The organism is Bradyrhizobium sp. USDA 3315, from assembly GCF_054056795.1.
This window is the reverse complement of record NZ_JBSRYP010000001.1, coordinates 6,457,758-6,512,828: the sequence shown is the minus strand read 5'-3', so window position 1 is coordinate 6,512,828 and position 55,071 is coordinate 6,457,758. Positions and strand designations below refer to the sequence as shown.

The 55,071-nt window shown below is 65.0% G+C and carries 55 protein-coding genes and 1 tRNA gene (2 of these 56 running past the window's edge); 20 read left to right on the top strand and 36 right to left on the bottom strand.

From position 1 onward, the window contains the following. From ACVIYL_RS30470 to ACVIYL_RS30460, 3 genes are all read left to right on the top strand, one after another. A protein-coding gene (locus ACVIYL_RS30470) for an OB-fold-containig protein (protein WP_253608396.1) crosses the window boundary here: on the top strand, positions 1–339 show its 3' portion. 324 nt of this gene lie to the left of the window's left edge; 339 of the gene's 663 nt are visible here — the last part of the coding sequence; its start codon lies beyond the left edge, outside the window; the stop codon is at positions 337–339. Between the two features lie 3 nt (positions 340–342). Continuing rightward, the gene (locus ACVIYL_RS30465; protein WP_092078048.1) at positions 343–2,097 is read left to right on the top strand and encodes a flotillin family protein; all 1,755 of its coding nucleotides are present in this window, start codon (positions 343–345) and stop codon (positions 2,095–2,097) included. Positions 2,098–2,239: 142 nt separating this feature from the next. After that, the gene (locus ACVIYL_RS30460) at positions 2,240–3,481 is read left to right on the top strand and encodes an MFS transporter (RefSeq protein ID WP_057020872.1); all 1,242 of its coding nucleotides are present in this window, start codon (positions 2,240–2,242) and stop codon (positions 3,479–3,481) included. 107 nt (positions 3,482–3,588) lie between these two features. On the opposite strand, the gene ACVIYL_RS30455 is transcribed toward ACVIYL_RS30460, so the two are convergent. After that, positions 3,589–4,845: an adenylate/guanylate cyclase domain-containing protein gene (locus ACVIYL_RS30455; RefSeq protein ID WP_253608395.1), complete on the bottom strand. Its 1,257-nt coding sequence runs from the start codon at positions 4,843–4,845 to the stop codon at positions 3,589–3,591. A gap of 174 nt (positions 4,846–5,019) precedes the next feature. Here ACVIYL_RS30455 and ACVIYL_RS30450 point away from each other — a divergent pair, with 174 nt between their 5' ends. Then, positions 5,020–5,211: a hypothetical protein gene (locus ACVIYL_RS30450; protein ID WP_028333848.1), complete on the top strand. Its 192-nt coding sequence runs from the start codon at positions 5,020–5,022 to the stop codon at positions 5,209–5,211. Here ACVIYL_RS30450 and ACVIYL_RS30445 read toward each other — a convergent pair whose 3' ends face one another. Next, entirely contained in the window at positions 5,212–6,090 is an 879-nt protein-coding gene (locus tag ACVIYL_RS30445) for a DMT family transporter (RefSeq protein ID WP_253608394.1), read from the bottom strand. Positions 6,091–6,169: 79 nt separating this feature from the next. Between ACVIYL_RS30445 and ACVIYL_RS30440 the strand changes: the two genes are divergently transcribed. Beyond that, positions 6,170–6,988 (top strand): helix-turn-helix domain-containing protein, encoded by an 819-nt coding sequence (locus ACVIYL_RS30440; protein ID WP_456780441.1) that lies wholly within the window; start codon positions 6,170–6,172, stop codon positions 6,986–6,988. Here ACVIYL_RS30440 and ACVIYL_RS30435 read toward each other — a convergent pair. From ACVIYL_RS30435 to rpoZ, 12 genes are all read right to left on the bottom strand, one after another. Further along, positions 6,979–7,806 (bottom strand): N-acyl homoserine lactonase family protein, encoded by an 828-nt coding sequence (locus tag ACVIYL_RS30435; protein ID WP_456780440.1) that lies wholly within the window; start codon positions 7,804–7,806, stop codon positions 6,979–6,981. The genes ACVIYL_RS30440 and ACVIYL_RS30435 overlap by 10 nt on opposite strands. Positions 7,807–7,938: 132 nt before the next feature. After that, a complete protein-coding gene (locus tag ACVIYL_RS30430; protein WP_253608392.1) occupies positions 7,939–8,889 on the bottom strand; it encodes a cation diffusion facilitator family transporter in 951 nt (316 codons plus the stop codon). A 173-nt stretch (positions 8,890–9,062) separates the two neighbouring features. Then, positions 9,063–11,318, bottom strand: a complete 2,256-nt coding sequence (parC, locus tag ACVIYL_RS30425) for a DNA topoisomerase IV subunit A (protein ID WP_253608391.1) — start codon at positions 11,316–11,318, stop codon at positions 9,063–9,065. A gap of 72 nt (positions 11,319–11,390) precedes the next feature. Beyond that, the gene (recO, locus tag ACVIYL_RS30420) at positions 11,391–12,140 is read right to left on the bottom strand and encodes a DNA repair protein RecO (protein WP_456780439.1); all 750 of its coding nucleotides are present in this window, start codon (positions 12,138–12,140) and stop codon (positions 11,391–11,393) included. A 138-nt stretch (positions 12,141–12,278) separates the two neighbouring features. Beyond that, positions 12,279–12,659, bottom strand: coding sequence for a hypothetical protein (locus tag ACVIYL_RS30415; RefSeq protein ID WP_253608389.1), 381 nt, complete (start codon positions 12,657–12,659; stop codon positions 12,279–12,281). 14 nt (positions 12,660–12,673) lie between these two features. Further along, positions 12,674–13,597: a GTPase Era gene (gene era, locus ACVIYL_RS30410; RefSeq protein ID WP_016844010.1), complete on the bottom strand. Its 924-nt coding sequence runs from the start codon at positions 13,595–13,597 to the stop codon at positions 12,674–12,676. Then, the gene (gene rnc / locus ACVIYL_RS30405; protein ID WP_057020752.1) at positions 13,590–14,411 is read right to left on the bottom strand and encodes a ribonuclease III; all 822 of its coding nucleotides are present in this window, start codon (positions 14,409–14,411) and stop codon (positions 13,590–13,592) included. Before rnc ends, era begins: the two co-directional genes overlap by 8 nt. Further along, a complete protein-coding gene (gene lepB / locus ACVIYL_RS30400; protein WP_028333840.1) occupies positions 14,408–15,169 on the bottom strand; it encodes a signal peptidase I in 762 nt (253 codons plus the stop codon). The genes rnc and lepB overlap by 4 nt, the downstream gene beginning before the upstream one ends. A gap of 283 nt (positions 15,170–15,452) precedes the next feature. Further along, positions 15,453–15,869 (bottom strand): holo-ACP synthase, encoded by a 417-nt coding sequence (gene acpS, locus ACVIYL_RS30395; RefSeq protein ID WP_021078359.1) that lies wholly within the window; start codon positions 15,867–15,869, stop codon positions 15,453–15,455. After that, a complete protein-coding gene (locus ACVIYL_RS30390) occupies positions 15,866–16,639 on the bottom strand; it encodes a pyridoxine 5'-phosphate synthase (protein ID WP_253608388.1) in 774 nt (257 codons plus the stop codon). The genes acpS and ACVIYL_RS30390 overlap by 4 nt, the downstream gene beginning before the upstream one ends. Before the next feature lie 101 nt (positions 16,640–16,740). Further along, positions 16,741–19,032 (bottom strand): RelA/SpoT family protein, encoded by a 2,292-nt coding sequence (locus ACVIYL_RS30385; protein WP_057020754.1) that lies wholly within the window; start codon positions 19,030–19,032, stop codon positions 16,741–16,743. 210 nt (positions 19,033–19,242) lie between these two features. After that, complete coding sequence (rpoZ, locus tag ACVIYL_RS30380; protein ID WP_016844003.1) at positions 19,243–19,635, bottom strand: DNA-directed RNA polymerase subunit omega; 393 nt, start codon at positions 19,633–19,635, stop codon at positions 19,243–19,245. A gap of 360 nt (positions 19,636–19,995) precedes the next feature. On the opposite strand from rpoZ, the gene ACVIYL_RS30375 reads away from it, so the two are divergent. After that, positions 19,996–20,628: a LabA-like NYN domain-containing protein gene (locus tag ACVIYL_RS30375; RefSeq protein ID WP_016844002.1), complete on the top strand. Its 633-nt coding sequence runs from the start codon at positions 19,996–19,998 to the stop codon at positions 20,626–20,628. After that, complete coding sequence (locus ACVIYL_RS30370; protein WP_456780438.1) at positions 20,609–21,268, top strand: uracil-DNA glycosylase; 660 nt, start codon at positions 20,609–20,611, stop codon at positions 21,266–21,268. The genes ACVIYL_RS30375 and ACVIYL_RS30370 overlap by 20 nt, the downstream gene beginning before the upstream one ends. A gap of 228 nt (positions 21,269–21,496) precedes the next feature. Here the strand turns inward: ACVIYL_RS30370 and ACVIYL_RS30365 are convergent, their stop codons facing one another. The 4 genes from ACVIYL_RS30365 to dapA are packed head-to-tail and all read right to left on the bottom strand — an operon-like array spanning position 21,497 to position 23,969. Further along, the gene (locus tag ACVIYL_RS30365; RefSeq protein ID WP_456780437.1) at positions 21,497–22,078 is read right to left on the bottom strand and encodes a peroxiredoxin; all 582 of its coding nucleotides are present in this window, start codon (positions 22,076–22,078) and stop codon (positions 21,497–21,499) included. Between the two features lie 49 nt (positions 22,079–22,127). Continuing rightward, positions 22,128–22,601 (bottom strand): SsrA-binding protein SmpB, encoded by a 474-nt coding sequence (gene smpB / locus ACVIYL_RS30360; protein ID WP_076834415.1) that lies wholly within the window; start codon positions 22,599–22,601, stop codon positions 22,128–22,130. 1 nt (position 22,602) lies between these two features. Continuing rightward, the gene (gene mscL / locus ACVIYL_RS30355; RefSeq protein ID WP_057020874.1) at positions 22,603–23,019 is read right to left on the bottom strand and encodes a large conductance mechanosensitive channel protein MscL; all 417 of its coding nucleotides are present in this window, start codon (positions 23,017–23,019) and stop codon (positions 22,603–22,605) included. A gap of 59 nt (positions 23,020–23,078) precedes the next feature. Then, complete coding sequence (gene dapA, locus ACVIYL_RS30350; RefSeq protein ID WP_456780436.1) at positions 23,079–23,969, bottom strand: 4-hydroxy-tetrahydrodipicolinate synthase; 891 nt, start codon at positions 23,967–23,969, stop codon at positions 23,079–23,081. 331 nt (positions 23,970–24,300) lie between these two features. Here dapA and ACVIYL_RS30345 point away from each other — a divergent pair, with 331 nt between their 5' ends. Beyond that, positions 24,301–26,787: a lytic transglycosylase domain-containing protein gene (locus ACVIYL_RS30345; RefSeq protein WP_375167143.1), complete on the top strand. Its 2,487-nt coding sequence runs from the start codon at positions 24,301–24,303 to the stop codon at positions 26,785–26,787. 239 nt (positions 26,788–27,026) lie between these two features. Next, a tRNA-Ser gene (locus ACVIYL_RS30340) sits at positions 27,027–27,120 on the top strand. Between the two features lie 240 nt (positions 27,121–27,360). Here ACVIYL_RS30340 and ACVIYL_RS30335 read toward each other — a convergent pair. Beyond that, positions 27,361–27,669, bottom strand: coding sequence for a hypothetical protein (locus tag ACVIYL_RS30335; RefSeq protein WP_157340985.1), 309 nt, complete (start codon positions 27,667–27,669; stop codon positions 27,361–27,363). Positions 27,670–28,254: 585 nt separating this feature from the next. Between ACVIYL_RS30335 and ACVIYL_RS30330 the strand changes: the two genes are divergently transcribed. The 3 genes from ACVIYL_RS30330 to ACVIYL_RS30320 all read left to right on the top strand — a co-directional run bounded on the left by ACVIYL_RS30330 (position 28,255) and on the right by ACVIYL_RS30320 (position 30,036). Then, positions 28,255–28,635 (top strand): hypothetical protein, encoded by a 381-nt coding sequence (locus ACVIYL_RS30330; protein WP_253608386.1) that lies wholly within the window; start codon positions 28,255–28,257, stop codon positions 28,633–28,635. A gap of 284 nt (positions 28,636–28,919) precedes the next feature. After that, the gene (locus ACVIYL_RS30325) at positions 28,920–29,594 is read left to right on the top strand and encodes a hypothetical protein (protein ID WP_253636032.1); all 675 of its coding nucleotides are present in this window, start codon (positions 28,920–28,922) and stop codon (positions 29,592–29,594) included. Positions 29,595–29,754: 160 nt separating this feature from the next. Continuing rightward, positions 29,755–30,036 (top strand): hypothetical protein, encoded by a 282-nt coding sequence (locus tag ACVIYL_RS30320; protein ID WP_253608384.1) that lies wholly within the window; start codon positions 29,755–29,757, stop codon positions 30,034–30,036. A 423-nt stretch (positions 30,037–30,459) separates the two neighbouring features. Here the strand turns inward: ACVIYL_RS30320 and ACVIYL_RS30315 are convergent, their stop codons facing one another. After that, positions 30,460–31,368 carry a DMT family transporter gene (locus ACVIYL_RS30315; protein WP_253608383.1) on the bottom strand — a complete coding sequence of 303 codons (909 nt, stop codon included), beginning with the start codon at positions 31,366–31,368 and terminating at the stop codon, positions 30,460–30,462. Between the two features lie 165 nt (positions 31,369–31,533). On the opposite strand from ACVIYL_RS30315, the gene ACVIYL_RS30310 reads away from it, so the two are divergent. Further along, positions 31,534–32,253, top strand: coding sequence for an AraC family transcriptional regulator (locus tag ACVIYL_RS30310; protein ID WP_456780435.1), 720 nt, complete (start codon positions 31,534–31,536; stop codon positions 32,251–32,253). A gap of 216 nt (positions 32,254–32,469) precedes the next feature. On the opposite strand, the gene gcvA is transcribed toward ACVIYL_RS30310, so the two are convergent. Continuing rightward, on the bottom strand, positions 32,470–33,369 hold the full coding sequence (gcvA, locus tag ACVIYL_RS30305; RefSeq protein ID WP_253608381.1) for a transcriptional regulator GcvA: 900 nt from the start codon (positions 33,367–33,369) through the stop codon (positions 32,470–32,472). A 187-nt stretch (positions 33,370–33,556) separates the two neighbouring features. Here gcvA and ACVIYL_RS30300 point away from each other — a divergent pair, with 187 nt between their 5' ends. The 4 genes from ACVIYL_RS30300 (at position 33,557) to ACVIYL_RS30285 (ending at position 36,949) form a co-directional block, all read left to right on the top strand. Further along, positions 33,557–34,063 (top strand): PaaI family thioesterase, encoded by a 507-nt coding sequence (locus tag ACVIYL_RS30300; protein ID WP_253608380.1) that lies wholly within the window; start codon positions 33,557–33,559, stop codon positions 34,061–34,063. Then, a complete protein-coding gene (locus ACVIYL_RS30295) occupies positions 34,060–35,322 on the top strand; it encodes an MFS transporter (protein WP_253608379.1) in 1,263 nt (420 codons plus the stop codon). The genes ACVIYL_RS30300 and ACVIYL_RS30295 overlap by 4 nt, the downstream gene beginning before the upstream one ends. A 67-nt stretch (positions 35,323–35,389) precedes the next feature. Beyond that, positions 35,390–36,112, top strand: a complete 723-nt coding sequence (locus ACVIYL_RS30290) for a helix-turn-helix domain-containing protein (RefSeq protein WP_456780434.1) — start codon at positions 35,390–35,392, stop codon at positions 36,110–36,112. A gap of 72 nt (positions 36,113–36,184) precedes the next feature. After that, positions 36,185–36,949, top strand: coding sequence for a sulfite exporter TauE/SafE family protein (locus ACVIYL_RS30285; RefSeq protein ID WP_253608377.1), 765 nt, complete (start codon positions 36,185–36,187; stop codon positions 36,947–36,949). Between the two features lie 41 nt (positions 36,950–36,990). Here ACVIYL_RS30285 and ACVIYL_RS30280 read toward each other — a convergent pair whose 3' ends face one another. The 10 genes from ACVIYL_RS30280 to ACVIYL_RS30235 form a co-directional block, all read right to left on the bottom strand. Then, positions 36,991–37,257 (bottom strand): hypothetical protein, encoded by a 267-nt coding sequence (locus ACVIYL_RS30280; RefSeq protein WP_021078341.1) that lies wholly within the window; start codon positions 37,255–37,257, stop codon positions 36,991–36,993. An 826-nt stretch (positions 37,258–38,083) separates the two neighbouring features. Next, positions 38,084–38,761, bottom strand: coding sequence for a hypothetical protein (locus ACVIYL_RS30275; RefSeq protein WP_229159374.1), 678 nt, complete (start codon positions 38,759–38,761; stop codon positions 38,084–38,086). A 30-nt stretch (positions 38,762–38,791) separates the two neighbouring features. Continuing rightward, on the bottom strand, positions 38,792–40,279 hold the full coding sequence (gene gatB / locus ACVIYL_RS30270) for an Asp-tRNA(Asn)/Glu-tRNA(Gln) amidotransferase subunit GatB (RefSeq protein WP_076834432.1): 1,488 nt from the start codon (positions 40,277–40,279) through the stop codon (positions 38,792–38,794). Positions 40,280–40,396: 117 nt separating this feature from the next. Further along, positions 40,397–41,758: a patatin-like phospholipase family protein gene (locus tag ACVIYL_RS30265; protein ID WP_168858152.1), complete on the bottom strand. Its 1,362-nt coding sequence runs from the start codon at positions 41,756–41,758 to the stop codon at positions 40,397–40,399. 156 nt (positions 41,759–41,914) lie between these two features. Continuing rightward, positions 41,915–42,205, bottom strand: a complete 291-nt coding sequence (locus ACVIYL_RS30260) for a hypothetical protein (RefSeq protein WP_225158888.1) — start codon at positions 42,203–42,205, stop codon at positions 41,915–41,917. A gap of 3 nt (positions 42,206–42,208) precedes the next feature. Further along, positions 42,209–43,684, bottom strand: coding sequence for an Asp-tRNA(Asn)/Glu-tRNA(Gln) amidotransferase subunit GatA (gene gatA / locus ACVIYL_RS30255; protein ID WP_092078124.1), 1,476 nt, complete (start codon positions 43,682–43,684; stop codon positions 42,209–42,211). Next, complete coding sequence (locus ACVIYL_RS30250; RefSeq protein ID WP_253608376.1) at positions 43,681–43,923, bottom strand: hypothetical protein; 243 nt, start codon at positions 43,921–43,923, stop codon at positions 43,681–43,683. The genes gatA and ACVIYL_RS30250 overlap by 4 nt, the downstream gene beginning before the upstream one ends. 78 nt (positions 43,924–44,001) lie before the next feature. Further along, complete coding sequence (gene gatC, locus ACVIYL_RS30245; RefSeq protein WP_225158886.1) at positions 44,002–44,289, bottom strand: Asp-tRNA(Asn)/Glu-tRNA(Gln) amidotransferase subunit GatC; 288 nt, start codon at positions 44,287–44,289, stop codon at positions 44,002–44,004. 361 nt (positions 44,290–44,650) lie between these two features. Next, positions 44,651–45,730 carry an NAD(P)H-dependent flavin oxidoreductase gene (locus ACVIYL_RS30240; RefSeq protein WP_253608375.1) on the bottom strand — a complete coding sequence of 360 codons (1,080 nt, stop codon included), beginning with the start codon at positions 45,728–45,730 and terminating at the stop codon, positions 44,651–44,653. A gap of 109 nt (positions 45,731–45,839) precedes the next feature. After that, positions 45,840–46,856: an NAD(P)H-dependent flavin oxidoreductase gene (locus ACVIYL_RS30235; RefSeq protein ID WP_253608374.1), complete on the bottom strand. Its 1,017-nt coding sequence runs from the start codon at positions 46,854–46,856 to the stop codon at positions 45,840–45,842. Between the two features lie 118 nt (positions 46,857–46,974). Between ACVIYL_RS30235 and ACVIYL_RS30230 the strand changes: the two genes are divergently transcribed. From ACVIYL_RS30230 to ACVIYL_RS30220, 3 genes are all read left to right on the top strand, one after another. After that, positions 46,975–47,865, top strand: coding sequence for a LysR family transcriptional regulator (locus tag ACVIYL_RS30230; RefSeq protein ID WP_253608373.1), 891 nt, complete (start codon positions 46,975–46,977; stop codon positions 47,863–47,865). 76 nt (positions 47,866–47,941) lie between these two features. Beyond that, positions 47,942–48,424 (top strand): Holliday junction resolvase RuvX, encoded by a 483-nt coding sequence (gene ruvX / locus ACVIYL_RS30225; protein WP_253609996.1) that lies wholly within the window; start codon positions 47,942–47,944, stop codon positions 48,422–48,424. Between the two features lie 2 nt (positions 48,425–48,426). Next, entirely contained in the window at positions 48,427–49,353 is a 927-nt protein-coding gene (locus ACVIYL_RS30220; protein WP_225158880.1) for an AEC family transporter, read from the top strand. A 44-nt stretch (positions 49,354–49,397) separates the two neighbouring features. Here the strand turns inward: ACVIYL_RS30220 and ACVIYL_RS30215 are convergent, their stop codons facing one another. The 5 genes from ACVIYL_RS30215 to ACVIYL_RS30195 all read right to left on the bottom strand — a co-directional run. Further along, positions 49,398–50,516, bottom strand: coding sequence for a GNAT family N-acetyltransferase (locus ACVIYL_RS30215; protein WP_253608372.1), 1,119 nt, complete (start codon positions 50,514–50,516; stop codon positions 49,398–49,400). A gap of 353 nt (positions 50,517–50,869) precedes the next feature. After that, positions 50,870–52,081 carry an ABC transporter substrate-binding protein gene (locus ACVIYL_RS30210; RefSeq protein WP_253608371.1) on the bottom strand — a complete coding sequence of 404 codons (1,212 nt, stop codon included), beginning with the start codon at positions 52,079–52,081 and terminating at the stop codon, positions 50,870–50,872. A 210-nt stretch (positions 52,082–52,291) separates the two neighbouring features. Continuing rightward, on the bottom strand, positions 52,292–53,047 hold the full coding sequence (locus tag ACVIYL_RS30205) for a CPBP family intramembrane glutamic endopeptidase (protein WP_253608370.1): 756 nt from the start codon (positions 53,045–53,047) through the stop codon (positions 52,292–52,294). A 66-nt stretch (positions 53,048–53,113) separates the two neighbouring features. After that, positions 53,114–53,884 carry a CPBP family intramembrane glutamic endopeptidase gene (locus tag ACVIYL_RS30200; protein WP_141341898.1) on the bottom strand — a complete coding sequence of 257 codons (771 nt, stop codon included), beginning with the start codon at positions 53,882–53,884 and terminating at the stop codon, positions 53,114–53,116. A 128-nt stretch (positions 53,885–54,012) separates the two neighbouring features. Further along, a protein-coding gene (locus ACVIYL_RS30195) for an acyl-CoA dehydrogenase family protein (RefSeq protein ID WP_253608369.1) crosses the window boundary here: on the bottom strand, positions 54,013–55,071 show its 3' portion. 585 nt of this gene lie beyond the right edge of the window; the window shows 1,059 of its 1,644 coding nt (coding positions 586–1,644); its start codon lies beyond the right edge, outside the window — the gene reads right to left on this strand; it ends in the stop codon at positions 54,013–54,015.

Sequence of the window (55,071 nt, the reverse complement as noted above, 5' to 3'; positions counted from 1 at the left end):
GTTGCTGCCGCAGGCAGCATCCCCGTGATCAGAAATACCAGCCGTGGCCTCGCCCGCATCATTCCGCGCGACGAGAGCTATGCGGTCAACGACAGCGACTTTGTCGGCAAGGTCGCAACCGTGTCGGTCGGCCCGCTCGATCAGGGCCTGCCCGGCCGGGTCCGTCTCAAGGATGTCTTCGGCAACTGGCACACCGTGTCGGCGCGTGCCAGCGCGGAGTCCGAGGCATTGCCGGTCGGCGCCAGCGTGCTGCTGGTCGATCGCGATGCCAAGGGCTTCATCGCGATTGCCGCTCCAGCCGACCTCGTCGAACAACAACGATCTTCCAACAGGGCATAACACATGTGGGAACTTGCTGTACCCGTCGTTATTGGCGTCATCGTCATCCTCGTTATCGGTCTCCTGTTCGCAAAGCTCTACAAACGCTCGACGCGCGACGAGGCCTATGTCCGCACCGGCCTCGGCGGCCAGAAGGTGGTGCTCGACGGCGGCTCGCTCGTGCTGCCGATCTTCCACTCCACCGCCGCGGTGAACCTGAAAACGCTACGGCTCGAGGTCGCGCGCGGCGGCCCGGACTCGCTGATCACCAAGGACCGCATGCGCGTCGACATCGGCGCCGAGTTCTACCTGCGGGTCAAACCCGACTCGTCGTCGATCGCGCTCGCCGCGCAGACGCTCGGCAACCGCACCAATGACGCGGCCGAGCTGCGCGAGCTGGTCGAGGCCAAGTTCGTCGATGGCCTGCGCTCGGTCGCCGCGACCATGAACCTCGAGGAATTGCAGGAGCAGCGCGCCACCTTCGTCAAGGCGGTGCAGGACGCGGTCGGCGCCGACATCCAGAACAACGGTCTCGAGCTTGAATCGGTGTCGCTGACGAAGCTCGACCAGAGCGACATCAAGCACTTCAACCCGAGCAATTTCTTCGATGCGCATGGTCTCACCACGCTGACCAAGATCACCAAGGAGCGTGAGCAGGAGCGCAACCAGATCGTCCGCACCACCGAGGTCAACATCGCCCAGCAGGACCTGGTGGCGCGGCAGACCACGCTGACGATCGAAAGCACCAAACGCGAGGCCGAGCTCGCCCAGCAGCGCGACATCGCCAACAAGACCGCCGCGATGCGCGCGCAGACGGCGCAGGTCGAACAGACCGCGCTGCAGAACGAGGCCGAATACCGCATCCAGCAGGAGCTCGCGGTCGCCAACAAGCAGACCGAGGCCAACCAGGCCCGCGACACCCGCAAGATCGAGGCCGATCTCGCGGTCAAGCGCCGCAACACCGAGATGGAGCGCGACCTTCAGATCGTGGCGCAGGAAAGCGCGATCGCGGTCGCGGCCAAGAGCAAGGAGCAGTCGGAAGCCCAGACCATCGCCGAGACCGCGCGTGCCGTCGCGATCGCCGCCGAGGAAAAGGTCACCACCGCCCGCGCCACCGAGATCGCCGAGCGCGACAAGATCATCAACGTGATCGCGGCGCGCAAGGCGGCCGAGACCGACGCGATGCCGATCACGGTGATGGCCGAGGCCGAACGCCAGGCCGCCGCCAACAAGGCGGAAGCCACCAACGTGCTGGCCAAGGCCGATGCGGCGGCTGCCACCACCCGCGCTGCCGGCGTCAAGGCGCTCGGCCAGGCCGAAGCCGAGGTCGCGACCATGAAGGCGGAGGCGCGCAACAGACTGAGCGCCGACATGATCGCCTACGATCTCAACCTCGCGCGGATCAACGTGATCCCGAGCGCTCTCGCCGAGGCGGTGAAGCCGATCGAGAAGATCTCCGACATCCGGATCTTCGACACCGGCAGCATGCTCGGCCGCGGCGGCGCCAACGGCCACGCCAACGGCAATGGCGGCCTCGGGCTCGGCGACGGCCTCGCCGCGCAATTGCTGTCGGTCTCGGCATTCAAGCCGATGATCGACAAGATCCTCTCGGAGGCCGGCTTCCCGGCCGGAGCCGACGCGCTCACCAGCCTGACCAGCGCGCTGGCGCAGCGCAAGGCCGAGGTCGCCGAAACACCGACGGTGGGCATCGAAAGCGCGCCAACCGCGCTGGTCGGCACCATTACGGGCCAACTGGCGCCTGCTCCCAAACCGCAGTGACGGCTTTCAGCCAAGTCTGACTCTGGAAGAGCCCGTCGATCCCCTTCGGCGGGCTTCTGCTTTTGGCGTTATCGGGAAACGGGTGGGATCGGGCCTCTTCCAACCACACACTATGGGCAGTCGAATGATCAAGGATTCCGTCATGTCTGCCGATACGCCTCGTCTGCCGGCCACCTTCAACCGCCTGGCCTGGTCCAACCTCGCCGCGCAATCGGCCGAACAGATTGCGCTTGCGGCTGCGCCGATCGTCGCCGTGCTGCTGCTCGGCGTCGGCGAAGGCCAGACCGGCCTGTTGCAGACCGCGCTGACGCTGCCCTTCATCCTGTTTGCGATTCCCGCCGGCCTGCTCGCCGACCGCGTGTCGCGGCGCTGGGTGATGGCGGGCTCCGAAGCGCTGCGCGCGGCCGCGCTTGCCGCGATCCTGCTGCTCTTGTGGCTCGGCCTGATGACGCTGCCGCTGCTCGCTTTGCTCGGCTTCATCGCGGTCTGCGGCACGGTCGCCTACAGCGTCGCTGCGCCGGCGCTGGTCCCTTCGCTGGTGACGTCACAGCAATTGCCGGCGGCGAACGCCCGCATCGAGCTCGCGCGTACCGTCGCGTTCGCCAGCGGCCCCGCGCTCGGCGGCGTGCTGGTCGGCTGGGTCGGGGCCGCGCCCGCATTCGGCTTCGCCGCGGCATTGTCGGCGATCGCGGTCGTGCTGCTCGCCGGCATCTACGAGCCGGCGCGGCAGCCTGCCCCGCGGCGCCATCCGTTGCAGGACATCAAGGAAGGCGCGGCCTTCGTGATGCACCACGCCTTGCTGCGGCCGGTGTTCATTACCCAGTTCATCTTCAACACCGCGTCGTTCCTGCTGCTCGCCGTGTTCGTGCCCTATGCGGTGCGCCATCTCGGGCTCAGCGCCACCGGCGTCGGCACCACGCTTGCGATGTACGGCGTCGGCATGGTGGTCGGTGCGCTGTTCGCGACCCGCGTGATGAAGCGGCTGGCGTTCGGCACCGTGATCGGGCTCGGCCCGGTCACCGGCTTCGTCGCCGCGGCCGTGATGGCGCTGACGACCTGGATTGCGACGCCGCTGCTCGCGGGCCTCAGCTTCTTCCTGCTCGGCGTCGGCCCGATCCTGTGGGTGATCTCGACCACCACGCTGCGGCAGTCGGTGACGCCGCCCTCGCTGCTCGGGCGCGTCTCGGCGATCAACATCATGAGCTACGGCGCGCGCCCGCTCGGCTCCGCGCTCGGCGCGGTCGTCGGCGGCCTCTACGGCGCCGAAGCCTGCCTCTATCTCGCGGCCGCGATCTTCGCCGCCCAGGCGCTGGTGATCCTGATGTCGCCCGCGGTGTCGCTGACGCGCCAGCCCGACATGGTCGGCGAACCCGCGCGGTGCTGAACGGACTCTCCACCCACGTCATTGCGAGCGAAGCGAAGCAATCCATGTCTCCACTTGCGGAGGGATGGATTGCTTCGTCGCTTCGCTCCTCGCAATGACGGGAAGGTCTAGCTCGCCAGGTACCGCTCGTATTTGCCGCCGACGACCTCGTCGGCGGCAATCGCCGGATCCAGCGTGTATAGATCCTGTGCATGGCCGATGCCGCGCAGCACGAAGCGGCCGGTGGAGACCAGATAGTTGCGGCCGGCGACGTCGAGCCCGGTGCGGAAATCGGTCGAGGTCAATAGTTCGCGGTCGACCGAGGCGCACATCGATGCGATCCGGCTGACCTCGTTGACGGCGGGCCCGACCACCGTGAAATCCAGCCGGTCCTCGCTGCCGATATTGCCGTAGAACACCTGGCCGACATGGAGCCCGACATAGGCCGTGGTGGTCGGCCGGCCCTCGTTCTCGCGGCGATCGTTCAGCACGCGGATGTTATGCCGGAATCTGTGCTCGGCCCGCAGCGCCGCTCGCTTGGCGCCTGCCACGTTCTCTCCGGTGAACATCGCCAGCACGCCGTCGCCGATCAGCTTCAGCACCTCGCCGCCGGCGTCATGGATCGCGTCGATCGAGGCCTGCGCATAATCGTTGAGGAACGGAATGATCTCGTCCGGGCCGATCCGTTCGCTGATCGCGGTGGAGCCGCGCACGTCGGAGTACCACAGCACGGCCTTGATCTTCTCGGTGATGCCGCGCTGCATGCGCCCGCGCAGCACCTGCTCCGCGGTGTCACGGCCGAGATAGACCCGTCCGAGCGTGCGGGCGATCTCAACCTGGGCGGCCGATTTGATCGCGAGCCCGAGCACCGGCACCAGGTCGCGCAACGCCGCCATGTGGTTCTCGTCGAACCCATCCGAATGGCGGGTGGTGTAGTAGGAGTAGAAGCAGTCCATCTCGCCGATCGTGCCGGCCTCGCCGAAGCGATGCACGAAGGCGGCGAAATGCTTGTGGCCCTTCTCGGCCAGCTCGCCGATCATCGAGAAATCGTGCGAGGTGTCGGCGAGATCAATCACTATCTCGTCATGGCCGTTTTCGAGCATGTGATAGAAGGCCGACCGCCGCCAGGTCTGGCTGGCTTCGCCGGTGCTGGTCGAGCCGTATTCGAAGATGTCGGCCTCGTTGCTCTCGCCGTCGTTCCAGCGGAAACCGCGTCCCTCGAAGATCGGATGCAGCGTATCGATGAAGACGATTGCCCGCGACAGCGGCATGCCGGCCGCCCGGCAGCGCTCGCAGAAACCGCGCAGCAGGTCGTTTTCCGGCAGGCCCGTCAAACCCTGGCGGACCAGCCAATTCATGAGGCGCAAACGGGGCGTCAGTTCCATAAGCTGGATTATGCCGGGCAATTGGTGCGGGAGGAAGGGTTGGTGGTCGCGTGACAGATGCGAACGCCAATGCGGCATTGCAAGGCCGCCCGCCTCACCATTTCGCGCGGAACACGGCCGCCGAATGGCGCCGATTCCGCTTCCTTTTGTCCACCCCTTCGCGCACAACAGCGCATGGACAACGACGCTGGCCCGCCAAACCCGATCCGACGCCTCATGCAATGGGCGATCACCCCGCCGCAATCCTATGGGGTCTATCTTGTCGGTCTCATCCTGGTGTTCGTCCTGTCGTTCTACGCCGGCACGCTGAAGCCGACACACTCGCCTGCCCCGCCGGCGGCCACGCCTGCCGCCCCGCGCAGCTGATCAGCCCGATTTGGTTTCCGAGGTCGCGATCCAGATCCCGGCGAAGACCGCGATCAGGCCGACGACCAGATTGGCCGTGATCGGCTCGCCGACCAATTGCTTCGCAAGCAGCCCGGCAGCGATCGGATTGACCGTCATGGTGTTGGCGACGCGGGTCGGCGAGGCCCGCTCGAGCGCCAGCACCCACAGGATGAAAGCCAGCGCGCCGCCGGCTATGCCGAGATAGAGTCCCGCGATCCATTGCGACGTGCCGAACTCGCGCATTGTCGCCAGACTGTCAGTGAACGATCCCACCGCCACCAGCGCCGCCGCGCCGGCGCCCATGCCGACGGCAAGGAAACCGAGCGCGCTGGAGCGGCGGATGAACGGCCGCGACAGCACGTTGTAGAAGGCCATGCAGAGCACCGCGGCGGCCATGATCAGTTCGCCGCGCCATGCACCGACTGGCGCCGCCGCCAGCCCGGATGCCAGCGCCGCCGCCACGCCGAGCACCGCGATCGAGACCCCGATCGATTTGCGCATCGTCAGCGGCTCGATGCCGAGCATGGCGCCGACCACCATGGTGGAGAGCGGCAAGGTCGCCAGCGCCAGGCTGGCGCGCGCCGCCGTCGTGTAGGACATCGCGAGATTATAGAGCACGAAGAACACGCCGAAGAAGGCGACGCCGAGCGCCGCGACCGCCGGCCAATCCGCGCGTCGCGGCCACTTCGCGCCGAGCAGGACCGCGGCCGGTAGCACGCAGAGAAAGCCGATCGCCCAGCGCAGGATCGCCAGCGTGATCGGGTCGGCATTGCCCGCCAGATAACGCGTGATCGCCGCGGCGGTGCCGCCGAGGCAGCTCGAGACCAGTGCAATCGCAACGCCGATCCACTCGCCCATCCCGATCCCCATGCGTTTTCGGTTCGTTTGTGGCATCTTGCCCGGCGAGATCATTCCGGCAACTACTTCACAGGTATTCATGTCGCAGCAGCGCGATTTTTCGGCCAGCCTGCGCTGGTGGCGGCAGCGCAAGGGCCACTCGCAACTCGAGCTCGCCGGGCGCGCGGATATCTCCCAGCGCCATCTCAGCTTCCTCGAGCTCGGCCGCGCCGCTCCGAGCCGCGACATGGTGATCCGGCTTGCCGCGGCGCTCGACGTGCCGTTGCGCCAGCAGAACGCACTCTTGGTCGCAGCCGGCTTCGCGCCGGTCTGGCGGCAAACCGACCTCGCCGCGCCGGAGCTCGCCCAGATCCGCTACGCGCTCGATTTCATCCTGGCACAGCAGGAGCCCTTCCCGGCGGTCGTGGTCGACCGGCACTGGAATCTGCTGCTCGCCAATGCAGGCGCAAGCCAACTGGTGGAATTCCTGGTCGGGCCGCTGGCGCCAGGCACGGCGGTCAACCTCGCCGACGCGCTGGTCGCGCCCGGCGTATTGCGCCCCTATCTCACCAACTGGACCGAGGTGGCCGGCTACTTCGTCCGCAGCGTCGAGGCCGATGCCGCCGCCGACGGCACCACCGCGACGGCGGATTTGCTCAAGCGCCTGCTGGCCTATGACGGTGTCGAGGCCGCGTTGGCCGCGCCGACCGGGCCCGCATCCGGACCGGTGCTGCCGATGCTATTCCGCAAGGGCGACGTCAGCCTGCAATTGTTCACCACGATCGCGACGCTGGGGACGCCGCAGGACGTCACGCTGCAGGAGCTGCGCATCGAAAGCTTCTTTCCGATGGACGATCAGACCGCGCTGATTTTTCGAAACTGGTCGAAAGCGAACGCCGCCAAGGCGGCTCAGTCGTAGAACTCCGGCGACATTTTCAGCCCGTCGCGCTGCGCCTTGTCGTGGTTGATCCAGAGCTGCGCCTTCTCTTTCGTCAGCGTGTCGGCGATCTTCTGCATCGAGGCCAGCGTCTGCTCCTTGCTGGCGTTCATGCTCGGCGCGCGCCGATTGTCCCAATTATCCCTGAAGTGAACGGCATCGCCGGTCAGCACGATCGCGCCGGTCTTCGGCAGCTTCACCAGCAGCGACTGGTGGCCGGGCGTATGGCCCGGCGTCGACAGGATGGTGACGCTGCCGTCGCCGAACACGTCGCGGTCGCCTTCGAGCTTCGTCACTGGATGCTCGGGCTTGAAGCGCGGCGCGTTGTTGGCGCCCGGCCATTCATATTCCGCCTTCTGCACATACAGCATCGCGGCCGGGAACAGCTCGACATTGCCGATGTGATCGGGATGGGTGTGCGACACGGCGATCGCCTTGATGTCCGACGGCTTGACGCCGAGCTGGTCGAGCTGCGCGGCGAGCGTCTTCGGCCGCCGCCAGGTGACCGCCTTGGGGTCGGCCGGCGCAAGGCCGTTCGGCATTGCCGCCACCGCGTCGGGAATCCCGGTGTCCCACAGGAACCAGCCCTGGGCATGCTTGATCAGGTAGCAATTGTCCACGAAGTCCATCGACTTGCCTTCATTGACGCCGGGCGACCAGCGTGAAATGTCGCCGGCAACGCCTTCGCCGCAGTTGAGGATGTAGAGCTTCTCGACGCCCGATTTCGCCGGCTCGGCGTCCGCATGCGGCAGCGCGCCCACAGTCCAGAGCAGCATCGCAAGACCGATTGCCTTCTTCATGTCGCCCCCCGTTTGATCGCGCCGGTGATTTGAACGCGTGCGGTCGCAATGTGCCGTGTCGTCGCCGCCCGTGGAAGACGTGGACATGGGTCGATCGATCAATTGAATGCGAGTGGATCGCGGCTGCCTAGGCTAGACCATCTCCGCCGGCGCCAGCCGGCAGGTCTCGCTGCTGATCTCGACCTGCAGCGTCGCGTGGTGGATGCTGAAGCGCTCCGAGAGCTCGGCGCAGACGTGATGCAGGAAGACATCATCGTGTCCGCCGGGCCGCACCAGATGCGCGGTCAGCGCGGTCTCGCTGGTGCTCATCGCCCAGATGTGCAGGTCGTGCACCTCGGTGACGCCCTCGAGCGCGGCGAGGTAGTCCCTCACCTGCTTGAGATCGATCCCCTTCGGCACCGCGTCGAGCGCGAGGTTGACGCTGTCGCGGGCAAGCTCCCAGCCGCTCAGCAGCACCACCACCGCGATGACCAGGCTGATCGCCGGATCCAGCCACTGCCAACCGGTCGCCATGATCAAGAGCGCGGCGATCACGACGCCGAGCGAGACGCCGGCATCCGCCGCCATGTGCAGATAGGCGCCGCGGACGTTGAGGTCGCTGTCGCGGCCGCGCATGAACAGCAGCGCGGTGCCGCCATTGATCAGGATGCCGAGCGCCGCGACCCAGACCACGGTCCAGCTTGCGACCTCGGCCGGCTCGCGCAAGCGGTTGATCGCCTCGACCGCGATGCCGCCGACCGCGATCAGGAGCAGCCCGGCATTGAACAGCGCCGCCAGGATCGAGGCGCGACGGTAGCCATAGGTGTGAGTATCGGTCGGTCGCCTGCCGGCGAGCCATGCCCCGCCCCAGGCCAACAGCAGCGCGATGACGTCGGAGAGATTGTGAACCGCGTCGGAGACCAGCGCCAACGAGTTGGCGGAATAGCCGAAGATCAGCTCCGCGACGACGAAAGCGGTGTTCAGCGACGCGCCGACCGCAAAGGCCGTGCCGAAACTGTCGGGCGCGTGGCTGTGCCCGGCATGGGAATGCCCGGCATGTCCGTGAGAATGACCGCTGTGGTCGTGGTCGTGATTGTGCGCCATGGCAACCGTCGCCCGATGTCGTCGGCGACGGTTATAGCGCGGTGAAATGTGGATACTATCACACCGCGCACTGAGCCCCCGTAGCCCGGATGGAGCGCAGCGCAATCCGGGATCACTGGTGATCCGGCGCGAGCTCCCGGATTTCGCTTCGCTTCATCCGGGCTACAACACCGTTACTCCACGCCGCGATTGAACTTGTTCGACTTCGGCAGGCCGTGGGCGAGCCGGCCGGCGTCGGCGCGGTTGCCGCGCCAGTCGGCCAGTTCCTTCATGGTCATGCTGTGCTCGCGGCCGGCGGAATCCTTCCAGCTCAGGCCGGCCTTGGCGTCGAACACCGCAACGTCAGACAGCGACGCGCTGGTGTATTTCTGCAGGCGCACGCCGCGGCCGCGCGCCATCTCCGGCACCTGGTCGAGGCCGAACAGCACCATCTTGTGGTTGGTGCCGATCACCGCAACGGTGTCGCCGCTCACAGTCGTGATCGCGCGGGCCTCGTTCGGCATCTCGACGTTGAGCACCTGCTTGCCCTTGCGGGTGTTGCCGACGCAGTCCTCTTCCTTGACGACAAAACCCTGCCCCTCGCTGCTCGCGATCAGGAACTTGCGTTCGCCCTTGTTGACGAACAGCGAGATGATCGCGGCGTCCTGCTCGAGGTCGATGAACATGCGGATCGGCTCGCCATGGCCGCGGCCGCCCGGCAGCTTTGCCACGTCGAGCGAGTAGAACTTGCCGTTGGTCGCAAACAGCAACAGCTTCGAGGTGGTCTCGGCAAAGAACGAGTGCTCGAGCTTGTCGTCGGTCTTGAAGGCAAGCCCCGAGAGATCCTCGACATGGCCCTTCAGCGTCCGCACCCAGCCCTTCTCTGAGATCACGACGGTGCACGGCTCGCGCTCGACCAGCGCTTCCTCGATCGCGGCGAGGTCATGCTCGGGCGCATCGGCGAAGGTGGTGCGGCGCTTGCCGAGCGGCGTCTTCGGCCCGAAGATATCGCGGACCTTGCGCACCTGATCGCTGACCTTGGCCCATTGCTCCGTCTCGGAACCGAGCAGGCCCTCGATGCCCTTCAGCTCCTTGCGAAGATCTTTGTCCTCGGTGCGGATCTCCATCTCCTCCAGGCGGCGCAGATTGCGCAGGCGCATGTTGAGGATGGCATCGGCCTGGATCTCCGTGAGCTTGAAGGTCTTCATCAAGACCGGCTTCGGCTCGTCCTCGGTCCGGATGATCTTGATCACCTTGTCGAGGTTCAGATAGGCGACGAGGTGGCCGCCCAGCACTTCCAGGCGGTGCTCGATCTGGGTCTTGCGGAATTTGGTCCGGCGGACCAGCACGTCGCGCAGGTGGTCGAGCCATTCACGCAGGCACTCGGCAAGGCCGACCACCTTGGGGATGCGGCCCTTGATCAGCACGTTGAGGTTCAGCGAGATCTTGCTTTCCAGCTCGGTCAGCCGGAACAGCGACTCCATCATCAGTGCCGGATCGACGGTGCGCGATTTCGGCTCGATCACGAGCCGGACGTCCTCGGCCGACTCGTCACGGACGTCGGCGACCAGCGGCAGCTTCTTCTCGTTGATGAGTTCGGCGATCTTCTCGACGATCCGCGACTTCTGCACCAGCCACGGAATCTCGGTGACGACGACCACCCAGGTGCCGCGGGCGCCCTCCTCCTGGATCCAACGCGAACGGGTGCGGAACGAGCCGCGCCCCGTGGTGTAGGCCTCGACGATCGCTTCCTTCGAATCAACGACGATGCCGCCGGTCGGGAAGTCCGGGCCCTTGACCCATTTCAGCAGCGCCTTCGACTTGGCGTCGGGCTTCTCGATCAGATGCAGCGCGGCGTCGCAGAGTTCGGCGGCGTTGTGCGGCGGGATCGAGGTCGCCATGCCGACCGCGATGCCCTGCGCGCCGTTGGCGAGCAGGTTCGGGAAGCCGCCCGGCAGCACCACCGGCTCTTTCGACTGGCCGTCATAGTTGAGACGAAACTCGACGCCGTCCTCGTCGATGCCTTCGAGCAAGAGGCGCGCGACCTCGGTCATGCGCGCTTCGGTGTAGCGGTAGGCGGCCGGGTTGTCGCCGTCGATATTGCCGAAATTGCCCTGGCCGTCGACCAGCGGGTAGCGCGAGGAGAAATCCTGCGCCAGGCGCACCATGGCGTCATAGATCGCCTGGTCGCCATGCGGATGGAACGAGCCCATCACGTCGCCGACGATCTTGGCCGACTTCTTGAACGCGGCGCGCGGGTCGAGCCCGAGCAGGTCCATGCCGTAGAGGATGCGCCGATGCACCGGCTTCAACCCGTCGCGGGCGTCCGGCAGCGCGCGGTGCATGATGGTCGAGAGCGCATAGGCGAGATAGCGCTCCTCGAGCGCATCACGCAGCGGCACCTCGTGAATTTCGGCCGGCTCTTCCGGCGGTATCTGTCGTTTTCCCATGGGGAGGCGTTAAACCTTGACGCTGAATCGGGCAAGCCGCGAATCAGCGGGAATTTAAGGCCCGAATCGGCCTTACGGAACCGCGCTCCGGCCCCGTCGCCTCGTCACGGCGTTGATAAATCCGTCGCGGGCGTCGGAATGGCCCTGGCCGCGGGGCTCCAGCACGTGGCGGAGCAAGAACAGGCCGGTGATCTGGAAGCCGTCGAGCAGGTCCTGGTCCGACCAGCTGTTGGCGCCGCCCTCGCCTTCGCGCAGGAACGCCGGCAGCGGCAACAGCCGGTCGCGCCATGGCTCGCCGGCGGCGCGCGACACCGCGCCGCCGGATTTCGGCGACACGTAGATCAGGTCGGTGGTCTCCCCGGTGGCTGCGCAGTTTTCCAGGTCGAGCCCGAAGCCGAGCTCGGTCAGCATCGCGAGCTCGAACCGGATCAGGTGCACGGCGGCAACGCCTGCGTCCTCGAAATCGTCGAGCGTCCCCTGCAGCATCTCGTAGATGTCCTCGTGCGGATCGCGCTCCGGCAGCAGCCGGGCCAGCGCCGCCAGATGCGTGACACCATAGACCGCATGCGACGAGCCGAGCAGCGTCGCAGCGCGCAGTCGCGTGCCTTCCAGCGCATACATGCCGAGATGCTCGTCGAGCCGCGCCCGCCATACCGCGGTGACGCTGTTGCCGGGCTGCAGCAGCGGCCGCATCCGCGAGTTGGCGCCGCCGCGCACCAGGCCGAGATGGCGGCCGTGCTCGCGCGTCAACAGCTCGACGATGGCGGAGGATTCGCCATGCCGCCGCACACCCAGCACGATGCCTTCGTCGGTCCATTCCATGTGCGGAGTCTAGCAGCATTTTGCTGACGAACGCAGCTATCCGACGCGTCATTCCGGGGCGCGTCGAAGACGCGAACCCGGAATCTCGAGATTCCGGGTTCGATGCTTCGCATCGCCCCGGAATGACGGTGGGTGCCGCTACGCGTTGAACCAGCCTCGCGCGTCGCCGGTGAAGGAATAATACAGCCCGGCCGTGGTCAGGATGCACGACACCACCTCGATGGCGCTGTCGATCTCCATGCCCCTTGCGCTGATGACCTGCACCAGGGACATCAACGACAAGACAAGCACCGCGAGCAGCGCCCAGCGCGGCCAGTTCTTGCGGTGCTGCGCGGCAAGCCGGACGAAATACATCAGGAGCAGGATCATGCAGCCGGCCGTCAGGGTCTCGCCCATGATCACCTGCTCGGTCTTCAGGACGGTCGGCGTGCGGTCCTGGAACGCCACCGACAGCGCATCCAGCGTCAGCGACAGATAGAGCAGAACCTCAAACCACAGCACGTTTCTGGGCACGTTCATGCAAGCGTCGACTCTTATTCCTTGGGGAATTCCAGTCCCATTTCCTTGTAGCGGTCGGGATCGTCACCCCAGTTCTCGCGCACCTTGACGAACAGGAACAGATGCACGGGGACGCCCATGATCTCGGCGATCTCGGCACGCGCCTGCGCGCCGATCGACTTGATGGTGGCGCCGCCCTTGCCGAGCACGATCTTGCGCTGGCTCTCGCGCTCAACAAAAATCGTCTGCTCGATGCGGATCGACTTGTCCTTGCGGTCGGTCCAGCTGTCGGTCTCGACCGTCGACTGGTACGGCAGTTCCTGATGCAGATGGCTGTAGATCTTCTCGCGCGTGATCTCGGCCGCCAGATGCCGCATCGGCGCATCCGACATCTGGTCCTCGGGATAGAGGAACGGCCCCGCCGGCACCAGCTTGGCGAGCGTCTGGCGCAAATCGGCAACGCCGTCGCCGGATAGCGCCGAAATCATGAAGGTGTGCTCGAAGCGCATCCGCTCGTTGGCGGCCTGCGCCAGCGCCAGCAGCTTCTCGCGCTGCACGAGATCGACCTTATTCAGCACCAGGATCTTCGGATGGGCGACGGTTTCGAGCTTGGCCAGGATCGCGTTGGCCTCTTCGTCGAGGCCCGACTTCGCATCGAGCAGCACGCAGACGAGATCGGCGTCGTGCGCGCCGCTCCAGGCGGTCGACACCATGGCGCGGTCAAGCCGGCGCCGCGGCGCGAAGATGCCGGGCGTGTCGACAAGGATGATCTGCGCGTTGCCTTCGATCACGATGCCGCGGATCAGCGCGCGCGTGGTCTGCACCTTGCGCGAGACGATCGTGACCTTGGAGCCCACCAGCGCGTTGACCAGCGTCGACTTGCCGACATTGGGCGCACCGATCAGCGCGACGAAGCCACAGCGCGTCGCGTCCCCTTGCCCTTTGGCCTCGTCAGTCATTGGTGCCGACGCCTTCGCGCTCGATCATCGCGGATGCCGCCGCCTTCTCGGCCGCGCGCTTGTTGCCACCGAGGCCCTCGGCGGAGGCCAGGCCCGGCAGGTCGACCGCAACGCGGAATTGTGGATCGTGATGCGGGCCGGTGCGTTCGACCTCGCGATAGACCGGCGTCGGCAGCCCCTTGCCCTGTGCCCATTCCTGCAACACGGTCTTGGGATCGCGCAGCGGCCGGCGCAGCTTGTGCATCCGTTCGGTCCAGTTGCGCTCGACGAACTGGCGCGCGGCCTCGTAGCCGCCGTCGAGAAAGATCGCCCCGATCACCGCTTCGCAGATATCGCCGAGCACGGACTTGCGCAACCGGGCGCCCTCGACCGCCTTCACCATGCCGAGCTTGATGTCCTCGAGCAGCCCGAGCGCCTTGGCGACGTCGGCGCAGCTCTCCTTGCGCACGAGGTCGGCGAGCCGCTTCGACAATTCGCCCTCGTCGGCCTTGGGGAACGACCGGAACAGCATGTCCGATACGATCAGCCCGAGCACATGGTCGCCGAGGAACTCGAGCCGCTGGTAGCTGTCGGCGCGGTTGCGGGTGGCGGGCTTCAGCGCGGACACGTGGGTGAACGCAGTGGTCAGCAGCGCAGGATCCTGGAACGTGTACCCGATCCGCGCCTCGGTGCCCGCGATCGCGGCCTTCTCCTCAGCGGCCTTGGCCGCCTTGCTGCGCCGCTTCTTCGGCGCGGCTGTGCCGTCGGCGGCAGGCGTCTGGCTCGGCTCGCCGGTCGGCGCTGGATCGTTGATGGATGCGGTATCGTCGTTCATCGCACGATAGAGAATAGGCGATTCCACCGCACGGCAAGCGGCCAGCGCCAGATCATCCAGGCCTGCTCGCCCTCGGCGATCGAGAAGAAGATCATCTGGGCTCGCCCGATGATGTTCTCGAACGGCACGTAGCCGACCTGCGACAGGAAGCGGCTGTCGGTGGAGTTGTCGCGGTTGTCGCCCATCATGAAGAAATGCCCGGGCGGAACGGTGTAGACGATGGTGTTGTCCATGTAGCTGTTGTCGGTGCAGTCCAGCGTCTCATAGCTGACGCCGTTCGGCAGCGTCTCCTTCCAGCGCTTGACGCGGGCGGTCGCATCCGCCGAGCCGCAGGGATCCTCGCCGACGAAATCGCTCAGCCGCTCCCGCTTGATCGGCTCATCGTTGATGTAGAGCAGCCCGCTCTTCACCTCGATGCGGTCGCCGGGCAGCCCGATGACGCGCTTGATGTAGTCGGTGGAGTCATCCCGCGGCAGGCGAAACACCACGATGTCGCCGCGGTTCGGCTCCGAACCGAAGATGCGGCCCGAGAAAATGTTCGGCGAGAACGGGATCGAATAGTGGCTGTAGCCATAGGAATATTTCGAGACGAACAGGTAGTCGCCGACCAGGAGCGTCGCCTTCATCGACCCGGAGGGGATGTTGAACGGCTGGAACAGGAAGGTCCGGATGACGAGCGCGATCAGAAGAGCATGGATGACGACGCGGATGGTCTCGCCCAAGCCGCTTTCAGATTTGGTCCCGGTGGTCACGCTCATTGCTTTCTCAATTCCCGTGGACTGATGTCCACGCGGTGGCAGAACGTTCTCTTCGCGCGAAGCGTTCGGCCTTCGCGTGAGGAAAATGGCCTTGATTCTGATCTTGAGGGCAAATTCCGGCCTAAACCCGGAATCAGCGTCTCGCTCGATATAACCCTGCGGCGTTTTAGACGGTTGTTCGCAGGGGCGCAATCAATCGCCGCCTCAAAACTTCGCAATTCATTGAAATATCAATGATTTTTTAGTTTGCTGAAGTTTTCCGGCAGAATCCGGCACCGCGGGATCATCTGGCGGGGGCGACCGCCGAAATTATGACGAAGGCCTGGGCCAACGGCCAATCGTCGGTGATCGAAAGGTCGATCTGCGCCTGCATGCCCTCGGGCGTCAGTTCCTGCAGCCGGGCCAGCGCCCCGCCGGTCAGCCGCATCGACGGCCGCCCGCCAGGCAGGTTCACGACGCCCATGTCCTTCCACCACACCCCGCGCCGGATACCGGTGCCGAGCGCCTTGGAGCAGGCTTCCTTGGCGGCAAAGCGCTTGGCGTAGGTTGCGACCACCATCTTCTCGTTGTTGGCACGGCGCATCGCCTTAGCGCGCTCGGCATCGGTGAAGATGCGGTCGAGGAAGCGCTCGCCATGGCGCTCGATCACCTTGGCCACCCGGGTGATGTCGATCAGGTCGGAGCCGATGCCGATGATCATGCGCTGACGCCACCCTGCGCCCTGGCGCGGCCGCGGTCCATCGCCGCACGCATCTCACGCACCGTCCCGGCGATGCCGACGAACAGTGCCTCGCCCATCATGAAATAACCGATGTTCAACTCCCGGATTTCGGGCAGCGCGGAAATCGTCTCCGCGGTGTCATAATCGAGCCCGTGGCCGGCATGGACCTCGAGCCCGGCCGCCTGCGCGAGCTTGGCGCCGGCAACGATGCGCTTCCATTCGGCCTCCGCCTTGTCCTGGTGGCCGTCGACCACGGCGTCGCACCAGCCGCCGGTGTGGATCTCGATCACCGGCGCCTTCAGCTTCGCGGCCATCTCGATCTGCCTGGGATCGGCGGCAATGAACAGCGAGACGCGGATGCCGGCGTCACCCAGCCGCGCGATGAACGGCGCCAGCGCGTTGTGCTGGCCGACCACGTCGAGGCCGCCTTCGGTGGTGAGCTCCTGGCGCCGTTCCGGCACCAGGCAAACCGCGTGCGGCTTGGTGGCGAGCGAGATCCGCAGCATATCGTCGGTCGCCGCCATCTCGAAATTCAGCGGCTTGGAGATCTCGGCCTTGAGCCGCGCCATGTCCTCATCGCGGATGTGGCGGCGATCCTCGCGCAAATGCGCGGTGATGCCGTCGGCGCCGGCCGCGATCGCGGCAAGCGCCAGCCGCACCGGATCGGGCCGCGCTCCGCCCCGCGCGTTGCGCAGGGTGGCGACGTGATCAACATTGATACCGAGACGCAGCGGCGGAGTTTTGGACATCTCTTTGACCTGCAATCTAGCCCGTCATGCGCGGGCTTGACCCGCGCATCCATCCTTTTGGAAAGATGGGTTGCCGGGTCAAGCCCGGCAACGACGAGACGTTACCCATTGACGCGCTCGACCCGAGCGACGACGGCCTTGGCGCGCAACTGGGCGATGATAGCGCTGAGATGCTTGAGGTCATAGACCTCAAGATCGATGGTCAGCTCCGTGAAGTCAGGCGATTGGCGCGACATGTGGATGTTGTCGATATTGCCGTCGTGCTCGGCGATCACGGTCGCGATCTGGGCGAGGCTGCCGGGCTCGTTGACATTGTGGACCAGGATGCGGGCCGGGAAGCGCTGCGGCATGGTTTCGTCGATATCCCAGCGCACGTCGAGCCAGCGCTCCGGCTCCTCCTCGAAATCCTTTAGCGCCGGCGACTGGATCGGATAGATCGTGATCCCCTCGCCCGGCGTGACGATGCCGACGATCCGATCGCCCGGCACCGCACCGCCGTTCGGCGCGAACTTCACCGGCAGGTCGGAATTGATGCCGCGCACCGGGATCACCGAGGTGGCGCGCGCCGGATGCGGCGGGTTCTGCGTCTTCAGCTTGGCGGCGAGACCCTTCTTGGCGCCATAGCGCACCAGCCGCTCTTCCTTGTAATCGGGATACATCGCGCGCGCGACGTCGGAGGCCTTGATCTCGCCGCGCCCGACCGAGGCCATCACGTCCTCGATCGAGCCGCGCGCGAGCCGCGGCAACGCGCCCTTCAGCTTGTCGTCGGCGTATTCGATCTTGGCGCGGGCAAACAGGCGGTCGACGATGCGGCGGCCGAGGCCGGCATATTGGTCGCGCACCGCGTCGCGGGTGGCACGGCGGATCGCGGCGCGCGCCTTGCCGGTGCGGGCGAGCGCTTCCCAGGCCGACGGCGGCGCCGACTGTGCCTTCGAGGTCAGCACCTCGACCTCGTCGCCATTCTGCAGCTCGGAGGACAGCGGCGCGAACTTGCCGTTGATCTTGCAGCCGACCGCGCTGTTGCCGACGCCGGTGTGCACGGCATAGGCGAAATCGATCACGTTGGCGTTGCGCGGCAGCGCGATCAGCTTGCCTTTCGGCGTGAAGCAGAACACCTGGTCGTGGAACAGCTCGAGCTTGGTGTGCTCGAGGAATTCTTCCGGATTGGCGCTTTCCGAGAGGATGCCGATGGTGTGGCGCAGCCAGGCGAAGGCGTTGGACTCGTGCTTCAGCCGCTCGTGCGGCGAGCCCGCGCCCTCCTTGTAGAAGGCATGCGCGGCGATACCGAACTCGGCGATCTGGTTCATGTCCTCGGTGCGGATCTGCAGCTCGACGCGCTGCTTGCCCGGCCCGATCACCGTGGTGTGGATCGAGCGGTAGTCGTTCTGCTTCGGGGTCGAGATGTAGTCCTTGAAGCGGCCCGGCACCACCGGCCAGGTGGTGTGGACGATGCCGAGCGCGCGGTAGCAGGCGCCGACATCGTCGAGGATGATGCGGAAGCCGTAGATATCGGACAGCTGCTCGAAGCCGACCGACTTGCGCTCCATCTTGGTCCAGATCGAAAACGGCTGCTTGCGGCGGCCGAACACCCGCGCGGTGATGCCGTTCTTCTGCAGGTTCTTGGAGAGCTGGGTTTCGATCTCGCCGATCAAATTGCGGTTGCGCTCGGCCAGCGAGTCGAGCCGCTGCTTGACCACCGCATAGGCCTCTGGATCGAGCACGAAGAACGACAGGTCCTCGAGTTCCTCGCGCATCTCGTGCATACCCATGCGACCGGCCAGCGGCGCATAGATATCCAGCGTCTCCTCGGCGATGCGGCGGCGCGAGGCCGGCGGCACGAATTCCAGCGTGCGCATGTTGTGCAGCCGGTCGGCGAGCTTGATCAGCAGCACGCGGACGTCGTCGGCGATCGCAAGCAGCAGCTTGCGCAAATTCTCGGCCTGCTTGGCCTCGCGCGACACCAGTTCCAGCCGCTTCAGCTTGGTCAGGCCTTCGACCAGCGCGCCAATCTCGTGGCCGAACACATTGTCGATCTCGGCCCGCGTCGCCTCGGTGTCCTCGATCGTGTCGTGCAGCAGCGCCGCCACGATCGTGGCGTCGTCGAGCTTGAGGTTGGTGAGGATCGCGGCGACCTCGAGCGGATGCGAGAAATAGGGATCGCCGGAAGCACGGGTCTGCGTGCCGTGCGCCTTCATGGCGTAGACATAGGCGCGGTTGAGCAGGTCTTCGTTGGTGTCGGGGTTGTAGGAGCGGACGCGCTCGACAAGGTCATATTGTCGCATCATTCGCGTCCGCGGCTTGGCCGGCCTCTCCGCCGTGGACGACGTCGGCGCCACCGCGACCGTTTCGGTTGCAGCCTGCATCTGGATGGAACTGCGGCGTCGATACGCCATGGACTCGCTGCCTCTCGCGCGGGACCGGAACGTCCCACCTTTCCTCAATCTAGTGCGCTTTCCAATGAAGCAGCACCCCGCGCGGGCCCTGGAACCATTCAATTTCCCGCGTCCGCGTAGGACGCACCGTAACAGCAAAATTGTCAACAAAAGCAAAGGCCCGGAGCAATGTCCGGGCCTTCGGCAAACCTGTTCGAAACGACGGCAAGCTTACTCGTCTTCCTCGGGCTGCTCCTCCGGGGGCGCCAGACCCTCGAGGCCCTTCAGCAGCTCTTCCTCGGTCATCCGCTCGACCGCGACCTCGGTGTCGTCGGCGTCGACGCTGGCACCGGCGGAACCGATCAGCGGCACGGTGTCGGGCTCGGGCTCGTCGACCTCGACGAACTTCTGCAGGGAGTGAACGAGTTCCTCTTTCAGGTCTTCCGGCGAGATCGTCGAATCGGCAATCTCGCGCAGCGAGACGACCGGATTCTTGTCGTTGTCGCGATCAACCGTGAGTTGCGACCCCGAGGAGATCATCCGGGCGCGATGCGCGGCCAACAGGACGAGGTCGAAACGATTGTCGACCTTGTCAATGCAATCTTCGACGGTGACGCGAGCCATCTCGAGGCGCTCCGTGGTAAAAGGGACCGAACATGTAGGTTATGAGGGTTAGTTATAGGGCTAGCCCCGGTTTCGCAAGGTAAAATTTGTGATTTGCCTTCCGAACAGGCTCTGATAACCCGGTCTGACGGGGGCCAGAAGGGCCGGAGCGTCTGACGACATGGCCAGGTTGCTGTTCCAGGCGAGTAAATCTCTTCATTGCAATGTCAAGGGTCTAGGCTTTTGCCCTCGCCTCACCATAATTGCGGTGGTGACTGTCGTGGGGAAAGATTCACAGAACTTTAGGCAGCAACGCCGGAAATTGCGCGCGGTTGATCACCGCCGCGCTAAGAACACTAACAACCACGCGAGAACACTTTGATGTCGTCACCTGTTTCCAACAAGATCGCGCTCTTCATCGACGGAGCGAATCTTTACGCCACCGCAAAGACGCTGGGCTTCGACATCGACTACAAGCGCCTCCTCAAGGAGTTCCAGAGTCGCGGCACCCTGCTCCGTGCGTTCTACTACACGGCGATCATCGAGGATCAGGAGTATTCGTCGATCCGCCCGTTGATCGACTGGCTCGATTACAACGGCTACACCGTCGTCACCAAGGCGACCAAGGAATTCATCGACGCCAGCGGCCGCCGCAAGGTGAAGGGCAACATGGACATCGAGCTCGCCGTCGATGCCATGGAACTCGCCGAGCATATCGATCAGATGATTCTGTTTTCCGGCGATGGCGACTTCCGTTCGCTGGTGGAGGCCGTGCAGCGCCGCGGCGTTCGCGTCACCGTCATCTCCACCATCGCCAGCCAGCCGCCGATGATCGCCGACGAGCTGCGCCGCCAGGCCGACGTCTTCACCGACCTCGTCGAGTTGCAATCCAAGCTTGGCCGTGATCCGTCCGAACGCCCGGCCCCGCGCGAACCGCGCCACCACTCCCCGCAATTCCTGCAGCGCGCGACCACCATGGCCCCACGGGGAGCCGATGACGATTTCGACGAGTAACCTCGTCGCTGCTGCTACGCGCCCCGACAGCAACTGTCAGCTTTGTGTCAGGCTGGCCGACTTCCGCGCGCAGGCGCGCGCACTGCATCCGGACTGGTTCAACTCGCCGGTGGAATCGTTCGGCGATCCGAATGCGCGGTTGTTGATCGTGGGCCTTGCGCCGGGCATGCAGGGCGCCAACCGCACCGGCCGCCCCTTCACCGGCGACTACGCCGGTGATCTGCTCTACGCGACCCTGCTCGAATATGGTTTTGCCAGCGGCGTCTATCAGGCGCGGCCGGACGACGGGCTGAAGCTGGTCGACGCCCGGATCAGCAATGCGGTGCGCTGCGTGCCGCCGCAGAACAAGCCGCTGCCGGCCGAGATCAACACCTGCCGGCAATTCCTCCGCGCCACCATCGCCGCGATGCCGAAGCTGCGCGCGATCGTGCTGCTTGGACGAATCGCCCACGAATCGACTCTCAAGGCACTGGATGTTCGCTTGGCGGCCGCACCCTTTGTGCACGGTGCCGTGCATAGTGCGGGCAAATTCAAGCTCTACGACAGCTACCACTGCTCGCGCTACAACACGAACACCGGCGTGTTGACGACCGATATGTTCCGCAAGGTGTTCGCGACCGTGCGCAAGGAGCTCGGCTAGCGCCCCTTCCGGTATCCGCTTTGCGAACCGCTATCCAAAGCATGCAAATGCTACAGGACGCTCGCGCGACTTCGGAATAATAGAAAATACCCCTGAATTGCCCGACGTGTCAAGTTGCCTGGGTGAACGTGCCTGGGTGAACGCCGGCCGCCGCCGGCTACTTTGCATGGGGTTGTTCTCGATATTTTGGCAGCGCCCCCTGCAACGACCCCATGACTTCATATTGCTCTAGTCCGTCCGCGGCTTGGCCTTCAGCCATTCCAGCACGTCTCCGGCGTTCCGGTCGGGCGGGAACACCGGATAGAACACGTGGCTGATGCGCGCATCGTCGATCACAAGGGCGAGCCGCTTGATCAGGATCAGCCCCGCCACCGACATCGTCGGCAACTTCAGCGTGTGCGTCAGTTCCAGCGCTTCGTCGGACAGCACCGGAAACGGCAGATGCAGGCGCGAGGCCATCTCGGTCTGGTACGCGTTGCTTTGCGTCGACAGCCCGAACACCTGGGCAGCGCCGGCCGCCTTCAGCTCGGCGAACAGGTCGCGGAACGCGCAGGTCTGCGGCGTGCAGCCGCGGGCGCCCGGGATCATGTCCCAATCGTCGACCAGCCCGATCTTGCCGGGCTCGCCGGTTCGCGGATAGGCGAACACCACGGTGCGGCCCTTGAGCGCCGACAGCGCCACCGCGGTGTCGTCGGTGGCGCGCAGCCTGACCGGCGGGATCGTCATGCCGACGAGGTGCGCCGCGCCGCCGTCATCCGTCGGCGCCGGGATCTTGCTCCAGTCGACGTCAGTGAGGCTGCTTTGGCTCATCGGACCCTCTCCATCCGCCGTCATCGCAATGACGCCGTTCCGCACCGTGCTATCCCCGCGCCCGCATCAGGCGGCCCTTCTCGCGGCTCCAGTCGCGCTTCTTCTCGGTCTCGCGCTTGTCGTGCAGCTTCTTGCCCTTGGCGACCGCAAGCAGCAGTTTGGCACGGCCGCGCTCGTTGAAATACAGCTTCAGCGGAATGAGCGTCATGCCCTCGCGGTCGACCGCTCCGAGCAGCTTGTTGATCTGCTTGCGATGCAGCAGCAGCTTCCGCGGCCGCTTTGGCTCGTGGTTGAAGCGGTTGGCCTGCAGATATTCAGGAATATTGGCGTTGATCAGCCAGATCTCGCCGTTCTTGGAATCCGCATAGGATTCCGCGATCGTGCTCTTGCCGTTGCGGATTGATTTCACCTCGGTGCCGGTCAGCGAAATGCCGGCCTCGATCGTGTCCTCGATTGCGTAGTTGAAGCGGGCCTTTCGGTTTTCGGCAACAACCTTGATCGGGCGTTCGTTCTTCTCGGCCACTTTAGCTCTTCTTGAGGAGGTCGCGGATTTCCGTCAGTAGCACGACTTCGTCGGACGGCTTCGGCGGTTCGGCGGGCTTGGCCTCATCCTTGCGTTTGAACTGATTCATGAAGCGGACGACCATGAACAGCACGAAGGCGACGATCAGGAAATTGAGCGTCAGCGTCAGGAAGCTGCCCCAGGCCAGCACCGCGCCCTGCTTCTTGGCGTCGGCGAGGTTGGTCGCGTTCACGGCCTTGGAAAGCCCGGTGAAATAGTTGGAGAAGTCGAGTCCGCCCGTAATCGCGCCGATGATCGGCATGATGATGTCGCCGACCAGCGAGGTGACGATCGCGCCGAAGGCTGCACCGATGATGACGGCGACGGCGAGGTCGACGACATTGCCCTTCATGGCGAATTCGCGGAATTCCTTCAGCATGCCCATCCCCTTCTGCTCGACGTTGCGCACGGCACTGTTCACGGCGGTCGCGGTCCGGCTCAGTTGATCAGGCCGGCATGGACCATGGCGCTGCGGACCGCCTGGCGGGTCGCTTCGGTGACCGGCACCATCGGCAGGCGCAGCTTCTCGTCGAGCTTGCCGAGCAGGGACATCGCGTACTTCACCGGCGCCGGATTGCTCTCGATGAACAGGTTGGTGTGCAACGGCATCAGCTTGTCATGGATCTTCAGTGCCGTGGTGACGTCGCCCTTCTGCCAGGCGGTCTGGAACTCCGAGCACAGCCGCGGCGCGACGTTCGAGGTCACGGAGATGCAGCCATGGCCGCCATGGGCCATGTAGCCGATGATGGTGGCGTCCTCGCCGGAGAGCTGGTTGAAATCCTCGCCCATCGCCGCGCGCTGCTGCGAGACCCGCACCATGCTCGCGGTGGCGTCCTTGACGCCGGCGATGTTCTTCAGCTCGAACAGCCGCTTCATGGTGTCGACCGACATGTCGATCACCGAGCGCGGCGGGATGTTGTAGATGATGATCGGAATGCCGATCGCATCGTTGATCGCCTTGAAGTGCTGATACAAGCCTTCCTGGGTCGGCTTGTTGTAGTACGGCGTCACGACCAGCACCGCGGTGGCGCCGGCCTTCTCGGCGTGCTCGGCGAGCTCGATCGCCTCCTTGGTCGAATTCGAGCCGGCGCCGGCGATCACGGGCACCCGGCCCTTGGCCTCCTCGATGCACCACTCGACCACCCGCTTGTGCTCGTCATGGCTCAGCGTCGGGCTCTCGCCGGTGGTGCCGACCGGCACTAGGCCGTGGGTGCCCTCGGCGATCTGCCAGTTCACAAGGCCGCGGAAGGCGGCTTCGTCCACCGAGCCGTTTTTGAAGGGCGTCACCAAGGCAGTGAATGATCCCCGGAATTTTGTCTTGGCTGCCATGGACTTCCTCCAAACGCTTCAGGCTAAGGGCTAGGTCGACGGACCTTTGTTGTTGGCGCGCTTCACGTCCGTGCGACCGGCACCCGGTTGTTGCGAAACGCCATGAAAGGCAATTCATATCGGGTCTGGCGGACAGGCGAAAGGGCCGTACCGTACCTATTCCCAGCGGTAATCTGCGGCGCGCGAAATCGTTTCCAGCCGCGATTTTGCCGTTGTGCTGGCGCAAACAGCCGCACCGGCAGGCTTCTTAGTATTTTGTGTACGTTTTCAATCAAATAAGAACCCATGGCCCAAACGACCAGATGATTCGGGGCCGCAGAGGACTTCTGTGATCCGTTCCGTTCGTTCAGGCACATTGCGGTCGACGGCGCTGGCGACGAGCCTGGCGCTCGTTGTTGGCCTTGCCGCCATCACGGCAGATGCCTGGGCCGCCGAGGATGCTCCAACCGCGAAGCCGGCTGCCCAAGACGCGGCTTCCAAGCCTGCCCCTTCCAAGACCGCGCCAAAGTCTACTGCGCCGAAGGCGGCGGCTTCAAAGCCAGCGGCAACCAAACCCGGCGCAGCCAAGACTGACGCGGCCAAGTCCGACGCGGCCAAGGCTGACACTCACAAGACCGAGGCTCACAAGACAACGTCTCCCAAGTCCGGCGCGGTCAAGACAGTCGGAGCCAACGCCGCTCCTGCGAAGACCGAAGCTCACAAGCCAACGGCTCCGAAGCCCACGGAATCCAAGGGTACCACGTCCAAGACCACCGCGGCCAAGACCACCACGTCCAAGCCCGCCTCTCCGGTTGCAACGGGAACTGTATCGAACAGGTCAGTGCCCGCGCCCGCACTGGTTCCGGCAACCCGCCAGCATGCCGCGCCGATCGCGCGCAAGCCGGTGCTGCCTGCGGCCGTGGCCGCGACATCCTCGACGTCGCACTCGGACAAGGAAGCGCTTGCAAGCGTCGTCGAGCTGCTGCGCAAGCGCAAGCCGGCGGACGCCACCGAGGCCGAGGCCTCGATCTCAGATCCGGTCGCGCGCAAGCTTGCCGAATGGCTGATCCTGCGCAGCGAGGACAACGGCGCCTCGGTCGAGCGCTACCGCGCCTTCCTCGATGCCAATCCGAGCTGGCCGTCGCAGACCTTCCTCCGTCGCCGCATCGAGGCTTCGCTGTGGGACGACCACCGCGACGACTCCGCGGTCTGGGCCTGGTTCCAGAATGAATCGCCGGTCTCGGCCAAGGGCCGGCTCGCGCTCGCCAAGGTGATGATCGGACGCGGCGACCGCGGCAATGCCGAGCGCCTGGTCCGCGAGGCCTGGCGCAACGACGGAATGAGCGAAGATACCGAAAACACCGCGCTCGAGCTGTTCGGCTCCTTCCTGACTGCCGGCGACCACAAGGCACGCATGGACACCATGCTGTACGGCACCGACAACGAGGCCGCCGGCATGCGCGAAGCCAAGCGCCTTGGCTCCGGCTACGTGGCGCTCGCGAAGGCACGCATCGCCGCTACCCGCAAGGGTTCGAACCTGCGCGCGCTGCTGGAAGCCGTGCCGAGCGAACTCTCCGGCGACGCCGGCTACTTGTTCGCCAGGATTCAGTTGCTCCGCCGCGAGGAGAAATTCGCCGAGGCCGCGCGGCTGATGCTGAGCGCGCCGAAGGAAGCCTCCCGCCTCTACAATGTCGACGAATGGTGGATCGAGCGCCGGCTGCTGGCGCGCAAGATGATCGACACCAACGAGTTTCGCACTGCCTATCTGATCGCGCGCGACGCGGCGCTACCGGCCCGCGACATCTACAAGACCGAGCAGGAATTCACCTCGGGCTGGATCGCGCTGCGCTTCCTCAACGATCCCGCCCTCGCCGCCCAGCATTTCGCGCGGATCGGCGTCGGCAGCGCTAATCCGACCGCGCTGGCGCGTGCCGGCTATTGGCAGGGCCGCGCCGCCGAGGCCGCCGGCCGCGGCCAGGAGGCGCGCGCCGCCTACGGACGCGCTGCCGAGCAGTCCACCAGTTATTACGGCCAGCTCGCGCGCGCCAAGCTCGGCCTGCCGCAGATCGAGCTGAACAGCGCGCCGCGCGGCCGCGGCGCCGAGCGGCTGGAGATCGTGCGCGCGGTGGCGCTGCTCTACGAAATCGACGCGCGCGAGCTTGCGATCCCGATCTTCGGCGACATGGGCGACAATGGCGATCCGGAGGCCCTCGCCGGCCTCGGCGAGCTCACCGCGCGCCATGGCGATGCCCGCGGCATGCTGCTGATGGGCAAGGCCGCGCTCAACCGCGGACTGCCGTTCGACCACTACGCCTATCCGGTCAACGGCATCCCCTCGTTCCGCCAGGTCGGGCCGGAGGTCGAGCAGAGCGTCGTCTACGCGATCGCGCGCCAGGAGAGCGCGTTCAATCCTGCGGTGGTGTCACCGGCCCAGGCCTACGGCCTGATGCAGGTGACGCCGGACGCCGGACGTTACGTCTGCAAGCGCGCCGGCATCGGCTTCGACCTCAACCGGATGAAGACCGATCCGGTCTACAACGCGATGCTCGGCGCCGCCGAGCTCGGCGGCCTGCTCGAGGACTATCGCGGCTCCTACATCCTGACCTTCGCCGCCTACAATGCCGGCCGCGGCAGCGTGCGGAAGTGGATCGAGCGCTATGGCGATCCGCGCGATCCCAAGGTCGACGCGGTCGACTGGGTCGAGCTGATTCCGTTCTCGGAGACGCGGAACTACGTCCAGCGGATCATGGAAAACCTGCAGGTCTATCGCGCCCGGTTCGGCGGCGGCACCAAATTGCAGATCGAGGCCGATTTGCGACGCGGCGCCAGCGTGGAATGAGCCGGCGCAACCGGTTTTCGACAGGCTGGGCGACCGCAGCTTCCAGCCTCGACCAAAGATCCAGCTAATCTATTGTTATATCTTGCATTTTAAGCAACCGCGCGCTCTGATACGAGCCGATCGGCGCGGTTTATAAAGGCTTGGGGACGGCCGGCGGCCGAGCTGCCCTCAAATCACCTTGGCGCAATCTGAATCTGCCGCTTGCGGCTCAGCGCCCTCTCGGGCATATCGGCGCCATTGGAGACGTGGCCGAGTGGCTGAAGGCGGCGGTTTGCTAAACCGTTATAGGCTTGTAAAGGCCTATCGAGGGTTCGAATCCCTCCGTCTCCGCCAGCCAACTATTGTCCAGCCCGGAGACATGGGTAACAGGTCGTACCTAAGACATGGGTGACAACCTCGTGCGAGAGCATGGTCAAATTCATCTCTCAGAATCGCGCCGATTTTCCGAAACTTGAGACGGCGATCAGTTCGACCGTTACTGCAAATATGACCAAGGCTGGATAAAGAAGCGCCGCCGGGACAATGCCATTTCGAGCCCGGCGGCGTACTTTTGGCGTGCTGAACGGCGCTCCCTTAAAGTTCAATCTCGATTGCCATGTTCGCGCGCACAAGGGTGGTCAAGCCCGCTTTCAATCTCTTCGCTTGCCAGGTCTGGAAAGCTGGATCGGCGTTCAGCTTGTCAACCGCCGCGCCATAAGCCGAAAACGTCTCAAAATTTACTGAGAAAACGAAATTGCCGGCTTCACCGACGGCGACAGACCAGAACCTTGGTTTGCCACCATGCTTGCGCCAAAGCCCGGCACTCTCCTTTGCCAATTCGAGTATTCCTGCGAGGTCACCGCCTGGATTCGGCTTGACCACGTACTGCACGACTACTGCCATGCTACCCTCCATTGAAATTACAGGAGGAGCGCATGCGAGGCTGTTTTTCGGTCGTGGGGTTTGATCTAGGTCAAGCAATCCAGCGACGCGACATGGGTACTTAGCTGCCCCGGCGCGAACCGCGATGGCATAGTGCCTGCACTCTGGACCGTGCTGGGGATTTCAGTGTCCCAGTTCAGGAAGGAAACGCCGCCGGGCGTGTATTTTTGAGACCGGCGGCGTACTTTTTGGGGATTCGATCAGATCCAGTCGGTTGCCCAGCCGGGCAGACGATCCGGAAGCGGCCTATCGAGCAGGCCAGCGACCAACACGGCGAGCGCCGCTCATTCGATGGCGCCTTCGCCGTTGCTCCATCCGAAATGGGGGACCGCCGAGGCAATCGCCCACATCCAAAACGGTGTTGGCGTGCGACCCGCTGACTGTGACTTCGAAAGTATTTTCCAGATCTCTTGTTCGCCCGGTATTGTCCATAAGCCGCAGAAAAAGCAGCCCTTTACTCACTCTTGAGCGGCGGTCCTAAGAGGGTCGTCCTGGAGGAATGCCGGCATCGGCCCCTGGCCTGGACCGGTTGTCACCTCCGCGTGAATGAAACATCATTCCCGGCTCCGCGAAGCGAGCACGCAACAAACCGCGCCCACCATCCCCGCATTGTTTATTTCACCTGAACATTTCCGGGGTAAAGCCATGCAGCAAGACAGTGGCATCCACTTCCAGGATACCGACCAGGTTCTGCGTAACGCCCAGCTTCGCCGATCCGCCGATTTGGGTCCCTGGTTACGGCAGCGCTTCTCATCCAAGGCAGGCAGGCTCGTGGTCGCAACTTCGCTGGCTTGCATGGTTGTTGTGCTGGCGATCGCTGTTGCCCCGCGGCCGGTCTCGAGCGCTGCGCTTGGCAGCGAGTGGCAATGTAGCAAGGCAGCGTTTGTCCTGACGACCTGCCGTCAAGCCGACCCTGCCCGTTCATAGTAAGCAGCCGCATTGGGGACGTACGGTAGCGACGTCAATTGGCACTGGTGAAACCATTTGTCCGGCGGCTCCGTAACTGGAGCGCCGGCCTATTTCTTCCATTTTGGCACTACGGGCCGGCTGGGGCCGTTCGGTCTTTCCCAGTCACGAACGGCCCCACTTTTAGGTCCATCCATGAACCGCGTCAGCTTTCCCTCGGCTTGATTATTTGGCATCAAATGATCAAGGCGCCCGCACGAAGAATCCGCCGGCCGGTCGAGCTCGAGCTGAAGGCGAAGAAATAGATGGATGGCCCAAGTCGCGGTCTCAGGTCAGCGATCTGTTTCGCGCTGGTTCTCGTTCTGCCTGCTGCGCAGACGCCGCCGACGCTGCATTCGCGGGACGAGTGGCGTGTGGTTGACAAGGAATGCCGCGACGTCTTGCCTGCGCAGGCAAAGATACGGGCGTGTCTCAACCTGCTGAGCGATCGACGCCTCTCGACCGCTTATCTTGCGTCGATCACCGGCGAAATATCGAGCACCTTCCAAGGCTTGCGGGACTACGGCAACGCCATCAAGTACAAGAAGATCGAAATTGAACGTACCTCGGCGAGGCAACCTTCTTCGTCGGGTGACGCACTTCCTGCCAGTCTCGGTGCGATGTCTCTGCGTTACACGGAGCTCGGGACACTCCAGGCGCTCAATCGCCAAGCCAATTTCGGCAGTCAGTCGGATGAAGCACGCCGAGGCGCCACTGAGGAGCAAAGCAGCTACAACCTTGCGCTTCAGTACAACCCGATGAACTACAGGGCATATCGATACCGGGCTGAAATTCGCAGCCAATTCTGCGACAGCGCGTCCGCCGCTCAAGACATGGAAGCAGCGGTCAGGTTTGCCGAACAGGCAGGAGACCAGGTCGCCGCGCGAGACTACAAGCACGTCACGCTAGGTGCTTGTGTTCCTGCGTGGCGGCAAGAATAGTCCGAGCCATCAGACTGTCGCCACCCGGCGACACACGCCGCGCCGCACCGCCCCGACAGTATTCTTACGGACCCCCAACTGGCAGGGAACTTGCGATGTATCCAGTAGTTCGGCGCCAGCTGTTCTCGGTGTGCCGAACTCAGACATTCGGAGCACGCAAATGAACATGCATCATCGTTTTGAGACAGCTGGCGGACGTGGCGGACGCGAGTCGACGGTCTGCAAAATGCTGTCCGATCTCATCCTGGCCTGCCGGCAGATCGAAGCCGACATCGCGACCGAAGAAGCGCGCGTGGGAATTTATGACCGATCGGACGCGAGGTATCCGATTTTGGCAAGGTCGCTCAATGAGCGGCACGCCAATCTCAAGGGAACGATTGCCACGCTCGAAAAGCGCGTCGCCGAGAGATCTCAGCACAAGATGGTGACCGACGCAGCATAGCTCGGTCTTTGACCAGCTCCTTGCACGCGGGCAGAGCGATCGATGCGATGAAGCATCAGTGCGGCGGCGACGACGTCAGCCGCTGCCGCGGGTGGATGGATCGAGGTTTCGGTTCTCGCCGGGCGGGATCGGGCCAAAGCCCGGATATACGTACCGGTCCGGAGACACGACCTGTTCACTTGGACGGATGATGAGGTGCTGTCGCCCGCGACGATGATGCGCCTTTGCGGCGTCAGCATCCGCACTCCACAGGACCACAAGGGGCAACGTCAGGGCTAAGGCAACAGGCAAGCAAACACGCAAGGCAACACGCATCACGATCACTCCGTTTCACCGAACAGGTGATCGCCGAGCGTAGCGCTGTATTCTGCCCTGGCTTCTCACATGCGATCAAAACAGCGAGATCGGCGATCCGTCACTTCGTTATCGCGCACCGATCGTGATCTTTAGCGGCCGCGGCAAGGCTTGCGCGCAGGCGACACCGAGCAGCGCGAGGCCGCCGCCGATGACGTGGAACGGCCTGACCGGCTCGCCGAGCATCACGATCGCGGCCGCGGCCGTCAGCACCGGCAAGAGATTCATGAAGATCGCGCAGCGGTTCGGGCCGAGCTGCGCGACGCCGCGGATCCAGAGGAACGGCAGCACGACCGAGGCGAGCGCGCCGGCATAGACGATCAGCGGCAAAGTCTCGGCGTTGACCTGACGCAGCGGCGCCGGCGTCGCGAGGAACGCGGGAAACATCACGGCCAGCGCGCACAGCGCCTGCATGTAGGTGGATTGCCATCCAGTGATCGGGAGATTCCAGCGTTTCAGCAGCACGCCGTACAGCGCATAGACAATCGCGGCCAGCAGCATCAGCGCGTCGCCCGCATGCACGCCGTTCTGCAATAACGACGACAAGTGGCCGCCGCTGACGAGATAGACGAGGCCCGCAAACGACAGCGGCGCGCCGCAGATCATGCCAAGCGTCGGCGGTTCGCCGAGCAGCGCGGCACTGAGGGCGACCGTCAAGAGCGGCGTCAGCGCGGTGAACACCGCCATGTTGGTCGCGGTGGTGGTCTCGGCCGCCAGATACGACAGGCTCTGGAACAGACACATCGCAAGAAAGCCGAGGATCGCGAGCGGACCAAGATGCGGCCAGATCGCATGCCGATTGCGCCAGGCGCCGCGCGCCACGAACGGAGACATCAGCAGCACCGCGACCAGCAGGCGATAGAAGGTGATCGCCTGCGGACCGATCGTGTGCGCCGAGAGGCGAGAAACGATGACGTTGCCTGCCCACAGCACGATGGCAACGAAGGGATAGAGAAGTGCGACTTTCTGCTTGAACATGACCCGGCAGCGCGTTGGTGAAGGACACACCAGCAACTACCTGTCGCGCCGACGTCCGTCTCACGCTAGAATGACCTCACCTAGCGAGATTGGGACATACGAGATGAAGACGTGTTGGACGAGCTGATCACACGCCACCTCGACTATCACGCCACGGCGCGGCCGATGGCGGCGATGGAGATCGACTATCCGAGCGGCGCGTCGACCGGCCTGCACGCGCATCCGCGCGGCCAGCTGCTCTACGCGATCGAGGGCGTGATGGTCGTGCGCTGCGCTGAAGGCACCTGGGTGGTGCCGCCCAACCGGGCGGTGTGGCTGGTGGCCGATCTCGCGCACGAGGTCCGGATGTGCGGCGCGGTCAAGATCCGCACCGTGTTTGTGGACGCCGACGCGGCTCCCAATCTGCCGCAGGCCAGCTGCGTGTTCGCGGTCTCGCCGCTGCTGCGCGAATTGTTCGTCGCCGCGATGCGCGTCCCGCTGGACTATGCGCCCTCGACCTCCGATGAGCGCCTGATGCGCGTGCTGCTCGACCAACTGCGCGAAGTCGATGTGCTGCCGCTGCACCTGCCGATGCCGCGCGACGAAAGGCTCGCGCGGATCTGCGCCGCGCTGGTGGCCCACCCGGACGATGGCTCCACGGCGGAGCACTGGGCGCGCCGGCTGAAGCTGACGTCGAAGACCATCCATCGTCTGTTCGCCAGGGAAACCGGCATGACGTTCGGCGAATGGCGTCAGCAGGCCCGCCTGCTGTTCGCGCTCGAACGCCTCGCGCGCGGCGCCCGGGTGGTCGATGTCGCACACGATGCCGGCTATGCCAGCCAGAGCGCCTTCACCGCGATGTTCCGCAAGCATTTTGGCATGCCGCCCAACGCGTTCTATCGGTAAGCCGTCCACTGCCGCTGTGCTCCCTCTCCCCGTTCTTACGGGGAGAGGGTTGGGGTGAGAGGCTGCATCCGCAAAACAACTTCGAGTTAGACTCGCGGAGATTTCCCCCTCACCCGGATCACATTGCGCTTCGCTCCATGCGATCCGGCCTCTCCCCGCACACGGGGCGAGGTGAAGCAGAGTCCGTTGCTCGGCCTGACATAATCTCGTCGCGCTTTAGTGCTCCGCCGCCGACTGAGCCTCCGGTCCCAGGATCCATTCCCTGAACGCCGCGATCTTCGGAAGCGACTGCCGGTTGTCGGGACAGACGAGATGGTAGGCGAACTCCTCCAGATGCGCGGTCTCGAGCAGCTGGACCAGTTCGCCGCTCGCGATCTCATTTGCGACCATCGCGGCCGGCAGCAGGCCCGCGCCCTGCCCCGTCAGCACGGCCTTCAGCAGGAGGCCGCTGTCATCGAACGACGGTCCGCGCAGCGTGCGAACCTCCGCGATGCCGTTGGCCTGAAACCACAGGCTCCACCCCTTGCGATCGGCGTCATGCACCTGCGGCCAGCCCGCGAGTTCGCCCGGAGATGCCGGCCGGCCAAGTCGCTCAACCAGCGACGGCGATGCCACCGCCACCATCTCCACGGTGACGACGCGGTCGCTGCGCAGCCCCGGATAGCGGCCAAGGCCGTGGCGCACCGCGACGTCAACGCCGCTGCGCGAGAAATCGACCACTGTGTTGCTGGTGACGATCTGCAGATCGATCTCGGGATGCGCACCCTGAAACGAGGCCATGCGGGGCACCAGCCAGGCCGACGCAAAGAACGGCGTGACGCTCACCGTGAGCGTACCGACATCGACCGATGCCGCGACGCGGCGCGAGGCATCCGCGATCTGGCGAAAGGCGTTGCGGATCGACGGCAGATAGTCGCGGCCGGCGTCGGTGAGATAGATGCCGCGCGGAACCCGCTCGAACAGCTTCACGCCGAGATCGGCTTCGAGCGTCTTGAGCATCTGGCTGACCGCGCCCGGCGTCACGCACAGCTCCTCGGCCGCGAGCTTCACCGAGAGATGGCGAGCAGCGGATTCAAACGCCTTGAGCGCGTTCAGGGGTGGAAGCCGGCTTTCCATGATTTAGATTTTCTAATCTGAATTGCCCAGCAAATCTGGTTTGCCAACTCGGCGTTCCGGGCGCCTTATCAGCTTAATCCGATGCTGAAAGCCGCGTCAATGCAGGGAAAAGTCGAATCATGGAACTTAGATTTTCTAACCTTCTTTGCCGCTCCCGACGGCTCCGTTTTCTTGATGGAGCCAAGCCATGACTGAGGTCGCAAGCAGGCTCACCCTCCGCGAGATCGCTGCAGGCGGCCGGACCGGCCCGCTCGTCGAGCGCATCAACGCGTCGCAAGCCGGCAGCCTGCCCGGCCAGCTGGATTTTCAATGGCTCGAAGCCGGATGCGGCCACATCCGCGGCCGCTTCGAGATTGCCGCAAAACACTTCTCGCCGCACGGGCTGCTGCACGGCGCAAGCATCGTCGCATTGGCCGATACCGCATGCGGATTCGGCTGCCTCGCGTCGTTGCCGGATGGCGCCATCGGCTTCGCCACCGGAGAGTTGAAAACCAACTTCATCGGCGCCGCGCGCGAAGGCGGCGTGAGCTGTGAGGCGCGCCTCGTTCACGCCGGGCGCACCACCCAGGTGTGGGACGCCGAGATCCGCAGCGAGGCGACAGGCAAGACCATCGCGCTGTTTCGCTGCACGCAGATGCTGCTCTACCCGCCGAGCAAGGCCGGTGGTCATGCGGCACAGGGAGAACGATCATGAGGAATGCCGTCATGCACGCCGGTTATCAACGAGCCAGACCGTTCTACGGCTGGTACGTCGTCGCAGCAGCCTTCGTCGTCACATTGATCGGCTTCGGCAGCGCCTACACATTCTCGTCCTTCGTCGAGTCCCTGCAGCGGGAGTTCGGCGCCTCGCGCGGCTCGGTGTCGCTGGTGTTCTCCTTCGCTGGCTTCCTGTATTTCGGCCTGGGGATGATCTCCGGTCCGCTTGCCGATCGCTGGGGCGCACGCAGGCTCGCTGGCCTCGGAATGGCGCTGGTCGGTCTCGGCATGGTGCTGGCGGGACAGGCGCAGACCATCCTCCAGGTCTATGCCGCCTACAGCATTGGGATCGGCGCCGGCGTCGGCTGCGCCTACGTGCCGACCTTGGGCGCCGTGCAGCGCTGGTTCGTCAGGCGGCGCGGTTTTGCGTCGGGCCTCGCGGTCAGCGGGATCGGGGTCGGCACACTGGTGATGCCGCCGCTTGCGACCTGGCTGATCACGAGCCTCGGCTGGCGCGATGCCTATGTCGTGCTGGGCGTTGTCGCCGCCGTCGCCGGGATCGGTGCATCGCTGCTGATCGCGGACGATCCGCGCCGCTACGGCACCGGACCGGACGGCGATCCGCTCGAGACGGTTTCGGGCGCGCCGCTCCGCCAGGGTGTTGCGATCCGCGCTGCGGTACGGAGCGCGCGCTTCGCCGGGCTCTATGCCGCCTGCCTGATCAGCGCGTTCGGCGTGTTCGTGCCCTTCGTGCACCTCGTGCCGTTTGCAATCGATCATCAGGTGGCGCCGACGCTGGCCGTACTGTTGCTCGGGATGATCGGGGTCGGCAGCACGGCCGGCCGGTTCTTCCTCGGCGGCATCGCCGACCGCGTCGGCCGCGATGTATTCCTGGTCGCGATGTATCTCGGCATGGCCGTCTCGCTGGCGATCTGGGCGATCGCCGGCACCTTCTGGTCGCTCACGGCCTTCGCGCTGCTGTTCGGCCTGTTCTATGGCGGCTGGGTCGCGATCCTGCCCGCTGTCGTCACCGACCATTTCGGCGGCCGCAATGTCGGCGGCATCATCGGCATCCTCTACACCAGCGTCGCGGTTGGCACGCTGCTGGGCCCGAGCGCCGCCGGCTTCGCCTACGACATCAGCCACAGCTACTTCATTCCGGTGGCGATCAGTGCAGCCGCCAATCTCGTCGCCGCCCTCATCGCAATGGCGACCATGCGAACGGCCTCGCCGATCGCCTCGGTTGCGCAGCGGTGACGTCCCATGACGGGCGGTGACCCCCGTGCTACGCTCGGAGATCACCGCCCCATCGTTTCGAGCCTCTGTGATCACTCGCTTCGTCATGACCAATGCCTGGACTTATCAGCGAGCCGACAGGGAAGACATCGTCGAGCTGGCATCGTGGCGCGGCGCCGGCTCGCTTGGCCTCAAGCCGCACTTCCATGACGAGAGCCAGATCGTGCTGGTGCTGTCGGGGTCGCGCGCCTTTCGCATCGGCGGCGCGACCGTCACCGTGCCTGCCGGCCATGCCGCGCTCATTCCGGCGGGCATGCTGCATGCGCCGATGACGATGTCGGACGAGGAAACGGTCTGCCTGAACGCCTACGTTCCAGCCGGCCGCGTCTGCTCGTCGGTGCGGATCATCCGTTTCGGGCAGCGTTGGCGGAACGTCGACGAGATCTCGCCTGAGCACGTCAGCGAGATCGCCGACGACATCCTGTCGTGCGCGCCGTCCTACCCCGCCGGGTACACCGACAGGACGAAGCTCGACATCGCGCTGACCGAGAGCGTCGCGCCGATCGGCGCGATTGCCGCCGGCTTCGGGCGAAGCCGCGAAGGGTTCAGCCGCATGGTCAGCCGCGAGCTCGGCATCCCGCCGCATACCTTCCGCCTGCTGGCCCGCCTCAATCTTGCCCGGCAATTGCTGCGCGCCGGCGCGCCGATTGCGGCAGTCGCGGCCGATGCGGGCTTTTCCGACCAGAGCCACCTCACCCGGCTGTTCCGCCGCACCTTTGGCACGACGCCGGGCGTCTACTGGCGCGGCTGAAGTGACGTCACAGACGTTCCAGACCGATTGGCGCGCCGCCCGCTAGCCTGCTCACCCTAAAGAGGGTGAAGGATGAATACCCAGACAAGTCTTCTGCTGCTGGCGGCCGGGGTCGCCGGCGGCATCATCAATGCACTGGCGGGCGGCGCGACGCTCATCACCTTTCCGGCGATGCTCGCGGCGGGCCTGCCGGCCGTCATCGCCAACGCGTCGAATGCGGTGGCGATCTTGCCGGGCCATTTGATCGCCGCGCTCGCCGATCGCGGCAAGCTGCCGCCGCCGACGCGGCGCACGATCAGCTTCGTCGTGATCGCCACGGTGGGCGGCGCGGTCGGCGCCGGCGGGTTGTTGCAGCTTCCCGAGCGGCTGTTCCTGCTGCCGGTGCCGGCCTTGATCGCATTTGCAACGCTGTTGTTCGGCTTCGCGCCGCAGATCCAGGGATGGACCGTCGGGCGCGAGAAGGCCGCAGCGCTGCCCTCGACCGGCGCGAGCGGTGCTATCCTGGGATTGTCGTGCATCTATGGAGGCTTCTTCGGCGCCGGTCTCGGCGTCATCCTGACCGCGGTGCTGTCGATCACCGAGCCCAACGACATCAGGGCGATCAAGGCGTTGAAGAACCTGCTCGCGACCTGCGTGTCGCTCGTTGCCACATTGATCTTTATCTTGCAGGGCGCGGCGCGGTGGCAGGAGACCCTGGCGATGCTGCTCGACGCCATGATCGGCGGCTATGCCGGCGGTTTCCTGATCCGGATCCTTCCCGGCCACATCGTCCGGCAGTTCGTCATCGTGGCCGGAGCGGTGATGACGGTGGTCTACGCGGCGCGATACTGGTTCTAGGTGGAGCGAGGGAGCCGAGGCTCCCATCGACATCGGTTGGCTTAGTGCGTCGTCATCCAGGCGCGGGCTTCACGCTGGGCGGCCGCGATCTCGACATCGGACATCTGCTCGGCGACTTCGCGGCGGTGCGCGATCGCGTCAGTACGTCCCTTGAGCGCCGCCAGGTTGAACCATTTGTGCGCCGCGACGAGGTTGACCACGCCGGAGCGACCGCTCGCCCAATACATGCCGCGTTCGAACAGCACGTCCTGGATCGCCGTTGCGGCAACCGGGACAGCGCTTTCCTGATCGATGACCCCCTGAAACATTCTCATTCCCCTTTTTGTTGTTGGCCGCCCTCCCCCGAGCGCGGCCCCCGTCCACTGTTAAAACTACCCTGTCATTCCCGGGCTGATCTCTTGATCATGCCCCGCGCCGATCCTTGGGATCACCGCGTGCCGTTTGCCGGCTTGTTGGGATGATCATGGCCCATCAAATTTGAAGAGCGGTTTAAGTATCGCGATGAACGGGATGTAAATCGGCGTCGCCGAGGGCGCATCGAGGAATCGCAGAAGTGCCTGTGCCGCAGGCACTTCCTTGCATTCGTGAACGCCGGTTTACCCTGGTGTTTGGGACAACGATAACCATGGCGGACATTGGCCGCGGCGCCGGCGGGTCCCACCAGGCAATCAGTTTCGAAATTGACGGAGGGGCGGCGCGACCATGGACGAGCCGCGGAGCGGCGTGCGGTCGGGTGCGCAGACAAAAGCAACGCGAGGCCGTCAGGCCCAGCGTCGATCCGGAACGGGGATGGATGGGGAAAGTGGCTGCCGGGCGCGGACTGCGCGGGCCGCCGGAACGAGGGGGTCGGCGAACACGTCAGGACCAGATTTCAGCTCGGCATTCTCGCCGGTGAAATTGCGGAACCAAGCGGGCTCCGCACCGAACGAAGAAATCTCTGTTTCTTCTGCCGGACCGGTTTTGGGAAGGTTGCCCTCTCCGAAATTCGATCCAGCCGTTTGACCTGATGTCTCGCCGACACCCTCTTTCGTCAGCCAGAGCCTTGGGGGTGGGATGTGCCTCTCAGCAGTCCGTCCGCTGGCTCTCGCGACGTGCCGGCGTCAAGCCGCCGGCAATCCTCTCGAGGCGAGAGGCTTACTTCTTCTTGGCGACCTTGCGGGTCTTCTTCGCAGTCTTCTTCACTGCGCTCTTCGCCTTCTTCGCCTTCTTCGCCTTCTTTGCCTTCTTAGCCATGTTGCCCTCCAGTATGTGAGATGGCTCTACTTCGCTGCGTGCACTCGGGAATCGATATGCACTACTTCCCGAATACACCAACAGACCGAAAAAAACAGTGTCCCGCTTAAGGAAGTGTTGACGCAGCGGTGGCAACGCGCACAGCGCGCGTCGCCGTTCAAATCGACGATGCAATCGCGCGACGATGCAAGAAGTGCAACAGCCGCCGACATCGGCATTTGTCAACGTTGCAGGAAACGCTTGTATTGCAGGCCTTTCTTGAATTCGCATTGAAGCGATCGACACGCGACCGTCATTGCGCTGAGTCGCGAGCAACGACAAAAAGCGGCGCGACGCCGACGCCGAGTCGTAATTTTTGGCAACGAAAAAAATTTCGTGGGTAAGACGGGTTTTGCCTCGTTTGAGGTCATCCGAACCGGATTTGCGAACGAATCGCGGCTTCTGCGATTCGGCGCCGGTGGCGCCGGCGCGCCACGAACGGAGGGTGTGAGGCAGGATCACGCCGCGTTCACGCGCGCGCGACGACACCGAAGGTGACGGCAAAGGAGCATGCAAGGGAGCATGATCCGGCTGGATCATGCGCCAAGGACAACATCATTGTCCTGTTGTTCAGATGCCGAGCTTCGACTTCAAGAGGTCGTTGACCGCCTGCGGGTTCGCCTTGCCGCCCGACGACTTCATCACCTGACCGACGAACCAGCCGACCAGTTGCGGCTTCGCCTTCGCTTGCTCGACCTTGTCGGGATTGGCCGCGATGATGTCGTCGACCACCTTCTCGATCGCGCCGAGGTCGGTGACCTGCTTCATGCCGCGCGCCTCGACGAGCGCGCGCGGATCGCCGCCTTCCTGCCAGACGATCTCGAACAAGTCCTTGGCGATCTTGCCGGAAATCGTTCCCTCGCCGATCAGGTCGACGATCGCGGCGAGCTGCTCCGCCGACACCGGCGAGGCTGCGATCTCGACGCCTTCCTTGTTGAGACGACCGAACAGTTCGTTGATCACCCAGTTGGCGGCGAGCTTGCCGTCGCGCGCCTTGTCGGCAAGACCTGACAGCACCGTCTCGTAGAACTCCGCGCTCTCGCGCTCGGCGACCAGCACGCTCGCATCATAGGGCGACAGGCCGAAGCCCGTAATAAAACGGGACTTCTTCTCGTCCGGCAGTTCCGGCAGCTGCGCCTTGAGATCGTCGACGAAGGCCTGGCTGAACTCGAGCGGCAACAGATCGGGATCGGGGAAGTACCGGTAGTCGTGCGCCTCTTCCTTGGAGCGCATCGAGCGGGTCTCGCCCTTGTTCGGGTCGAACAGCCGGGTTTCCTGGTCGATCGAGCCGCCGTCCTCGATGATCTCGATCTGACGCCGCGCCTCGTACTCGATCGCCTGGCCGATGAAGTTGACCGAGTTCATGTTCTTGATTTCGCAGCGGGTGCCGAACGCGGTCTCGCCGTAACGGCGCACCGAGACGTTGACGTCGGCGCGCAGATTGCCCTTCTCCATGTCGCCGTCGCAGGTGCCGAGGTAGCGCAGGATCGAGCGCAGCTTGGTGACGTAGGCCTTGGCCTGCTCGGCGTCGCGGATGTCGGGCTTGGAGACGATCTCCATCAGCGCAACGCCGCAACGGTTGAGGTCGACATAGGACATCGTCGGCGACTGATCGTGCAGCAACTTGCCGGCGTCCTGCTCCAGATGCAGCCGCTCGATCCCGATCGTGACGCTGCGGCCGCCGTCGAGCTCGAGCGACACCTCGCCCTCGCCCACGATCGGCGACTTGTACTGGCTGATCTGGTAGCCCTGCGGCGAGTCCGGATAGAAATAGTTCTTGCGGTCGAACACCGAGCGCAGGTTGATCTGCGCATTCAGCCCGAGACCGGTGCGCACGGCCTGGCGGACACACTCCTCATTGATCACGGGCAACATGCCCGGCATCGCGGCATCGACCAGCGAGACATGGGAATTGGGATCGCCGCCGAACGCGGTCGATGCGCCGGAGAACAGCTTCGCGTTCGAGGTGACCTGGGCATGAATCTCCATGCCGATCACGACCTCCCAATCGCCGGTGGCGCTCTTGATCAGTTTGTGCGGGGCGGCAGATGCGGTCATGGATCTCGGTTTCCGGATAAAGGATATCTGGGATGGATTGGGCTTCGCGCAACCAATCGCGCCAGTCAAGCCGCCTTGCGGTCCACTTGCAGCCCGCCGCCGTCGCCTGAGGCGGGATCAGAGCCCGCGCCGGAACTGCTGATAGGCCTTGCTCGAGCGTAGCGCGTCGGCGCCGCCCGCGATCAGCTGGTCGACCTGCTCCGGCGGCAGCGACAACCGCGTCGGGATGGCGTTCAGGATGCCGGCGCGGTCCGGTCCGAGCCGGTCGAAGCCGAGCCGTTCGACATAGATCGCGACGTCACCGCATTTCCAGCCGGCGCCGACGCCGAGCCGGCTGCGCTCCGCCGCCGACAGCCCGCAGCGCCAGCGCTTCAGCTTGCCGGACCAGTCCTCGGCGAGCGCCGTGAAGGCGGCGTAGCTGGAGCGCACGCTGGCATCGATCGCGGTGTCGGCGGCCGCGGACACCAGTTCGACGCCACTCGGCCCTTCGAGCGTCTGCACGAAGTCGCCGGAGATGCCGCGGCCGGCGTCGACCACCAGGAACAGGATGCGCTTCAGCTTGGCCGCCTGCCGTTCGTTCAGCGGCTCGTAGGGACGCTGAGCGGCGAGCAAGCCGATGCTCAGCCCCGACAGGCCGTAATTGTCGACGAGGCCGCCATCGAGCAGCTTGACGTAGCGCATCGAGCCGTCGCGGTAATGTGCCTGGGCCTCGGCATAGGCGCGCAGCAACGGCTGTGCGTTCGGATCGTTGCGCACCCGCTCGAGCCAGGCCGGCAGTGGCGCGGCGCAACCGCCGGGATAGGTTTGCAGTACGATCGGGGCGAACGCCAGCGGCACCGCGGCGGATGCCGCCACCGCTTCGGCGACACGATACGATCTGATGTCGCTGCACAAGGCGTCGAACGACGTCTTGCCGAACACGAACGGCGTGCGGTTGTAGATATCTGACGCGTTGATCCAGACCCGCGGCCGGCGATCGTCGGCCAATGCGTCGAACCGCGCGCCGTCGAACAAATTCTGATCGAGCCAGTCGGTGAACTGGCTGTCGTTGACGCCGCCGCCGAGCGCGCGCCCGATATTGCCGAGCGAGATCCGGGTCTTCAGTCCCTCCTCGGCATTGCGCAGCAGGAAGCGCTGGCGGAAATCGTCGAGCGCCGCGCGGCGCTTCAATCCGAAATAGGCGGCGGTGACCGATCCGCCGGAAACGCCGGAGACGAAGTCGACGCGGTCGAGCAGCGTCTTGGTGCCCGCCGCGCTCGAACGCGTGTGGTCAAGCTCCTCCAGCACGCCGAAGGAAAACGCCGCCGCGCGGGTGCCGCCGCCGGAGAACGACAGCGCGAGCAGCAGATCATCTTCGTAGGCCGGAATGTCGCGGGCGCTGCTGTTGTCGGCGAGCGCGGCGCCGAGCGGCACATTGCCGGGCAGATTGTAGACGGAGGCGCAGCCGGCAAGGCCCGCCGCCACCACGGCCACCAGCATTGCTGACAGCCATCCCCCTATGCCCGACCCACGCACGAATACTCTCTCTTGCAGCTGGCCCCCGCCCGGTTCCACTAGCCTATCACGGCCAATCTGGGCGGCGGCATGGCGGCCGAAACAGGGTTAATGCTCGCGGTGCCTCCGCACCGGCGTCCTTTAGCCGCGCTGCGCCAGCAGCGCGGCTACGATCCGCTCCCACTCGGCCTCGAGCGTGTCCTTTGCGACCGGCTGGCCGGCCTGGCGATACCAGTAGCCGGCATTGCCGAGATCGCCCTCGACGCGATGCAGATGGGCATGCACCCAGGCCGAATTGGCGTCGCCCTCGTCCTGCACGATGCGGTGCGCCTGGTCCCAATCGCCCTTCTTCGCCCACCACAACGCGGCGAGCGGTGGCGACAGCGCCGCATCGGGCGCGGTGTCAGCGAGACTGGCGCGGAAATCCGCCATCGCTCACCACCATCTGGGCGCCGTGAACCGGCCGGCCGCCTGCTCGATCACCTCGCCGAGCGAGAACAGCGTCTCCTCATCGAACGGACGGCCGATCAGTTGCAGGCCGAGCGGCAGGCCTTGCGAGTCCTTGCCGGCGGGCACGGCGATGCCCGGCAGGCCCGCCATGTTCACGGTCACCGTGAAGATGTCGTTGAGATACATCTCGACCGGATCGGCGCCGCCCTTCTCGCCGATGCCGAACGCCGCCGACGGCGTCGCCGGCGTCAGGATCGCGTTGACACCCTTGGCGAAGCAGTCCTCGAAGTCCTTCTTGATCAGCGTCCGGACCTTTTGCGCACGCAGATAATAGGCATCGTAGTAACCGGCCGACAGCACATAGGTGCCGATCAGCACGCGGCGGCGCACCTCGTCGCCAAAACCATCGGCGCGGGTGTTCTCGTACATCTCGATGATGTTCCTGCCCGGTTCGCGCAGCCCATAGCGCACGCCGTCGTAGCGCGCGAGGTTCGACGAGGCCTCCGCCGGCGCCACGATGTAATAGGCCGGCAGCGCGTATTTGGTGTGCGGCAGCGACACCTCGACGAGCTCGGCGCCGGCGGCCTTCAGCCACTGCGCGCCCTCGCTCCAGAGCTTTTCGATCTCGGCCGGCATGCCGTCGAGCCGATATTCCCTGGGGATGCCGATCTTCATGCCCTTCACGGACTTGCCGATCGCGGCCTCGTAGTCCGGCACGGCGATGTCGACCGACGTGGTGTCCTTGGGATCGTGCCCCGCCATCGAGCGCATCAGGATCGCGGCATCGCGCGTCGAGCGCGCGATCGGGCCGGCCTGGTCGAGCGAGGATGCAAACGCGACGATGCCCCAGCGCGAGCAGCGGCCATAGGTCGGCTTGATGCCGACGGTTGCGGTGAACGCGGCGGGCTGGCGGATCGAGCCGCCGGTGTCGGTCGCGGTCGCGCCCATGCAGAGAGCAGCCGCCACCGCCGAAGCCGAGCCGCCGGACGAGCCGCCCGGCACCAGCGTGGTGTTGGAGCCCTCGCGCCGCCACGGGTTGGTGACCGGGCCGAAGCACGAGGTCTCGTTCGACGAGCCCATCGCGAATTCGTCATTGTTGAGTTTGCCGAGCAGCACCGCGCCGTCGCGCCACAGCTGCGAGGTCACCGTCGACTCGTAGGGCGGAATGAAATTGCCGAGGATATTCGAGCACGCCGTGGTCCTGATGTCGCGGGTCGCGAACAGGTCCTTGATGCCGAGCGGGATGCCGGCGAGCGGTCCGCCCTCGCCTTTTGCAATTTTCGCGTCGGCGGCCTTGGCCATCTCGCGGGCGCGGTCGGGCGTTTCGAGCACATAGGCATTGAGCACACGCGCGGCTTCGATCGCGGCGAGATGCGCATCGGTCAGTTCGCGGGCGGTGAAAGACTTGCTCGCCAGGCCCTCGCGAGCCTCGGCGATCGTCAGCGATGTCAAATCAGTCATTTATTGATCGGGCTGCAGAAGAACGGAGACAGGGTCTTGTCGTTGGCGGGGTCGTCTTGGCGCGCCAGGTTATTTGCCTTGCCATTTTCCTTGGCGCGCTCGGCGTCGAGCGCCTCGAGATGGTCGAGCACGGCGTCCATCGCCGCGTTGGGATCGGCGACCTTCCCCTTGCGCTCCATGGCATCGAGGAAGTCCATATAGGCCTTGTAGGCCTTCTCATCGTCGCACAGCAGACACATTGGACTTTGTCGCTTTTGTTTGACGCGTTTTCTTCACGCGAACCGGTATCCACTTCGCTCGAAAACGCGATGCTTGGGTTACTCGACCACCTTCGGCACCAGGAAGAAGTCGTTCACGGTGTCGGGCGCGTTGCGGACGATGACGTCGGCGATCTCGCCGTCATTGACCACGTCGGCGCGCTTCTTCATCTCCATCGGCGTCACCGAGGTCATCGGCTCGACGCCGTCGACATTCACTTCCGACAGCTGCTCCACAAAGGCTAGCATCGCGTTCAGCTCGCCCTGGAGATGGGGAACTTCGGCGTCGCTGACCGCGATCCGCGCCAGATGCGCGATGCGGCGGACGGTCGTGGCGTCTACGGACATTATATAGGGCCTCGGGGCTGAAAGGTCAGCCTGCCGTATAGCAGAGGCCGGTTTTGCGCCGCAACCGCGCGGATTTGCCCACCCGACGGGGCTTTGGAGCCCATCCGGCGACCGACAAGACATCCTGCCACGGATTCCGGCTGCGAAACGCACGACGAAACCAGTTCGCGGCCGCCGCGAAGTCGTCCCGAAACATTCACGGCGCCTACTCGACCCAAACAGAAAAGTTCGGAGCGCGTCATGTCAATGCTCAACGGCAGCCCCCGCCCGGAGGGCTGGGACCCGGCCCTCTGGTCGATCGGCACGGCGCTGGGGGTCGCGATCCTCTACGTGGCCTGCCTGGTCTGAACGAGGCCGCGCGTCAGGCCTGAGACAGAGCCGCCATCCGCGCCAGTGCGGCGCCGGCCAGCGCGCGGGTCAACTCGGCCGCCGGCATTTCCTTGCCCATCCGCACCGCCTGCCCGGCCCACAGATTGGTGAAATCGACCTTCCCCTGTTTTTCGGCAGCCGCCTTCAGCGGTCCGAGGGCGGTTGCTGCGTGCGGGAACGCCGGCGCGTCCGGCGAGATCGGCCCGACCTCGCGCATCACACGGTTGGCAACGCCGCGCGCCGGGCGGCCGGTCATCACATTGGTGATGACGGTGGATTCGTCGCTCGCCTGCGCCAGCGCGACGCGGGCCTGCGCCGTCACCTTGGACTCCGGGCAGCGCAGATAGGCCGAACCGACCTGCACACCGGAGGCGCCGAGGGCGAATGCCGCGGCGATCCCGCGCCCGTCGGCGATGCCGCCGGCCGCGACGACCGGCACCTTCACCGCATCCACCAACTGCGGCAGCAGCGAGAACGTCCCGGGCTGCTCGGCGATGTTGTCGGTCAGGAACATGGCGCGATGGCCGCCGGCGTCGGCGCCTTGCGCGATGATGACGTCGGCGCCGTTCTCCTCGAGCCAGATCGCTTCCTTCACCGTCGTCGCCGACGACATCACGGTGGCGCCGGTGGCTTTCACCCGCTGCAACAGATTTGGCTCCGGCAGGCCGAAATGGAAGCTGACGACCTCCGGCTTCAGCTCCTCGATCACGGCGCAGAACGCCGCATCGAACGGCGCGCGGTTCGCCGCATTGATCGGCGCGTTCGGATCGAGACCATGCTCGCGATAGTAGGGCGCCAGCCGTCGCCGCCAGTTCGCCTCGCGCGCCGGATCGGCGTCGACCGCCTTGTGGCAGAAAAAGTTGAGGTTGACCGGCGCAGAGACGCGTTGACGGATGATGTTGACCTGCTCGCGCGCCTTCTCGGCCGACAGCATCGCACATGGCAGCGAGCCGAGCCCGCCCCCTTGCGCCACCGCAATCACCAGCTCCGCATCCATCACGCCGGCCATCGGCGCCAGCACGATCGGGAATTCGGTCTTGAAACGATCGATCAATCGACGGTCCGGCCACATGGCGTGTCTCTTTCCTGGCTTGCTCGGAATTACCCTCTCCCCTTGCGGGAGAGGGTGCGCTCGCAAGGCGAGCGCGGGTGAGGGGTTTCCCTCCGCGGGGACAGACCCCTCATCCGTCGCGGACTGCGTCCGCGCCACCTTCTCCCACAAGGGGAGAAGGAAAAAAGTTGCGCCGGCCCTGCAGCGACTGCTCGGCCTCGGCGACGATGCGGCCGACGATCTCGGCCGCCGGAACGATATCATGGATCAGGCCGACGGACTCGCCGGCAAACACCGCGGCGACATCGAAATTGGCCGCGGCCTTCGCGGCGGCGTACTCCACCGCGACCTCGTCAGCGCGCTGCATCAGCTCGATCTCGCGCCCGCTCCAGCGCCGCAGATGATCGTTGGCAAGCGAACGCGCGGTGAACGGCGCCGGCCACATCAGCTTGCGCGACCAGTCGAACACCACGCCGCGCACCGTCTCGCCGCTCTTTGCCGCACAGATCAGCTGCTTGGCCTGCTCGGCCGCGTCGGCCTCGACGCTGGCGTAGAAGCGCGTTCCCATCAGCACGCCGGATGCGCCGAGCATCATCATCGCAGCTAAGCCACGCCCGTCCGCGATGCCGCCGGCCGCGACCACAGGCACGCGCCCCGCCGCGAAATCGATGATCGCCGGCACGATGTCGAGCGTGGTGCGCGATGCGCCGTGACCGCCCGCCTCCGTGCCCTGCGCGATCAGGATGTCGGCGCCGCAATCGAGCGCCTGCCGCGCCATCTCCTCGTTCTGCACCTGGCAGATCAGCAGCGCGCCTGCGGCCTTGATCTTCGGCGCGAACGGCGCGGGATCGCCGAATGACAGCATCACCGCGCGCGGCCGCGCATCCAGCGCGATGTCGATCAGCTCGGGCTGCCTGGCGAGACTCCAGGTGATGAAGCCGATGCCGAACGGCTTTGCAAAACCCTTCAGCTTCGCGGTCTCGGTCTCGAGCCGCGTCTTGTCGCCGTAGCCGCCGCCCAGAATGCCGAAGCCGCCGGCGGCGCTGACCGCCTTGACCAGCCCGCTGCCGGCAATCGTGTCCATCGGCGCGAGCAGGATCGGATGCTCTATGTCCAGACGTGCCGTCAATTCGGTGCTGATCGGCATGCGCTTGCTCCCTGTTCTGGACTTGCTGTTCTGGACTTGCAGCCTAAGCGGGCCTAACATTCTCGGATAATGAATACTAGAGAACGCTACCATCTCTAAATCAGAACGGTGGTCCCAGATGGAATTGACCGACCTGCTCACCTTTTCCACGGTCGCGCGGCTCGGCGGCATCACCCGGGCCGCCGACGAGCTGAACACCGTGCAGTCGAACGTCACCCAGCGCATCAAGGCGCTGGAGGCCGAGATCGGCACCGCGCTGTTCGAGCGCCACAGCCGCGGCATGTCGCTGACCGGCGCCGGCCGCCGCCTGTTGCCCTATGCGCAGCGCATGGCGGCGCTGTCGCGCGAAGCCGTGCTCGCCGCGCGCGACGATGGCGAGCCGAAGGGTCCGCTGTCGATCGGTTCGATGGAAACCACCGCTGCGGTGCGGCTGCCGACGCTGCTCGCCGAGTTTCATCGCCGCTATCCGGCGGTGCGCCTGACCTTGCGCACCGCGCCGACCGCCGACCTCGTGGCCGCCGTGCTCGACGGCACGCTCGACGGCGCCTTTGTCGCCGGCCCGATCGAGCATGCCGAACTGTCAGCCACATCAGCATTCACCGAGGAACTGGTGCTGGTCACTGCGCAGCGCTGGAAATCGCTGGCCGCGTTGCGCGCCGGCACGCCGGAGTCGGGCCCGACCGCGCTGGTGTTCCGCACCGGCTGCACCTACCGGCAGCGTCTCGAACAGGTGTTCACCGAGTTCGGCTGGCCGTCGGCGGTCCGCTTCGAGTTCGGCACGCTCGACGGCATGGTCGGCTGCGTCGCCGCCGACATGGGCGTCACCCTGCTGCCGCGCGCCGTCGTCGATCGCGATCACGTCCAGCGCGACATCAACATCCACAAGCTCAGTCCGCAGCATGCGCATGTCGAGACGCTGTTCATCCAGCGCCGCACCGCGCATCAGTACAGCGCATTGCAGGGGCTGGCCGCGTGCCTCGGTGGCGACGAGCGGGTGATCGCCGCCTGACCGGCGTTTTCGCATGGACGCCACGGCAGTGCCGGGCTTTGCCTCGGCGCGCGGCTGCGTGCTAAGCGCTAGCGCCATGCTCGCCCCCATCCTTCCCCTGATCGAAGCTGCGCCGCACTGGCCCGAGCGCGGCGCGCTTGTCGGCCTCGACCTCGGCACCAAGACCATCGGGGTTGCCGCCTCCGATCCGGACCGACGGCTGGCGACTGGCGTCGAGACCATCCAGCGCAAGCAGTTCAAGGCCGATGCGGCGCGGCTGCTCGCGATCGCCGCCGAACGCAATGCCGTCGGCTTCGTGCTCGGCCTGCCGATCAACATGGACGGCAGCGAAGGCCCGCGCGCGCAGTCGACCCGGGCGTTTGCCCGCAACCTCGCCGGCCTCACCGCGCTTGCGATCGGGCTGTGGGACGAGCGGCTCTCGACTGCGGCGGTCGAGCGTGAGCTGATCGGGATGGACGTCAGCCGCGCTCGTCGCGCCGAGGTAATCGACGAGCACGCCGCGATCTTCATCCTGCAGGGTGCGCTGGACCGGCTCGCGAAGCTGCGCGGTGAGCGCTGACCATGGTCGTGGTGATCGCGGCGCTGCTGCCGGTGTTCCTCTTGATCGTGCTCGGCTTCGTCCTGAAGCGCACGCTGATGCCGCTCGATACGCAATGGCACGGGCTGGAGCGGCTGACCTATTACGTGCTGTTCCCGGTGCTCCTGGTGCAGACACTGGTGAAGGCCGACCTGACCACGGTGCCGGTCGCGGGCGTCGGCGGCGCGCTGCTGCTCGCGGCGCTGGTGATGTCGCTATTCTGCCTCGCGCTGCGCGGCCCGCTGGCGCGCGCCGGCGTCGACGGCCCCGCCTTCACCTCGATCTTCCAGGGCGCGACCCGTTGGCAGACCTATGTCGCGCTGTCGGTGTCGCGCAATCTCTATGGCAGCACAGGCCTTGCCCTGGCTTCGGTCGCGATGGTCGCGATCATCCCGCTGGTCAATGTGTTCAGCGTCGCCGTGTTGGCGAAATATGCCTCGTCCGAGAAGCGTTCGACCGGCGCCATCGTGATGACTGTCGTACAGAACCCGCTGATCTGGGCCTGCGTCATCGGGCTCGTCATCAATGTCGCGCACATCCCGCTGCCACAGATCTGGTATGACGTCGCCGACGCGCTCGGCGGCTCGTCGCTGGCGATCGGCCTGCTCGTCACCGGGGCCGGGCTGCATCTGGAAGGCATCTTTCGCCCCAGCCTCGCTGCCAGCGCGGCATTGGTGCTGAAACTCGTGCTGATGCCGGCGCTGACCGTCGCGCTCGCGGTGTGGTTCGGCGTCACCGGGTCCAACCTCGCCATCGTCGCGGCCTGCGCCGCGGTGCCGACCTCGCCGTCAGCCTATGTGCTGGCGCGCCAGATGGGCGGCGACGCGCCGCTACTCGCCCAGATCATCACGCTGCAGACAATTCTGGCCGCGATCACGATGCCGATCGTGATTGCCGCGGTGGGGCTTTAGAAGGCGTACCCGATCGGCCTTGAATATCGCCGCGCAATCGGTCGCTACCAGACTTCGCGATAGTTCGCGAATTTGCGCAAGGTCTTGTCATAGCGGGCCGGTACGATCCAGGGCAACAGGAGCCTGAAGATCGCGTTCGGAAGCGGAGAGCGAAGCCGCACATAGAGGTCGAGCGGATCGAGGTCATGCCGCATCCGGAATTTCGGTTCGTAGCTGAGACCCGTGCTTCGAAGCCACCTGTAACCGTTGGCGATCGCCCAATTCATCATGTCGCGAATGGTGTAGTAATAAAGATGAAGGTCGAGTGCGACAGCATAGTCGAGGCCGACATACTCCCAGAACAGACTGTCGCCTTCGACCATGCAAAGGCTGAAGGCGATCACCTTCCCGCCACGGCGCCAGATGAAGAAGCGGACCTTGTCCTTCATGTCGCTGCCGAGCCGGCGAAGATAGTCGGCTGTCAGTTTCTCGAAACGGAATTTCGAGCGGTCGAAGACCTGCAGGTAGAGCGGATAGATCTCGTCGACGGCATCCCTTGCGTCGTCGGTGACGGTAAGGGCTATGGTTTCACCATCGGTTGCCTTGAATTTCTTGCGGAGCTGCCAGCGTGCCGATCGCGGCAGCGCATTTTGCATGTAGGCATCGAAGTCGTCGTGCTCGATATTGAGCGCCGTCATCGGCATGCTCGGCGCACGGGCGAAGCCGCGCCGGACGAAGCAATCCAGCACCGGCCGGTAGCGCGCAGGAAATTCCTTCAGGACGATGAGTTGCGCCCCGCACGATCGGGCGAGCGTGACGATTTCGCCGCAAAGAATCTCGGCGATCTTGCCGGACGGCACCGTGCTTGATCCGGCAAGATGCCCTTCACCGGCGAAGCATCCGACCATCAGGGTTCGCATTTTGAGAAACCCGGGAACGAAGCCTCGGATGCGCGCCAGCAGCGGCTGCCATTCCGCTCCAAGTCCCTCGAGAACGTCCTGGTCGAGAAGAAAGAACGGCTGGACGGCGTGGAGACAGCCCGCCCGGTCGATGATCGCGAAGTACCGGTACTCGACACGCTCGCGGAGCGTATCCTCCAGGATCTCGTAGTAACGGTGATCCTTGCGCAGGTCGGCGAAACTGGCAGCCCAAGCGGGACAACCGGCGATTTCGTCGCGCGTCACGATCTTTACGCGAAAAGGCGCTGTAGCAGCCGCCGCGTCCGCTACGCTTGTAGTATCAGCCAGACTGACTGCGTCTGACGCCAACGCAATGCTCCGGGTGATGAAAAGTCTTTCAATACAGTATCAATGTACCTGATTTGGCCGCGGGCTCCTGTGCCATCCGCGCAACAAGTCATCACTTTCGAAGTCGCGTCTCTTTTGAAGCCCCGTCGGCGCCGAGCGGCGCGCGCCCTCCCGCAATAGACCAGCCCGCGAGTCCCAGCGACGTAGCGCCACAACTCGCCCTTGCGCTTCAGCAAGAGCGAGGGCCTGCAACGACTGGGTGCAGCTTGTACGGCTTCTCCTGATCGCCGCTATTTCCCGGCCGAACCGGCGAACGCCGTATCGAGCACATCCCCGATCGGCTGCCAGCTACGGCCATCGAACTGAAGCAACCGCAATTGCTCGACCGGTCGGAACTGAGCGGTGTTGATCTTGATGCCGGGGAGCAAGGCGGACGCCTGATAATCCCTGAGCGCCGCGGCCTGCTTCATGACGTTCTCGCGCGACAGGTCGTTGCCGCATTGCCTGAGCACCTCGACCATCGTTTCGGCGGCGGCATAGCCGTAGACTGCGGCCGCGTCATCCTTGCCGCCGGCTTTGGTATACTTGTCCAGGAAGCTGTACCAGGCGCCCTGCTCCGCCCTCCAGGCCGGATCGCTCGCATCCTTCAGGAACGCGGCGGTGATGACGCCGGTCGCATTCTCCGTGCCGGCCCGCTTGAGCACCGTCTCGATCGATGACGCCATCTGGTTCACGACGAACACCGGCCGCCAGCCGTGGTCGGCCGCCGCGCGGATCACCTTGGCGGCATTTTCCGGTACTCCGGCAAACACGAAGACCTCGGCGCCAGATTGCTTCAGGATCGAGACGTGGCCGTCCAGGTGCTGATCGTCGACATCATAGGCGATGTCGACCCTGATGTTGTGGGCGACGTCGCCCAGCCCTTGCACCAGTCCCTTGAACAATTCGCGCCCGAACTGGTCATTCTCCCAAAGCGCCACGATTTTCTTGCCGGGATAGAAAGCCTGGATGTAGTTCGCGTAGATGCGTCCCTCCTCGCGATACGAAGGCTGCCAGCCCATGGTCCACGGATAACGCGACGGCTCGCTGAGCTCGTGATCGCCGGAAGCAACGAAAAGCTGGGGGATCTTGCGTTCGTTGAGATACTTCCGCACCGCGAGATTCCCCGGCGTGCCGAACGAACCGAACATCAAGAGCACATTGTCGGTCTCGACCAGAATTCGCGTGAGATCCATGGCGTTGGAGGGATCTGACAGATCGTCATAGGACATGAAGCGGATCTTGCGGCCATTGATGCCGCCGCGTTCGTTGATCATCTCGAAATAGGCGGCTTCCGCCTTGCCGATCTGGCCGAAAATCTCCAGCGCGCCGCTATACGGCATGACATTGCCGATGCGGATTTCGGTGTCGGTAACGCCCTGGTCGCGCACCTGCTGCGTGATGGCGCCGAGAGACGCCAGCGCGACGACGCCGGCCAGGAGTGCTCGGATCAAGATAGCCATGAGAAGAGCTCGCACGACGGCAGCCGCCGCTGCCTGGTTTCAGTCCGGCCCGCGCTCATTCATTGATCTAGATCATAGCACTCGAGGGGGCCGCTGGCATCCTCCAACCTTCCGATGGCTGGCGACGCACCGGCGCTGGTTCCGGATGATGATCACGCCGCAGACGATCCCGGACATCACGATGCCAATCGTGATCGCAGCCGTTGGGCCCTAGACATACGGGCCTGTCACGAAAAAGATGAATGTGTTGAGGGCGGAATGGATCATGACCGTCAGCCAGGTTGAGTTGCTGCGCCAACGGCAATAGCCCAGCGCCAATCCCATCCCGAATATCTCCAACTTCCCATAAACGTCATACTGTGTGTGGGTCATAGCCCAGACGGCGGCGGTCAGAACGATCGCTCCGATCGGACCCAGAAACGACTCCGACCAGCCGCGATACAAGAAGCCACGAATGAGGAACTCTTCCATGATGGGTCCTGCAATGCAGGTACCGATGAGCAGGATCATCAAGCCGTTCGCGCCCTTGACCACGAAGACCGGGTCATCCACCGCGGCCCCCTCGCCACCAACACTCGAATTGATGACCGATTCACCGAGCAGAATGCCGGCAAAGATTGCAAATGCGCGCATGGCTTCGGCCGGGCTCGGCCAGTTGAGCGCGAGATATTCCTCGAACCCGCGGCGAGCCTTCCGGATCGCGATCCAGAGCACGCCGATCGTCAAGGGGCTCGCGATGGTAAGGCCAGCGCCGTACCATCGCCCCTGGGCGGCGAAATCCCGCAATTGAGCCGGCGACATTCTGGCTACGCCGTCTTGCGCCGCGATGATGATCGTCATGGCCCAATCTCCAACCAGCGTAAAAACGCCGTAAGCGATCAGGATGACGAATGCCGTCTCCACGAAATCCCAGGTCCGCTGCGGCGGTGCCGGTACCGGCGCGTTGGCATTCTCGAAGTTCGACATATGGGATTCTTCTGCAACAACGTTGCAGCGAAGGTGGGCCTAGCTTCAACCTAGCATAGGGAACTCTCAGCCAGCCAGCCACCAGGTCTGGATCGTCGCCGCAAAATTGTTCAGCCCGTGCAGCAGGATGGTCAGCCAGGTCGAGCCGGTGCGGAAGCGCAAATAGCCGAACAGGAGGCCGATCGTCAGCACCTGGCAGAGGAAGAACCAGTCGTACTGCAGGTGCATCACCGTCCAGACGATCGACGACAGCAGGATCGCGCCATAGGGTCCGAGCGCGGATTCCGACCAGCCGCGGTAGAGCCAGCCGCGTGCGAACAGTTCCTCCCAGAGCGGCGCGGCCACGGCGAAGGCGATCACCAGGAGCCACAGTGCACTGTGCTCCTGCGCCGATTTCAGCACGTCGCCCATGAAGCCCGGCGACACCTCGCGGCCGGCGGCGCGGGACACCATGTCCCAGGCTCCGACCAGCACGACGAGCGCGACGATGCCGATGATCACGTTCTTCCACGACGTCCCGCGCAGCCCGAGGTAATCGGCGAACGGGATCCGGGTCCGGCGGATCGCGAACCACAGCACCAGCAGCACCATCGGCAGGCCGGCGAGGACCGAGAGCGAGATCGTCAGGCCGTCGGCGACCACATGAGTGATGCCGGCCGTCGACACCTCGCCGCCCTGCGCGACGATGCGCCAGACGATGACCGTGACCTGGCCGACGAACATCGCGGCGAAGATCAACAGGCCCCACAGCGCGGTGCCCCAGAATTTCCAGACCCGCGGGGGGAGCGGCGGCGGTTCGATCGCGGCAGTCGCGTCTTGCGGCGTGAGAGAATCCATCAGCGAACCTCGGCTCTATCAATTCGTCATGGCCGGGCTTGTCCCGGCCATCCACGTCTTTCCTTGCCCTGTCGAAGCAAAGACGTGGATGCCCGGCACAAGGCCGGGCATGACGGTGGTCAATGTGGTCATGGCAGCGCCCGCGCCAGCAGCGCGCGCTGATCGGCATCGGATAAGTCCACCGCGCCGTACATGCCGGCGTGGCGTTCGGCAAGCCGTGTCACCGCGAACAGTTCGGCGTTTTTCGGCGAGACCTGGTTGAGCGCCGCGGTTGCCGCCAGGAGCGCCAGCTGCTCGACCGCAAGCCGCGCGACGCGCTCGCTGTCCGGCCGCCGGAACGACTGCCCGATCGAGGCAACAGCCTCGGCGGCGCCGGGCAGGCCCCTGGTCTCCTCGGCGAGCGCGCGCAGCACCGCGAGCGCGGCATCGGCCTCGCGGCCGAGCGCGCGCAGCACGTCGAGGCACATCACGTTGCCGGACCCCTCCCAGATCGCGTTGACCGGCGACTCCCGGTAATGGCGCGCCAAAATGCCTTCCTCGACATAGCCATTGCCGCCGAGGCACTCCATCGCCTCATAGAGGAAGCCGGGCGCGCTCTTGCAGGTCCAGTATTTGATCGCCGGCGTCAGCAGCCGCATATAGGCGGCCTCACCCGCATCGCCCGGTGCGCGATCGAAGGCACGGCAGAGCCGCATCACCAGCGCGATGGACGCCTCGACATGCAGCGCCATGTCCGACAGCACCGCCTGCATCAGCGGCTGGTCGGCGAGGTGTTTCTGGAACACGCTGCGATGCCGCGCGTGATGGTGCGCATGCGCCAGCCCCGAGCGCATCAGCCCGGCGGATGCGATCGCGCAATCCTGCCGCGTCAGCTGCACCATCTGGATGATGGTGCGGATGCCCTTGCCTTCCTCGCCGATCAGCTCGGCATAGGCGCTGTGGAATTCGACCTCCGACGAGGCATTGGAGCGGTTGCCGAGCTTGTCCTTCAGGCGCTGGAAGTGGATCGCGTTGACCGTGCCGTCGGGCGCAAAGCGCGGCATGAAGAAGCAGCTCAGCCCATTCATGGTCTGCGCCAGCACCAGGAAGGCGTCGCACATCGGCGCCGACATGAACCATTTGTGCCCGGTGATGCGCCAGGCCCCGCCGTCGCGCTCGGCGCGCGTCATGTTGGCGCGCACATCCGT

Excerpts from the sequence above, each read along its gene's own strand:
- gatB (WP_076834432.1), bottom strand. The coding sequence starts at position 40,279 with ATGACCGCATCTGCCGCCCCGCACAAACTGATCAAGAGCGCCACCGGC.
- ACVIYL_RS30275 (WP_229159374.1), bottom strand. The coding sequence starts at position 38,761 with ATGATCCAGCCGGATCATGCTCCCTTGCATGCTCCTTTGCCGTCACCT.
- ACVIYL_RS30375 (WP_016844002.1), top strand. The coding sequence starts at position 19,996 with ATGTCGTCACCTGTTTCCAACAAGATCGCGCTCTTCATCGACGGAGCG.
- ACVIYL_RS30295 (WP_253608379.1), top strand. The coding sequence starts at position 34,060 with ATGAGGAATGCCGTCATGCACGCCGGTTATCAACGAGCCAGACCGTTC.
- ACVIYL_RS30415 (WP_253608389.1), bottom strand. The coding sequence starts at position 12,659 with ATGAACGTGCCCAGAAACGTGCTGTGGTTTGAGGTTCTGCTCTATCTG.
- ACVIYL_RS30430 (WP_253608392.1), bottom strand. The coding sequence starts at position 8,889 with ATGGCGCACAATCACGACCACGACCACAGCGGTCATTCTCACGGACAT.
- ACVIYL_RS30230 (WP_253608373.1), top strand. The coding sequence starts at position 46,975 with ATGGAATTGACCGACCTGCTCACCTTTTCCACGGTCGCGCGGCTCGGC.
- gcvA (WP_253608381.1), bottom strand. The coding sequence starts at position 33,369 with ATGGAAAGCCGGCTTCCACCCCTGAACGCGCTCAAGGCGTTTGAATCC.
- ACVIYL_RS30265 (WP_168858152.1), bottom strand. The coding sequence starts at position 41,758 with ATGCTGGTGGCCGTGGTGGCGGCGGGCCTTGCCGGCTGCGCCTCCGTC.
- ACVIYL_RS30300 (WP_253608380.1), top strand. The coding sequence starts at position 33,557 with ATGACTGAGGTCGCAAGCAGGCTCACCCTCCGCGAGATCGCTGCAGGC.
- ACVIYL_RS30315 (WP_253608383.1), bottom strand. The coding sequence starts at position 31,368 with ATGTTCAAGCAGAAAGTCGCACTTCTCTATCCCTTCGTTGCCATCGTG.
- rnc (WP_057020752.1), bottom strand. The coding sequence starts at position 14,411 with ATGAACGACGATACCGCATCCATCAACGATCCAGCGCCGACCGGCGAG.
- era (WP_016844010.1), bottom strand. The coding sequence starts at position 13,597 with ATGACTGACGAGGCCAAAGGGCAAGGGGACGCGACGCGCTGTGGCTTC.
- ACVIYL_RS30385 (WP_057020754.1), bottom strand. The coding sequence starts at position 19,032 with ATGGCGTATCGACGCCGCAGTTCCATCCAGATGCAGGCTGCAACCGAA.
- ACVIYL_RS30330 (WP_253608386.1), top strand. The coding sequence starts at position 28,255 with ATGAAACATCATTCCCGGCTCCGCGAAGCGAGCACGCAACAAACCGCG.
- ACVIYL_RS30335 (WP_157340985.1), bottom strand. The coding sequence starts at position 27,669 with ATGGCAGTAGTCGTGCAGTACGTGGTCAAGCCGAATCCAGGCGGTGAC.
- ACVIYL_RS30280 (WP_021078341.1), bottom strand. The coding sequence starts at position 37,257 with ATGTTTCAGGGGGTCATCGATCAGGAAAGCGCTGTCCCGGTTGCCGCA.
- ACVIYL_RS30200 (WP_141341898.1), bottom strand. The coding sequence starts at position 53,884 with ATGGATTCTCTCACGCCGCAAGACGCGACTGCCGCGATCGAACCGCCG.
- parC (WP_253608391.1), bottom strand. The coding sequence starts at position 11,318 with ATGGGAAAACGACAGATACCGCCGGAAGAGCCGGCCGAAATTCACGAG.
- ACVIYL_RS30285 (WP_253608377.1), top strand. The coding sequence starts at position 36,185 with ATGAATACCCAGACAAGTCTTCTGCTGCTGGCGGCCGGGGTCGCCGGC.
- ACVIYL_RS30390 (WP_253608388.1), bottom strand. The coding sequence starts at position 16,639 with ATGTCCAAAACTCCGCCGCTGCGTCTCGGTATCAATGTTGATCACGTC.
- ACVIYL_RS30310 (WP_456780435.1), top strand. The coding sequence starts at position 31,534 with ATGGCGGCGATGGAGATCGACTATCCGAGCGGCGCGTCGACCGGCCTG.
- ACVIYL_RS30320 (WP_253608384.1), top strand. The coding sequence starts at position 29,755 with ATGAACATGCATCATCGTTTTGAGACAGCTGGCGGACGTGGCGGACGC.
- ACVIYL_RS30210 (WP_253608371.1), bottom strand. The coding sequence starts at position 52,081 with ATGGCTATCTTGATCCGAGCACTCCTGGCCGGCGTCGTCGCGCTGGCG.
- ACVIYL_RS30365 (WP_456780437.1), bottom strand. The coding sequence starts at position 22,078 with ATGAGCCAAAGCAGCCTCACTGACGTCGACTGGAGCAAGATCCCGGCG.
- acpS (WP_021078359.1), bottom strand. The coding sequence starts at position 15,869 with ATGATCATCGGCATCGGCTCCGACCTGATCGACATCACCCGGGTGGCC.
- dapA (WP_456780436.1), bottom strand. The coding sequence starts at position 23,969 with ATGGCAGCCAAGACAAAATTCCGGGGATCATTCACTGCCTTGGTGACG.
- ACVIYL_RS30445 (WP_253608394.1), bottom strand. The coding sequence starts at position 6,090 with ATGGGCGAGTGGATCGGCGTTGCGATTGCACTGGTCTCGAGCTGCCTC.
- ACVIYL_RS30325 (WP_253636032.1), top strand. The coding sequence starts at position 28,920 with ATGGATGGCCCAAGTCGCGGTCTCAGGTCAGCGATCTGTTTCGCGCTG.
- recO (WP_456780439.1), bottom strand. The coding sequence starts at position 12,140 with ATGGAATGGACCGACGAAGGCATCGTGCTGGGTGTGCGGCGGCATGGC.
- ACVIYL_RS30250 (WP_253608376.1), bottom strand. The coding sequence starts at position 43,923 with ATGTGTCTGCTGTGCGACGATGAGAAGGCCTACAAGGCCTATATGGAC.
- ACVIYL_RS30460 (WP_057020872.1), top strand. The coding sequence starts at position 2,240 with ATGTCTGCCGATACGCCTCGTCTGCCGGCCACCTTCAACCGCCTGGCC.
- gatA (WP_092078124.1), bottom strand. The coding sequence starts at position 43,684 with ATGACTGATTTGACATCGCTGACGATCGCCGAGGCTCGCGAGGGCCTG.
- gatC (WP_225158886.1), bottom strand. The coding sequence starts at position 44,289 with ATGTCCGTAGACGCCACGACCGTCCGCCGCATCGCGCATCTGGCGCGG.
- ACVIYL_RS30240 (WP_253608375.1), bottom strand. The coding sequence starts at position 45,730 with ATGTGGCCGGACCGTCGATTGATCGATCGTTTCAAGACCGAATTCCCG.
- ACVIYL_RS30450 (WP_028333848.1), top strand. The coding sequence starts at position 5,020 with ATGGACAACGACGCTGGCCCGCCAAACCCGATCCGACGCCTCATGCAA.
- ACVIYL_RS30260 (WP_225158888.1), bottom strand. The coding sequence starts at position 42,205 with ATGGCGGATTTCCGCGCCAGTCTCGCTGACACCGCGCCCGATGCGGCG.
- rpoZ (WP_016844003.1), bottom strand. The coding sequence starts at position 19,635 with ATGGCTCGCGTCACCGTCGAAGATTGCATTGACAAGGTCGACAATCGT.
- ACVIYL_RS30465 (WP_092078048.1), top strand. The coding sequence starts at position 343 with ATGTGGGAACTTGCTGTACCCGTCGTTATTGGCGTCATCGTCATCCTC.
- mscL (WP_057020874.1), bottom strand. The coding sequence starts at position 23,019 with ATGCTGAAGGAATTCCGCGAATTCGCCATGAAGGGCAATGTCGTCGAC.
- ruvX (WP_253609996.1), top strand. The coding sequence starts at position 47,942 with ATGCTCGCCCCCATCCTTCCCCTGATCGAAGCTGCGCCGCACTGGCCC.
- ACVIYL_RS30440 (WP_456780441.1), top strand. The coding sequence starts at position 6,170 with ATGTCGCAGCAGCGCGATTTTTCGGCCAGCCTGCGCTGGTGGCGGCAG.
- ACVIYL_RS30370 (WP_456780438.1), top strand. The coding sequence starts at position 20,609 with ATGACGATTTCGACGAGTAACCTCGTCGCTGCTGCTACGCGCCCCGAC.
- ACVIYL_RS30455 (WP_253608395.1), bottom strand. The coding sequence starts at position 4,845 with ATGGAACTGACGCCCCGTTTGCGCCTCATGAATTGGCTGGTCCGCCAG.
- ACVIYL_RS30205 (WP_253608370.1), bottom strand. The coding sequence starts at position 53,047 with ATGTCGAACTTCGAGAATGCCAACGCGCCGGTACCGGCACCGCCGCAG.
- ACVIYL_RS30235 (WP_253608374.1), bottom strand. The coding sequence starts at position 46,856 with ATGCCGATCAGCACCGAATTGACGGCACGTCTGGACATAGAGCATCCG.
- ACVIYL_RS30220 (WP_225158880.1), top strand. The coding sequence starts at position 48,427 with ATGGTCGTGGTGATCGCGGCGCTGCTGCCGGTGTTCCTCTTGATCGTG.
- lepB (WP_028333840.1), bottom strand. The coding sequence starts at position 15,169 with ATGAGCGTGACCACCGGGACCAAATCTGAAAGCGGCTTGGGCGAGACC.
- ACVIYL_RS30435 (WP_456780440.1), bottom strand. The coding sequence starts at position 7,806 with ATGAAGAAGGCAATCGGTCTTGCGATGCTGCTCTGGACTGTGGGCGCG.